We start from the raw sequence: 44,563 nt of genomic DNA, 5'->3' as shown, positions 1-44,563 counted from the left end.
CTTTCTTTTCCGCCAAGAGTCGCGCAACATCATTCGTTATTCATCTTAGAACTACTTACGTAAGTGTGTGAACACTTACGTTCATCAATAACTCATCCCTCAGGCGTCACTCAACTACGTTTCGTTATCTATCTTAGAACGCCTTACGCAAATGCACGCGCACTTGTGTTCAATATAAAAAACGCCAAGAGTCGCGCAACGTCACTCGTTGTTCATCTTTAGAATTTCTTACCTAAGTGCTTTGGCACTTAGGTTCAATATTGTTTTCATCATAATCTTTATAATTATGATCACTAATTACTTAATTTTAGATTTACTTAGATAAGAGTGTTGATATTCATTTTCCACAATGCTTTAAATTCTCTTAGGTGACACACTTTGTCATTATTATTATATTTTTGTATTAAGGTGAGGGGTTTTTGGGAATAAAATAATATCATCTTATACATAATACATGTTATAAATAAATCATATGATAATTAGTGGGAGGTTCTACAATGGAAACAATTGAGTTTTATAATGGACATCACATGCCGAAATTAGGGCTTGGTACGTTCAGAGTTGAAAATGATGAAACATGTAAAGAAGCAGTGAAGCATGCTATTGAATCTGGATATCGTAGTATTGATACAGCGAAAGTGTATGGTAATGAGGAACAAGTTGGTTTAGGTATTAAAGAAGGACTTGAAGCTACTGGTTTAAGTCGTGAAGATATCTTTGTCACATCTAAGTTGTATTTCGAAGACTTTGGTCGTGAAAATGTGGCTCAAGCGTATGAAACTAGTATTAAAAAACTAGGTCTTGATTATTTAGACTTGTACTTAGTTCATTGGCCAGGTACGAACGAAGCAGTGATGATTGATACGTGGAAAGGTATGGAAGATTTATATAAAGATAGCAAAGTTAAAAATATAGGTGTAAGTAACTTCCAACCGGAACATCTTGAAGCGCTATTAGCTCAAGTGTCTATTAAACCTGTAATTAATCAAGTTGAATTCCATCCTTATTTTACGCAAAATGAATTAAGAAAATATTTAGATGCACAAAAAATTTATATGGAATCATGGTCACCATTAATGAATGCTCAAATTTTAGATGATGAGACTTTAATAGAGATTGGGAAAGAAGTAGGCAAATCACCTGCACAGGTTATTATTCGCTGGAATATTCAACACGGGGTAGTCGTGATTCCTAAATCAATCACACCTAGTCGAATTGAAGAAAATATTGAGGTATTTGATTTCGAATTGTCTGAAGATCAAATGTCACGTATTGATAATTTAAATAAAGATAAAAGAGTAGGGCCAGATCCTAATACGTTTGAAGGACATTAATACAAAAAAGCTATTCGTTGACCGCTTCGTCATGGTCAATGAATAGCTTTTCATTTTTAAAAAGTTTAGGACTAAAGAATGTAACCTAGGTAGCAAGCTAAAAATCCTACAATAAATTGTAAAAGTGTATAACTAATAAAATGTAGTGGTTTAAACTTAGGAGTTATAAAATTGACTAATTCATATGACAATGTTGAGAAAGTCGTTAAACCACCTAAGAAACCAGTCGTAAAGAATAGGCTAAATGATGGATGATTAAGCGTAACGCCAAATGTTAATCCTATCAAAAAACTTCCAACAATATTTACTATTAGCGTTGCGAAGGGCAGTGGAGAAGGCCATTTGCTTTTCGTAAAGTCTGTTAACCAAGCTCTTACTACTGCGCCTAAACCGCCGCCTAACATAATTAATAAGCCGTTAATCATTTAGTACGACCTCCTAATTTGACCCCTAAACCGCATATTAAAATTCCTAATATGTAACTAGCTAATGCGTAACCGAATAATAATATAAAGGAATGGTGGTGGAACATTTTAACAAGTTCTAATTGAAATGTTGAAAAAGTCGTTAAGGCGCCTAGAAATCCAGTTGTAAGTCCTTTTTTAAACATAGGATGGTCTTTAAAATATTGAATAGTAATAGTTGAAAGGTATCCCATGAGAAAGGCCCCAACTAAATTAGCAATGAATGTACCTGTAGGAAAGGTAGTGTCATCATTTAAAAGAGATATAAAATATCTAAGCAATGCACCTACCATTCCACCTATAAAGACAAAAATATATTGCATGAACTTTCACCCGTAATTTAAAATATTTTATTTAATGAGTATTTGAAATTTCTGCTAAAAATTAAGAAAAAACACCAAATGTTGTAATTGATGCGAAAATATGGAACAGAATAACAACTAAAATAATAAAAGGTAAAAGTTTAGTAGCCGTTCTTAGCTTACTTTTTTTGGGACTAAGATGTTTAATTGCTTTATCAGAGAATATAATCGAAGCAATTAGAATAATCACATTGAGAACACTACAAGCAATTAATAAATATTTTATTGACGTAATTTGTTTACTAAGTAATGGATTAAATGTATTAAAATAAAAACTTATTATTAATAATACGACTGAAATAATAAAGTATTTTTTAGATTTCGACATATTGAACCTCCTGTGCGACATCATTACATTATATTACCACATTTATAGAATTGGATACTAGCACGTTATAGTAGGGGATTCATTTTCAAAAATAAGCAAAACATTCGCTAACAATCATTAAGAATGATATAAATAATCTATAATCATTTATCTATACGGAATAGAAAATAATATATAAAGTTCATAACAAAATATACATATTTGAAATTTAAGTTCATACTATTAATATATTTCTATATTCGTAAAACTTAATTTGGAGGAATAGTAAGATGACTAAACTTAATGTAGAAGTATTTGCGGATGGCGCAGATATCGAACAAATGAAAGCTGCATATAAAAATAAAGAAGTGGATGGTTTCACAACTAACCCTAGTTTAATGGCAAAAGCCGGCGTTACAGATTATAAAGCATTTGCTGAAGAAGCGGTTCGCGAAATTCCAGATGCCTCTATTTCATTTGAAGTGTTCTCAGATGATTTAGAAACAATGGAAAAAGAAGCTGAAATCTTAAAACAATATGGTGATAACGTATTTGTTAAGATTCCAATCGTAAACTCTAAAGGTGAATCAACAATTTCATTAATTAAAAAATTATCAGCAGATAACGTTCGTTTAAACGTAACTGCAGTTTATACAATTGAACAAGTTAAAGAAATTACTGAAGCGGTAACTGCTGGTGTACCTACTTACATTTCAGTATTTGCTGGACGTATTGCAGATACAGGTGTAGATCCACTTCCATTAGTAAAAGAATCTGTTGAAGTGGCACACAGTAAAGAAGGCGTTAAATTATTATGGGCTAGCTGCCGTGAAACATTTAATGTTATTCAAGCTGATCAACTTGGTGTTGATATTATTACATGTCCAGCTGACGTTGTGAAAAAAGTTAACACTAACTTAGGCCGTGACATTAATGAATTATCTGTAGACACTGTAAAAGGTTTCGCTAAAGATATTCAAAGTTCAGGTTTATCAATTTTATAATTCTTAAATTAATGAAAAAGAGCGGACCAGAAATCCTATTTAGTAAAAATGGATTTCTGATTCGCTTCTTTTTGTTTTTAGAGAATAACATCTTGCTACTCTTCATAAACTCCGCTAAGATTTATGAGTAAGAGAGGAAAAGGAGAGATACAACTAAGTATGAAACAAGCAGCCTTTGAACAAAAAGTAAAAAAACAATTATGGTTTTTGAATAAAAAAGAAAAAAACTTACTTGATGAGCAACTTGCAACGCATAGTGAACAAGCAGATGAATATAAATATAATAAACCTGTGACGTATGCTAATACATTTTTAAAACAACATATTTTTAAAGAAAAAAGTACTTCAAGCACAAGTTTATTTATCATGTTAATTGGTATGGTCATAGTGTATGCATTATTATTAGGCCTATTCTTAGCTGGATTTATCACGAGTTTAACGGCGGTGAATTATTTCGTTAATCCTCAAGTTTCTATGCCAGTTATTAATGTTATTTTAATTTTAATAGGTGCTATTTTATTAGCTTTAGTCAGTTTATTATTAATTAAATCAGTAACAGCGCTATTTACTAAGAAATTGTTAGAGTACAAATTTAATAAAACGTCGTAGATTTTTGCACTAAATGAAATAATAATAGGCTTTCTTGCCACTTTTTGTAAACCAACGTATAAGGTTCGTCAATTTTAAACTGAATAGAATTATCGAACGTTACGATAGTTCCAGTGCTTGTAGATGTCAATCCTATAATCGCTTGTGCATTCAAATAAACTTGTAAAGGCGCACGCTGTTGCTTCACTGGAAAGAGAATTACTTTATGAGAAATATATAATGGTACTAATTTATTAATTGCCAACAAACGTTTCGCTAATTTTACTTGCTGCGAATAAGAACGTTGATGTTGCTCTAAATAATAAATCAGTACCTTTTTTATTGGAAAAGGCAGTACCATGTCATAGGTCGTAAAGCAACACTTCGTCTTGAGCGAACTACCTGACATTGTTTGAATATATAATAAATGATAAGAATTATGGGGCAACATGTTATACACCTTCATGATAATAAGTTTGTAATTTATTAAAAGTTGAGGATTTATACTTTTTAATAGTAGTAGTAGAAACGCCCATTAACTTAGCAATTTCATATTGTTTATAACCTTGTATATAAAAGTTGAGCCAAGTGTATTCGTTGGGACAAAGAAGAGGTTGAATATCTTGTAGATAATTGAAAAGATAGGGATTATTAAAAGAATTTAAAGAAGAATTTATCTCAGAAGTTTCTAAGTCGATAGTTTCAAGTTTTAACTTTTCACGTCTGAAAAGGTCGATAAGATAGAATTTTAAACGAGTATATAAAAATGAGTTAAATGTTATAGAGGAAGTTGAATCATAGGTAAGAGATAATTGCCATAATTTAATTAGAAGTAATTGGTAAAATTCATCATAATTATACTTTATATGGTATTGTTTTAACAAATAATGAATAATTTTATAGTGGTTAGCGTAAATTTCTTCAAAATTCAATGTGTACGTTTTAAACTCCTTGATTATGTACATACATAAATTAATTTTCCGGATAAATAGAGATTAATACAGTCATAATGAATTATCATTTGCGTAATTTAAAAAATAGGTGTTAAATAGTAAACATAGAATGACAAAATATATCAAAATGTTGTATTAAACTGTTCATTACAATAAAATTCGACATTTAATCAGTGGGAGGTATGAAGTTGGATTACGCACATTTAAATCTTGAACATTTCTTTGCGAGAAATGACGATTTAGATATTATTAGAGATCGTTCTGAATTTGTGATGATTAATAATTTCACTAATGAAATGATGTACCGTGATGGTGAAGTTGAAGGCACAATCGATTTGAACCAATATTATTATAAGAATAGATCACAAGCTGCGAGTTTCATTATGATGGATTACCGCAATGAGAATAAATAACTTTTATATAGATTGATTTAGACAATTAAAAAATTATATATAGATGTTTGAAGTAATGAAATTTCGCTTGTTTCATTACTTTTTATTTTGTTAAGTTTCATTTTGATTACTGTTATTTTATGAATTTGTAACATTGCAATTATAAAATTGTTTAACGGTATTAATAATGTTAAACTTTTTATCATGAAATAGTTTCATTAAGACCAAAAGAATGACCTAAGAGGTGTGAATATGACGAAGCACAAGAAGGGCTCTATAATAGGACTTGTAGGGTTGCTTATTGTTTTAGTAGTAGCTGGTTTCGTCTTCTTTTCAATGATTTCTGATCAGATTTTTTTCAAAAATGTTGATGAAGAAGAAAGTGTCGAGCATTTAAATGTTACATTAAATAAAGCTGCTGAAAAGCAAATCGATAACTATACAAGCCAACAAGTATCTAATAAAAGCAATAATGCTTGGAGAGATGCTTCAGCGAGTGAAATAAAAGCTGCAATGGATAGTAGTAAATTCATTGATGACGACAAACAAAAATATCAATTTTTAGATTTATCAAAATATCAAGGTATTGATGAAAATCGTATCAAACGTATGTTATTTGATAGACCTACATTATTAGAACATACTGATGATTTCGTTAGTGCCGCTAAAGAAAAACATGTAAACGAAGTTTATTTAATATCACATGCGTTATTAGAAACAGGTTCAGTTAGAAGTGATTTAGCTAAAGGTGTCGAAATTGACGGTAAGAAGTATTATAACTTTTACGGCGTAGGAGCTTTAGATGAAGATCCTATCAAAACAGGCTCAGAATACGCTAAAAAACACGGTTGGGATACACCTGAGAAAGCTATTAAAGGTGGCGCAGATTTCATTCACCAACATTACTTATCACATAGCGATCAAAACACGCTTTATAGTATGAGATGGAATCCTAAAAATCCTGGTGAACACCAATACGCTACAGATATTAAATGGGCTGAAAATAACGCTGAAATTATTGCCGATTTCTATAAAGAAATGAAAACTGAAGGTAAATATTTCAAACTTTATGTATATAAAGATGACACTAAACATCAAAAATAATAAAAAATTAAACCAGCATACACAATTTGTTAAACTATTGTGTATGCTGGTTTTTTATAATATTGAAGATTATTCAGCCTTATTTTTTCGATTCAACCAAGAAAAAGCAATTACAAATACAAGGGCAACTTTAAGTAAAAATTTCATATCATTTCACCTCAAATTGATTCTACCATATCTTATAATGGTTAGAAGTAATTAGAATTGGCTATATTTGAATAAGACTATTAATTTAAGATATTGATATAATACAATTATGTTTTGAATGAGAGAGACAGATAGAAGGATGATGTTAAATGCGTGTAGCAATAATAGGAATGGGAACAGCTGGCGTCAGTGTATTACGACAGTTAGTTAAAAATGAAGATTTCAAGAAGTTAAAGGTAGATGTCTATGATAATGAAGTCAATATGGGTCAAGGGGTGCCTTTTCAAAACGATAGTAGTCAACTCTTGATTAATTTACCTACTAAAAATATGAGTTTAAATTTAGATGATGATGAAGAATTCTGGAAATGGTATCAAAATCAGAATGAATTTAAATTTGATAATCCTAAATATTTACCAAGATTTGTCTTCGGTCATTATATGAAATCGTATTTATCAGATTATGCAGCTATGTATGATAATTTAAATGTAATTAACAAACAAGTGCATGAAATATTTACTAACTCTGATGTTGATGAAACGGCGTTGAAATATTATGTTTGTACGTCTGAAGATATGACACAATGGAAAGAATATGATTATATTTTTCTAACGATTGGAACTTTCTCATACCATGACCCTTATGGTTTGAAGGGAAAAAAAGGATACATACAAACGCCATATCCAACATATCATACATTAGATGAAGTTAAAAAAACAGATAATATTGCGATAGTTGGTACTGGGTTGGCGAGTTTAGATGTAGTACGTTACGTCACTTCGCATCATCCTAAATTACCAATAACTATGACAAGTAGATCGGCCAAATTACCAAGTGTAAGAGGAAATATGGTAGAGATTGATTTTAAATATTTAACTAAGGAAAAGTTCAATGAAATTAAAACGGAACATTATGGGAATGTGCCATTAGAAAAAGCATTTGAATTATTTAAATTGGAATGTGATTTATATGATGTTAAGTTAGATGAAATGGTTTATCGTAGAACGGGCGATACTATTAAAGATTTACAATTCGACTTAGATCAACCTGATGAAATAGGCGTCTTTCAAAGTATCATTGAAAATGTTAAAGAAAATCTAAACTGGATTTGGAATAGTTTCAGTCGTAGTGATCAAAAAGAATTTGATAAACGTTTTACTAAAATTATTCAATTAAATTCTAATCCGATGCCTCCTCGTACAGCTCGTTTAATTATCGATTTAATTAATGATGGTTCTTTAATCATTAAAAAAGGGTTAGAGGATATTAAATATGAAGATGATTTATTTAATTTGAAGTTTAAAGATGAAGCGGAAGTACATCAATATAATGTAGTGATTAATTCTACTGGTTCTAAAACCCATTTATCAGATTTAGATGAAGATGATCAACTTGTATTAAATCTTGAGAACCGCCAAATTGTTCAGGCTCATCCTATGGGTGGTATTCAAATTATTCCAGAAACCAATCAAGTGATTAGTCCGCGATATGGCACATTGCATAATATGATTGCGATTGGTCAAGTCACAAATGGCGTTAATAAGTTGCGTAATGGCGTTAAAATGATTGTGACTCAAGCGGTAAGTGCTGTGAATTATCTATATGAAGTACAAAGTGAATTTGATCATGAATCATCATAGAGTTACAGTTGCACCTAATGTTGAAAAACGCTACATTTAGTGACTAAATCGTCTATGTTATTATATTTCTTTGTTTGTAATTTTCTAAAAATAAGCGTATGATGAAATGTGTAGTAATTAACTACATTAACTCTTAAGTTATCACAATTTCATAGTAATTCTTTCGGGGCAGGGTGTAATTCCCAACCGGCAGTAATTTAAGCCTGCGACCTGCTTATAACTGAGAAGTTATAGGTGGCTGATCTAGTGAGAATCTAGAGCCGACAGTAATAGTCTGGATGGGAGAAAGAATGAAGACGCGCTATTGATAGAATAGACGTTTATTTAAATATGGATAGTTTACTGTGAGTAGTAAGCTTATTTAACTATAGATGTATCTCCCTATGCCTGAATGAAGATTCTAGGCGTAGAGTTTTTTATTGAGGTGATAATTTGAGTAATTTCATGCAATATGCAATTCAACTTGCACAGATGGTGGACGGACAAACTGGTGTTAATCCTCCAGTAGGTTCAGTAGTTGTAAATGATGGCCGTATAGTAGGCATTGGTGCCCATCTAAAACAAGGCGATAAACATGCCGAAGTTCAAGCTTTAGATATGGCCCAAGAGAAGGCTAAAGGCGGCACGATTTATATTTCTTTAGAACCTTGTACGCATTATGGTTCAACGCCACCATGTGTGAATAAAATTATTGAATTTGGACTAAGTAAAGTTATTTATGCAGTGAAAGATACGACATTGCCTTCTGAAGGAGACAAGATTTTACAAGATGCTGGTATTGAAGTTGAGTACCAACCTTCAGATGAAGCTACTATGCTTTATAAAGACTTTTTCAAAGCGAAAGAAAGTAAAATTCCTGAAATCACTTTAAAAGTTTCAACGTCCTTGGATGGCAAACAAGCAACCGATAATGGTCAAAGCCAATGGATAACGAATAAATATGTGAAACAAGATGTTTATCAATTGAGACATTCACATGATGCCGTGTTAACAGGTAATGGAACGGTTGACGCAGATAACCCACAATATACAACGCGAATTCAAGATGGCAAACATCCAATTCGAATTGTATTGTCGAAAAGTGGCGATATCGATTTCTCAAAACAAATGTTTCAAGATAACTTTAGTGATATTTGGATTTATACTGAAAATCAATCGCTTAGTAGTCCATCTGAACATATTAATATTATAAATTTAACGGAATGCAAGTTAGCAAACATCTTAGCTGACATATATGATAGAGGTGTTGGAAAGCTACTTGTAGAGGCAGGTCCTCGTGTTACTTCAGAATTTCTCCAAACTAATTATGTTAATCAACTTATTATTTATTATGCCCCGATAATAATAGGTGGTTCCGGTCAATATCAATTCTTTCAAACAGATGAAGTGATTGATTTAAACGAAGCCACTCAATTTGAAATCATTTCTACAGAGTTAATTCACCAAAATATTAAAATGACATTGCGAAAGAAGTGAAATAAATATGTTTACAGGTATCGTTGAAGAGATAGGTACTATAAAAAACATTCGTACGCAACAGTCTGTTAAAACGTTAGATATCGCATGTCATTGCATTTTAGAGGATATGCACATCGGCGACTCAATTAGTGTCAATGGCGCATGTTTAACGGTTATTGATTTCCACAGTAATTATTTTTCTGTGCAAGTGATTAAAGGCACTGAAAATAAAACCTATTTATCGAATATAAAACTAAATGATGAAGTGAATTTAGAACGTGCTATGGCAGGGAATGGACGCTTTGGCGGACATTTCGTCTTAGGTCATGTGGATGAAGTAGGGACGATTTCACAAGTGAATGAAACACCTAACTCACGTATCGTGACGATTAAAGCGCCATCTCATACGATTAAACAAATGGTTAAACAAGGTTCTATCACGGTGGATGGCGTCAGTTTAACTGTCTTTGATTTACGTAGTAATAGTTTCGATATACATTTAATTCCTGAAACAAGACGTTCTACAATTCTTTCCTCTAAAAAGATAGGCGATAATGTGCATTTAGAAACAGACGTACTTTTTAAATATGTAGAGAATATCGTGAAATCCAAAGATTCAGATTTAACAATTGATAAACTGAAAGCATTTGGTTTTTAGGAGTTTAGGAGGGCATAATATGAAGTTTGATGACATCGATATAGCGCTTGAAGCTTTAAAAAAAGGCGAAAGTATTATCGTAGTGGATGATGAAGACCGTGAGAATGAAGGCGACTTAATTGCGATAACAGAATGGATGAAAGATGACACGATTAATTTTATGGCGCAATATGGCCGAGGATTAATTTGCGCACCTATAAGTAAAGAGATTGCGAATCGTTTAAATCTTGTTTCAATGGTTAGTAATAATACAGATGATTTTGGTACGAACTTTACTGTTAGTGTGGACCATGTATCAACGTCAACAGGTATTAGCGCGTTTGATCGTATGGCTACTGCCCGTGCTTTAATTAATCCAGAATCTACACCGGAAAGTTTCAATAGACCTGGTCACTTGTTCCCTTTAATTGCTAAAGATAAAGGTGTATTAGAGAGAGTGGGTCATACAGAAGCGGCTGTCGATTTAGCTGTTTTAACTGGTGCGCAACCAGCAGGTGTCATTTGTGAAATTATGAATGATGATGGCACAATGGCGAAAGGCCAAGATTTAGTAGCCTTTAAGGAAAAGCATCAGTTAAAAATGATTACAATTGAAAGTTTAGTTGAATACCGTAAAAAAAGAGCGAATGATGTTGAACTAAAAGCACGTGTTAATATGCCAACAGATAATGGCGACTTCGAGATGTATGGTTTTCAATCTTCATTATCAGATGAAGAAATTGTTGTTCTTGCTAAAGGAGAACCACGTAGTACTGAAAATGTAAGAATTCATTCTGCATGTTTAACTGGAGATATTTTCCATAGTCAACGTTGTGACTGTGGTGCCCAATTAGAAGCAGCTATGAATTACATTAATGAACATGGTGGTTTAATTATTTATCTTCCTCAAGAAGGAAGAGGGATTGGCTTAATCAATAAATTGCGTGCTTACGAATTGATTGAACGTGGTCATGATACAGTAACTGCCAATTTAGCATTAGGCTTCGATGAAGATTTACGTGATTATCACATTGCAGCTCGAATTCTTAATTATTTTAATGTACAACAAGTTAATTTATTAAGTAATAATCCTAAGAAATTTGAAGGACTAGAAGAGTATGGTATTAAAGTAGCTGATCGTACGGAAATTATAGTTCCGGAAACAGCACACAATCATGATTATATGACAACAAAAAAACTTAAAATGGGACATTTAATATAGGAGGAGATTTAACATGAACTTTGAAGGTAAATTAGTAGGTACGGATTTAAAAATTGCGGTAGTTGTAAGTAGATTTAATGATTTTATTACAGGTCGTCTTTTAGATGGCGCACAAGATACATTAATCAGACATGGCGTTGATGAAAATAATATCGATGTGGCTTATGTACCAGGTGCATTTGAAATTCCTTTAGTTGCGAAAAAACTAGCTCAAAAAGGGGAATATGATGCAGTTATAACACTAGGTTGTGTAATTAGAGGTGCTACGTCACATTATGATTATGTATGTAATGAAGTGGCGAAAGGAGTATCTAAAGCTAACGATGTCACTGATACACCAGTTATTTTTGGTGTTTTAACAACTGAGAGTATTGAGCAAGCGGTTGAACGTGCAGGTACTAAAGCAGGTAACAAAGGTGCTGAAGCGGCAGTTAGTGCGATTGAAATGGCTAACTTACTTAAACAATTTTAATTTATTGTGCGTTCTTGGGGATCCGTCTCTAAAGCAGTTCTAAAATGAATGTTACTCATTTTGTTGCGACGCTTTCTTGCGGGAAAGGCTTAAGCCTGTAGTGTTGTAAAGGCGTTCTAAAATGGATTGTCATTGCACTTAAGTTGAGATGCTTGCCTAGGGGGCTGGGTCGAGCCTTGGTCTTGTAAAGTAGTTCTTAGATAGTTATTTACTCGTTTAAGTTGTTGCGCTTTCCTGTGGGAAAGGCTCAAGCCTGTAGTCTTGAGGCTCTTTCTTTTCCACTAGGAGTCTCCACAACTACACTTCGTAATCTATCTTAGAACTACTTACGTAAGTGTGTGAACACTTACGTTCATTTATATTTTATAATTAAATACTTAAAAAAATAGGGCACTTCGTTAATTTAATGTAGATCATTAAATTAACGAGGTGCCTTATGTATAAGAATTAAAACATAGCTGACATTTCAATTCTTAATATTTATTTTCTTAGCAATTTTGTAACTCCTGATAAGATAGCTAAACTACCTATACCAATTGCACTAACAAGGCTTACTTTTTTCAATGTTTCTGTTGAAACAAATTCTTGATAAGCTAATGCTAAGTTTTGTGGGCGTTCTGCAAGTCGACGCATGAAATAACCGAACCAATCATTGCCGTATGGTACATATATAGTGAAGTGATAGCCTTCTCTAGCTATTTCTTCTGCTAATTCACTACGGAAACCATATAACATTTGGAATTCAAAACTGTCTTTATCAATGTGATGATCTTTTGCAAATTGTTTAACGTGATTGATGATTTTATCGTCATGTGTTGCGATAGATGTGAAGTTTTTAGCATTTAGCAAACGTTTTTCAATAAGTCTAATATAGTTCGCATCAATTTCTTCTTTAGTTTGATATGCAATATCTTCTTCTTCTTTATAAGCACCTTTAACTAGGCGTAGGCGTAAGTCAGGATATTTATCAAGTAAATCACTAGCATCATATAAGTATGCTTGAATTACTGTACCAACATTTTTAAATTCACCTTTTAATCTATCAAGAACTTCGATAATTTGTTGTAAGCTTTTATATTTTTCAGTATCAATATTAATATGCATTTTATCAAATTCGTCTGCTTTTAAAAGGATTTCTCTTAAATTTTCATAAGCTAAGTTTAAATCAAATTCTGCGCCTAAAGAACTTATTTTAACAGACATGTGAGCATCAACATCATAGTCTTTTACTGCTTGCATAACTTCAAGAATTTCATTTTTAGCTTGGTTAGCTTCAGCTTCTGTACCCACAAATTCTCCTAAGTTATCTACAGTAACTTCGATATTTTTGTCATTTAACCTTTGAATTGTATCTATAAGTTGTTCAATCGTATTACCTGCAACAACTTTATCTGCGCCCATGCGAGGTCCAAGTCTTTTAGCTGTTTCATTTAAATATGTATTATTAGATAAAGCAATAAAAAAATCTCTGAAAAGTGACATTTAAATTCCTCCATTACCCACAAATCGTTTATTTGTATTTAGTTTAGCATGAAAATCAAAGTTGAGAAAGCGTTTTCAATTATCAGAAAAGTATTTCTAATGTATATTTACACTTATGTTTATTTTATAACTAAAATATTTAAATTAAAGATACTTCGAAGATGGGTGACAAACACCAATCATATTGAATTATCTGATATAATATTGTTGTTGGAATTTAAGTATGAAGGGATTAATAGATATGTGGAAGTGGGAAACAGAACAAGACGCTAAAGGCGTAGTAGTCATAGTACATAATATTTTAGAACATACAGGGCGTTATGCGTATGTTATTACAATGTTAAGACGCAATGGCTATCATGTGATTATGGGAGATTTGCCAGGACAAGGACAAACCTCACGTATTAATAAAGGCCATTTAAAGAGTTTCAATGTTTATCATGAAAGTGTCTTAGAATGGATTAAAATTGCGAACGAATATAAATTACCTACTTTCGTCATGGGCGTAGGTTTAGGTGGACTTATCTTATTAAATCTTTTGGAAAAAAATGACGTACCAATTGAAGGGATGTTATTACTATCACCAATGCTCGAATTACAAAAGAATAATAAGACACGTAAAAATATGTTCATTTCTAATATTGGTAAAGGTTCTAAAGACGCTCGCTTTAAATTAGGTATTGATTATAGTGATTTAACACGTAATGATGAAGTTATTGAAGAAACTAAACAAGATGGTTTAATACTTAAAAAAGTAACGTACAAATGGTATAACATCATTATTGAGACAATGAAGGACACTTTGCAACATATTCAAGATATAAAACCACTTCCAACATTATTAATGTATGGTACAGAAGATAAATTATTAGATACACGTTCAATCATTGAAGTAAAACAACAACTTCCTACGACTGAATTTTACTATAAAGCTTGGGAAGGGCTTTATCATGAAATTCATAATGAGCCAGAACGTGATCAAGTAATGCGTTATGTCTTAACTTTTTTAAACAATAGCGTTAACACTATGGGATTTATTGTAAAAGAAGAAGAGATTGAAGACATTTAAATAGTAGGGAAGAATCAGGATTGCTAATCTTTGCGGAACAAAGAGGGGAGATCCTGATTTTTTTTATAAAAATTCCGTACTTAATAAGCTTAAAACTTAATAATGAATGTTGAATAAAGTTAAGAGAATTGGTATATTTTAATTGGATAAATTTATAAAATTTTATTGAAATTGCATGTTTAAAAGTTTGTAGTTTTATATAAAAAACAAACATTTTTACATATAGATTTAAGTGTATTATTAAGTATAAACAAAGAGTATTATGGCTATTTATCAGGGTTAGAAGTGTCAAAATCATATCATGAATTTAAAGAGATAGGGTTATTAACATGAAGGAGGGGGCTGCCTTGACTAATCAAGCTAATGAAAATGTAACGATGATATTGCAATTAGAGGATTTGTGTAAAGAAATTAATTCTGTATTCAAAACGATTTATGAAAATTATGACTTAACGAAAGAAGAAGTGTTAATTTTATTAACGTTATGGGACAAGGGACCTATGACATTAAAGGAAATGGATAGTTACGTTAGCATCAAAGCGTATAAAAGAACGCGTACTTACAATAATTTAGTTCATTCTGAATGGATTTACAAAGAACGTCCTTTAGATGATGAACGCACAGTAATCATTCATTTTAATGAGAATAAAAAAGCAGATAAAGATGAATTACTTGATTTTATTACTAATAATATTAAGAAAAGATATCAATTATTCGAAGAAAGTCTAAAATCATTAATGGAAGTTTAATTAAATAAACGAGCTTAACACGTGGGGATGATAATGTGTTAGGCTCGTTTTAAATTTCTCATTTTAATTAAGTTATCGTTTTTCAATTGCACAAATAAATGGTGCGTTATTAATTTGATTAATAAACTGATATTGTAAGACGTGCGCTTTAGTTTGATCCATCGTCTTCAAATATTCCATAACTGCATCACGTTCTACTTTACCTTCTTCGTGACCATGATAAATAACTAACACGATAATCCCTTCAACACTTAGCAATTCAAATATATCTTCAATCGCTTTAATAGTAGTTGTAGGTTGCGTGACAATCGCCTTATCACCTTTCGGAAGATACCCTAAATTAAAGATGGCTGCGTCAATCGGCTTTGTAATCTTATCTTGCAAATGTTTTAAGATGTTTTCATGACCATCTTGTATTAGCGTCACATTGTTATAGTCCTTAACTTTTTCAGCAGTATTTTGAATTGCTGTAGCTTGAATATCAAATCCATAGACATGACCGTCAGGCACTTGTTGAGCTAGGAATAAAGTATCGTTACCATTGCCACACGTTGCATCAATGACATTGCTTTCTTCTGTAACATGGCTTTGTATGAGTGTTTTTGAAAAGGGGAGAATACGTTCTAATTTCATGATTTGATTTTTGACTCAGCTTTATAATGTTTACCTTGATAAGAATCGCGACGTGCAAGTTCGTTATCAATTTCATTTAAAACTTCCCATTTATTAACACTCCACATAGGACCTACCATTAAGTCAATTGGTCCATCTCCAGTGATACGATGAATAATCATTTCTGGCGGTAAAATCTCAAGTTGGTCACATACTAGGTTGGTATAGTCTTCTTGTGACATGAATTCAAGCATACCTTTTTCATATTGTTTCACCATAGGCGTACCTTTTAAAAGATGAAGTAAGTGGATTTTAATACCTTGTACATCCATTTGAGCTACTTCACGTGCTGTTTCCATCATCATGTTGTAATCTTCGCCAGGTAAACCATTAATAATATGCGTACACACATTGATGTTATGTTTTCTTAATTTCGCGACACCTTCATAATAAGTTTGCATATCATGTGCACGGTTAATTAAATCAGACGTTTCTTGATGGACAGTTTGTAATCCTAATTCTACCCATAGATAAGTACGTTCATTTAACTCTGCTAAATACTCGACTACATCGTCTGGTAAACAATCTGGACGTGTAGCGATTGATAAACCAACCACGCCTTCTTCTTTTAAGACAGGTTCATATTTTTCCTTTAATACTTCAACAGGAGCATGTGTATTAGTGAAAGCTTGGAAGTAAGCAATATATTTACCTTCGCTCCATTTTTCATGCATTCTATCTTTTATTTGTTGGAATTGGACTTCAATAGGATCTGCTCTATTACCAGCAAAGTCGCCACTCCCTGCAGCAGAGCAGAATGTACATCCACCGTGTGCAACTGTGCCATCACGGTTAGGACAGTCAAAGCCACCATCTAACGCAACTTTAAAAATCTTTTGGCCAAATTTATTTTTTAAATGGTAATTCCATGTATGATATCGTTTATTTTCAAAGGCATACGGGAAATAGTTACCCATAATACATTATCCTTTCTATCTAACTTAGTTCTAAGTAAAGATTTTAACATATTTTAATGTTATAGTGTTTAATGTGGTTCTACAAATATATAAAGAGGGGACTAGAAATATGAATATACCTAAATCAGTATGGTGGCTAGTTATTGGCATGGCGCTAAATATAACTGGTGCCAGCTTTTTATGGCCTTTAAACACAATTTATATGAAAGAAGAACTTGGTAAGAGTTTAACAACAGCTACCCTCGTTCTAATGATAAACTCATTTGGCATGGTAGTTGGTAACTTACTAGGTGGTTCGTTATTTGATAAATTGGGTGGTTATCGCACAATTTTGATAGGTGCCTTTACATGCTTAGCTAGTACTACTCTATTAAACTTCTTCCATGGATGGCCATGGTATGCGGTTTGGTTAGTATTACTAGGATTTGGTGGCGGAATGATAGTTCCCACAATATTTGCGATGGCAGGTGCCGTTTGGCCTAACGGAGGCAGAACGACATTTAATGCCATTTATTTAGCACAAAATATGGGTGTTGCGCTTGGTGCTGCTTTAGGCGGTTTCGTAGCAGAATTGAGTTTTAATTATATCTTTATAGCAAACTTGATTATGTATGTTCTTTTTACAATAATTGCAGTGACTCAATTCAATCTTGAATATCATGCTAAGATGAAAGCCCCTGACAGTATCGATATTAAAAGTAAAGAAAATAAAAAACGTTTCATGGCTTTACTTGCTTTATGTGGAATGTTTGCTATTTGTTGGATTGCCTATATTCAATGGGAAACAACTATCGCATCATATACACAAGAACTAAACATTTCATTATCTCAATACAGTATTCTTTGGACTGTTAACGGTATCATGATTTTAGTTGCGCAACCATTAATTAGACCTGTGATTGTACTATTAAAAGGTAATTTAAAAGCACAAATGTTTGTTGGAATTTTAATCTTTATGCTTGCATTCTTTGTTACAAGCTTTGCGCAACAATTTACTGTGTTCTTAATCGGTATGATTATACTAACATTTGGTGAAATGTTTGTATGGCCAGCAGTTCCTACTATTGCTAACTACTTGGCGCCTGAAGGTAAACAAGGTCAATACCAAGGTGTTGTAAATTCAGCCTCTACAGTAGGTAAAGCGTTCGGCCCATTTATCGGTGGTGTGTTGGTAGATACCTTTAATATGAGTGCAATGTTCATAGGAATTATGCTTCTTTTAGTTGTTGCTATGATTTTCCTTGCTGTTTTTGATAAAGGATTACCAAAAGGCAAACATCCAAGAAATACTCGTCAATGATTTCGAGAGTAAATCACTTTTAATAAAATTAGTTTAACCACTTGCAAATACGTCGCGAATCTCATAATATTAAATTGTATTGGAGTAGTAGCTTAAAGACTTTTCAACAGAGAGCTAGTGGTGGTGTAAACTAGTGTTAAGAATTAAGTGAACTTACCGTTAAATAATTAAATTTAAAACATCTCTTACTATTATAAAGTGCACATAGTTATGTGAATTAGGGTGGTACCGCGGCTAATAGTCGTCCCTTTAAAATGTAATAGTTAGAGGTGTTTTTTATTTGTCTTAGGAGGAGAAACTTTGGGTTACAATCACAAAGAAATCGAAAAGAAATGGCAAAATTATTGGGCTGAGAACAAAACTTTCAAAGCGAGTGATAATTTAGGTCAGAAGAAATTTTATGCATTAGATATGTTCCCATATCCATCAGGCGCAGGACTTCACGTAGGTCACCCAGAAGGATATACAGCAACAGATATTATTTCACGTTATAAACGTATGCAAGGATACAATGTATTACACCCAATGGGTTGGGATGCGTTTGGTTTACCAGCTGAACAATATGCTTTAGATACAGGTAATGATCCAAGAGAATTTACTAAACAAAATGTTCAAACGTTTAAACGTCAAATTCAAGAATTAGGTTTCAGTTATGATTGGGACAGAGAAGTAAATACGACTGACCCTGAATATTATAAATGGACACAATGGATTTTCATCCAACTTTATAACAAAGGCCTTGCTTATGTAGATGAAGTAGCAGTTAACTGGTGCCCAGCTTTAGGTACAGTGTTATCAAATGAAGAGGTTGTAGATGGCGTATCTGAACGTGGTGGTCATCCAGTATACCGTCGTCCTATGAAACAATGGGTATTAAAAATCACTGAATATGCTGATCGTTTATTAGAAGATTTAGACGAATTAGACTGGCCTGAATCAATTAAAGATATGCAACGTAACTGGATTGGCCGTTCTGAAGGTGCTCGTGTTACGTTTGAAGTTGAAGATAAAGATGCCTCAATCGACGTCTTCACAACACGTCCAGATACAATTTACGGCACTACATTCTTAGTGTTAAGTCCTGAACACGCATTAGTAGATGACATTACTTCAGATGATAAAAAAGAAGAAGTTAAACGTTATCAAGAAGAAGCATCTAAAAAATCTGACTTAGAACGTACAGATTTAGCTAAAGACAAATCAGGTGTATTCACAGGCGCTTATGCAATTAATCCATTATCAGGTGAGAAATTACCAATTTGGATCGCTGATTACGTATTATCAAGTTACGGTACAGGTGCAGTAATGGCAGTACCAGCTCATGACGAACGTGACCATGAATTTGCTACTAAATTTGATTTACCAATTATCGAAGTCATTGAAGGTGGCGACGTTCAAAAAGAAGCTTACACAGGTGTAGGAGCTCACGTTAACTCTGGCGACTTAGATGGCTTAGACAATGAAGCGGCTATCACAAAAGTAATTGAATTACTTGAAGCTAAAGGCGCTGGAGAAAAGAAAGTTAATTACAAATTAAGAGACTGGTTATTCAGTAGACAACGTTATTGGGGTGAACCTATTCCAATTATTCATTGGGAAGATGGCACAATGACAACTGTTCCAGAAGATGAATTACCATTATTACTTCCAGAAACAGACGAAATTAAACCATCAGGTACTGGTGAATCTCCATTAGCAAATATCGATGAGTTTGTGAATGTTGTAGATGAAAAAACAGGCATGAAAGGTCGTCGTGAAACTAATACAATGCCACAATGGGCAGGTAGTTGTTGGTACTACTTACGTTATATCGACCCTCATAATGATAAAATGTTAGCTGATCCTGAAAAATTAAAACACTGGTTACCAGTTGACTTATATATTGGTGGGGTAGAACATGCAGTACTTCACTTATTATATGCTCGTTTCTGGCACAAAGTGTTATATGATTTAGGCGTTGTACCAACTAAAGAACCTTTCCAAAAATTATTTAACCAAGGAATGATTCTTGGTGAAGGTAATGAAAAAATGAGTAAATCTAAAGGTAATGTAGTTAACCCTGATGATATCGTAGCATCACACGGTGCTGATACATTACGTCTTTATGAAATGTTCATGGGACCTTTAGATGCTGCTATTGCATGGAGCGAAAATGGTTTAGATGGTTCTAGACGTTTCTTAGATAGAGTATGGCGTTTATTCATTAATGAAGATGGTTCACTTTCTGATAAAATTGTGGAAAATAACGACAATTCATTAGATAAAGTGTATAACCAAACTGTTAAAAAAGTGACAGAAGACTTTAATACACTTAACTTCAATACAGCTATTAGTCAATTAATGGTATTTATTAACGATTGCTATAAAGTTAACGAAATTTATAAACCTTACGCAGAAGGTTTTGTTAAAATGTTAGCTCCAATTGCGCCACACATTGGTGAAGAATTATGGAACCGTTTAGGTAATGAGGATACAATTACGTACCAACCATGGCCTACTTACGATGAATCATTACTTGTGGATTCAGAAGTAGAAATCGTTGTACAAGTTAACGGAAAAGTTAGAGCTAAGTTAAATATTCCAAAAGATTTATCTAAAGAAGAAATGCAAGATTTAGCATTACAAGATGAAAATGTTAAACTATCTATTGAAGGTAAAGATATTAAGAAAATTATTGCTGTACCTCAAAAACTAGTTAACATCGTTGCTAAATAAAATTAAAGGAGTTTTACAAATGGAATCTATTAGTGTAGATCAATTAAAAGAGAAAGTATTAGATGCTAATCCAGTGAATATTGTGGATGTAAGAACTGACGAAGAAACTGCATTAGGAATTATTCCTGGAGCTAAAACAATTCCAATGGATCAAATTCCTGATAACTTAAATCAATTTAATAAAGATGAAACATACTACATTATTTGTGCTGCTGGAATGCGTAGTGCAAAAGTAGTGAAATATTTAGAAGACCAAGGTATCCATGCTGTAAACGTTGAAGGCGGCATGAATGAATGGGGTACTGAAGGAACAGATATCGAAAGTATCTAAATAAAAGTGGAATCTTATTACTAAATATAAAACTAGCTCGAAAGAAGATATTCAAATCTTTCGAGCTAGTTTTTTTATATGAAGATAAATGAATTTTTGTAATTTAACATGAAAATCAAATGTATGAAATCTGATTTATTCCTCTGTTTCTGATTCTGGTTCAAATCGTCCTGCTTCTTGTCCAGCAACATGACCCGTTACCAAGGCGCTCGTAATATTATAACCACCTGTATAACCATGAATATCTAATACTTCGCCACATAAAAATAAGCCAGGTTGTATTTTAGACATCATTGTTTTCGGCCAAATTTCTTTCAGACTCACGCCACCACCTGTGACAAATGCTTTATCAATAGGCAATGTACCATTAACTGTAAAAGTAAAACCTTTTAAACATTCAACAAAACGAGTGAGTTGTTGATTAGATAAATGATGATACGTAGTTTCCTCATCAATGCCCGCTTGTTCTAGCATGAAGAGTAGATAACGTTCTTCAATTAAACCTCTTAGACTATTTTTTACATATTTGTCAGGCACTTCATTAAGCATTTTTTTAATTTTTTGTTCTAATTCGTTTTGTTTAATATCTGGAAAGACATCAAGTTGCATCATAATATCTTTTTTCTTTTGATTCTTTTGTTCTTTATAAACAAATTGGCTACAACGTAGGGCAGCTGGACCACTTATACCGAAATGTGTGAATATCATATCCATTTGATGACTTATACGTTTCTTGCCATTCTTTTTCAAAACAGATAATTCTACATCTTTAAGACTTAAACCTTTTAATTGTTTAGACTTAATAAATGGTTCGGCAGAAGTAATGGGCACTTCAGTAAGGAAGAGCTCAGTAATCGTGTGACCTAAATGTTCGGCAAATTTATAACCGTCTCCAGTTGAACCAGTTTGAGGAACGCTTGTACCACCAGTTGCAATGATTACAGTTTTAGAAATGAATTCACCACTTTGCGTCGTCACTTTAAAATGATTATCCTCAGTCAATGTAATACTATTAACGATTGTTTCTTCTTTAATTTCAACATGATTATCTTTAATCGTATTAACTAAAGTATCTACCACATCTTGTGATTTATTTGATACCGGAAACATACGACCATGATCTTCTTCTTTAAGTTTTACGCCACGACTTTCAAAAAATTCGATAATAGATTCATTGTCGAAAATTGAAAAAGGACTATAGAGAAATTTACCATTTCCGGGTATGTTTTTTATAATTTCTGCGTAAGGAAGACGATTAGTAACATTACAACGTCCACCTCCAGAAATTTTTAACTTACGTCCTAAACCTTTCTTTTTCTCTAATAAAAGAATTCGGTTATTAGACTCACTAGCAGCGACTGCCGCCATTAATCCACTTGGACCGCCACCAATAATAATAGTTTGGTACATGTTTTAACCTCCAATATGACTCGTTAATATTTTATCTAGAATCATCATTTTTTACTATGATTATCGTAAGAATTTACAAAAGATAGATGACAAGTTACGCTAAACAAAGTATTTGTGCTTCTGAATTTTTGAAATATGCTTTATTAATAAATTTATTATTATAAGAATAATTCTTGAAAACTTAAAAAGATACAGGAAACAATAAGTATTTTGTGATATATTTTATAGTAATGCAAGTCTAGAAAACATGCAGAAGTAAAAAGTAAATCAATCAAATCAATGATTAATTTTAAAGGTAGGAAGATTAAATATGAGTGAAAATAAGGAAATGGTACGAGGCACCTTCCTAATAACCTTAAGTATTTTAATTACTAAAATATTAGGTGTGCTTTTTGTAATTCCATTTTACGCAATCATGGGTGCGAATGCTGAAGAAAAATTAGCACCTTTCAACTATGCTTATGTTCCTTATAACATCGCTATTGCTGTTGCAACAGCTGGTGTACCTTTAGCTGCCTCTAAATTTGTAGCAAAATATAATGCATTAGGCGCCTATAGGGTAGGACAAAAGCTTTACAAATCTAGCTTTATTGTAATGACTATTTCGGGGATTATAGGATTTTTAATTTTATTCTTCTTAGCTCCTGAAATTGCGAGTATCACCCTTGGCCAAAAAGAAGGAAAAATTGGTTGGACAGTAGCCGATATTACTTGGATTATACGAATTATCAGTATGGTAGTTGTATTTATTCCATTACTTGCTACATGGCGTGGGGTCTTCCAAGGTTATGAATCAATGGGGCCTACTGCTGTGTCAGAGGTTACTGAACAAATCGCTAGAATTATCTTTATCTTAATTGGTAGTTATTTAGTTCTAAATGTATTCCATGGTACATATTTACAAGCGAATGGTATTGCGACTTTTGCTGCCGCTATTGGAGCGATAGGTGGTCTCTTTACACTATGGTACTACTGGCGAAAACGTAAACCATTTATCGAAGAAATGGTGGCTTCTGATCGCAGTGGACTAGATGTTTCTTATACTAAAATGTACAAAGAAATTATTTCTTATAGTATTCCGTTTGTTATTGTAAGTCTTAACTTCCCATTATTTAACTTAGTAGACCAATTTACACATAATAATGCATTAGATGCTGCTGGAATGCATGCAAATAAAGACTATTTCTTTACAATTTTAAACTTTACGACGAATAAAATTGTAATGATACCAACATCATTAGCAGCAGGTTTCGCAGTAAGTTTAATACCGTATATCACTAAGACATTTGCTGAAGGACGTTTAACAGAAATGCACCGTCAGATTAAAACATCAATTGGTGTATTAATGTATATCACAGTTCCAGCAAGTTTAGGTATTATGGCATTATCATCACCATTATATACAGTATTCTATCAATATAATCCTGATGGTAATAAAATCTTATTCTGCTATGCACCAGTTGCAATATTAATTTCTTTATTAAGTGTAACTGCTTCAATGTTGCAAGGTATTAATAAGCAGAAATTAACAGTCTTTGTTATTTTAGGTTCAGTACTTTTAAAATTAATTTTAAACTTCCCACTCATCATGATGTTCCATACTGCCGGGGCAGTGTTAAGTACAGCCATCGCATTATTAGCTGCGAATATAGCAAATTTAATGATTTTAAAAGTTTATGCGAAATATCAATTTACAGATACATTTGTCCAAGTTGCAAAAATCTTTATCTATAGCTTGATTATGATGATAGGGGTAGAGGTTGTGTACTTTATTTTAAGTCTCTTTATTCCTGTAGATCGTAAAATCGGCGCATTAATTATCTTAATCGTAGGTGTTATTGTGGGTGCATTAATTTACGGCACAATTACTATTAAAAATCGCTTAGCTGATGAGTTCTTAGGAGATTTACCTGGTAAAATTCGTCGCAAAGTTGGTTTCTTAAGATGAGATTAGATAAATTTTTAGCTAATATGGGCGTGGGCACTCGCACTGAAGTTAAACAGTTATTGAAAAAAGGAAATATAGAAGTTAATCAAAAGGTTGAAAAATCTCCTAAAACTCAAATTAATCCTGAACAAGATGAAATTTCGGTTAATGGAGAACAAATTGAATATATTGATCATATTTATATTATGCTCAATAAGCCTAAAGGTTATATCTCAGCGACTCATGATGATTCAGCTCAGACAGTGATAGATTTGATTCCAGAGTATCAACACCTCGATATTTTTCCTGTAGGTAGACTTGATAAAGATACAGAAGGATTGCTCCTCATTACTAATGACGGCCAATTCAATCATAATCTTATGAGTCCTACTAAACACGTTTCTAAGACATATGAAGTTGTCTCGAAATTCCCTATTAAAGAAAGCGATATTTTAGCTTTTGAAAAAGGAATCGAACTATCCGACGGGCCAGTTAAACCAGCCCAATTAGTTAAAGTTAATGAGACTATTTCACATGTGACAATTTACGAAGGAAAGTATCATCAAGTAAAAAGGATGTTTCATGCCATCGAAAATGAGGTATTAGAATTAAAACGTCTTAAAATCGCTAATTTAGCGATAGATGGTAATCTTCAATCAGGAGAGTATCGATTACTTACTGATGAAGAAATACAACTTTTACAACAATAACAAAAGGAGAAGGTGTTAACTATGGCTAAAAGAGCAGGTTTATTCAGAATTCTAGCTGGAATTGGTGCTGCAAGTGCTGCAGTTGTATTATCTCGTAAAGAAAGCAGAGATAAATTAAAAGAACAATATAATAAATATAAACAAGACCCAGAAGGTTATAAAGAAAATGCGAAAGATTTAGCTAACCAAATTGGTGCTAAAGCTAACGAAAAAATTCAAGACGTAAGAAATAATCCTCAAGATTATGCAAATCGTTTAAAAAATGATCCTAAAGGATTCCTTGAAGAAGAAAAATCTAAATTCACAGCTCAAAACTCAAATAAAGAAGATTCTTTACAAGAAGGAAAATTTGATGATGAAGGTGGCGCAACAGTAAATAATAATTTACGTGTTGTAAGTGAAGAAGATTTAAAAGATAATAAAAATGCTTTAGAAGATAAAGACTAATATTATTTTTATAAGATGTTTTTAGGAGTGGAACAAAGAAATCAAGTTCATTTGATTTCGGAGTTTCACTCCTTTTTTTATAGAATTTATAAATTTTCTGACATCTTACTGTAATTTGAAGACATAATTATGTAAAATAATAGGTATATCTATTGAAAAGGAAGTTGATCTCGAATGTGGAAAGAAAAAGTTCAAGAATATGAAAGTCAGATTATTGATGACTTAAAAGGTCTGCTTTCAATTGAGAGTGTTAGAGATGATGCTCAAGCTTCAACAGATGCGCCAGTTGGACCTGGCCCTAGAAAAGCGCTTGATTACATGTATGAAATTGCTAAAAGAGACGGTTTTTCTACGCACGATGTAGATCACATTGCAGGACGCATTGAAGCGGGTAATGGAGACGACGTACTAGGTATATTATGCCATGTCGATGTTGTACCTGCTGGCGATGGTTGGGATTCTGATCCTTTCAATCCTGTAGTAACTGACGATGCCATTATTGCTCGTGGTACTTTAGATGATAAAGGACCGACAATCGCGGCATATTACGCAGTTAAAATTTTAAATGAAATGAATGTGGACTGGAAAAAACGTATTCATATTATCATTGGTACAGATGAAGAATCAGATTGGAAATGTACAGAAAGATACTTCCAAACTGAAGAAATGCCAACATTAGGTTTTGCACCTGATGCAGAATTCCCTGCTATTCATGGTGAAAAAGGGATTACAACATTTGATTTAGTACAAACAAATACAGCTGACGATTCAGATGAACCAGATTATGAGTTATTATCTTTCGAATCAGGTCAACGTTATAACATGGTACCTGATTTTGCTAAAGCACGCGTCTTTGTTAAAGAGAACATGACAGACGTAGTCCAACACTTTGAACATTATTTAGACCAACATAGCTTACAAGGTGAAAGTGTTGTAGATAGTGGCGAATTAGTATTAACAGTGGAAGGTAAAGCTGTACACGGCATGGATCCTTCATTAGGTGTTAATGCAGGTTTATATCTTTTAGACTTTTTATCAACACTTAACCTTAATCAAACTGCGAAAGAGTTTGTAGAATTTAGTAACCGTTATTTACATGAATCTCATTTTGGCGAAAAAATGGGTATGAAATTCCATACTGATATTATGGGCGATGTTACTACAAATGTAGGTATCATCTCTTATGACAAAGAAAAAGCGGGAAGATTCGGTGTGAATTTACGTTACCCACAAGGTTTTGAATTTGAAGAAGCAATTGAACGTTTCACTAATGAAATTAAAGCTCAAGGCTTTGAAGTCGAACTAGGTAAAGTTCAACAACCACATTATGTAGATAAAAATGATCCATTTGTACAAAAACTTGTCACTGCATATAGAAACCAAACAGGCGATATGACAGAACCTTATACTATTGGTGGAGGCACATATGCTAGAAACCTTGATAAAGGTGTGGCATTTGGCGCTATGTTCGAAGATTCAGAAGATTTAATGCATCAAAAGAATGAATATATTACTAAGAAACAATTATTCAACGCAACAAGTATCTATTTAGAAGCAATTTATTCACTATGTGTGGAGGGATAAACTATGACAAAAGTATTTATTAACGGTGAGTTTGTAAACCAAGAAGACGCTAAAGTATCATATGAAGATCGAGGATATGTATTTGGTGATGGTATCTATGAATATATCAGAGCCTACGATGGTAAATTATTTACAGTCGATGAACACTTTGAACGCTTTGTGAGAAGTGCTGGTGAAATTCAAATCGATTTAGGATATTCAGTTGAAGAGCTAATCGATATTGTAAGAGAATTATTAAAGGTTAATGATATTAAAAATGGTGGTATCTACATTCAAGCAACTAGAGGTGTAGCGCCACGTAATCATTCATTCCCAACGCCAGAAGTAAAACCTGTATTAATGGCTTTTGCTAAAAGTTATGACCGTCCATATGACGACTTAGAAAATGGTATTAACGCCACTACAGTTGAAGATATTAGATGGTTACGCTGTGATATTAAAAGCTTAAATTTATTAGGTAACGTTCTTGCAAAAGAATATGCCGTTAAATATAATGCCAGCGAAGCAATTCAACATAGAGGTGACACTGTCACTGAAGGTGCTTCAAGTAACGTCTATGCGATTAAAGATGGTGCGATTTATACTCATCCCGTTAATAATTATATTTTGAATGGTATTACCCGCAGAGTAATTAAATGGATTGCTGAAGATTACGACATTCCATTTAAAGAGGAAACATTTACAGTTGATTTCTTGAAAAATGCTGACGAAGTCATTGTATCAAGTACATCAGCTGAAGTTACACCAGTCGTTAAAATTGATGGTGAAACTGTGGGAGACGGTAAAGTAGGACCTGTTACTCGTAAATTACAAGAAGGATTTAATAAATATATTGAATCTAAAAGCAAATAAAAGATAGCTTAAGTTGAACCATAATTTTATAAAATGATTTAATAAACGCTCTCTAACTTGCGTAGTGCTAGTTGAGAGCGTTTTATATTTTTTAACTAAAAATTATTCAACTATTAGCCCTAAAATTATGTTATAATATGACTTAAAGATTAATCGTAAATGAGCTTTATTTTAACTAGTAAAATGTATCTTTTTGTTTCTCATTTTCAGTTGAAAAAGCTAGCTAAAAATTATAAAATCATCAGTGAGTGATTAAAGCAGTAGAAAGTTTATTAAACCTATTTTTTACATAATAAACTAAATGAACAGTTAAAATAATAAAGTTCAAAATATAAATAAATAATCGTGAAAGTCCAGTTTACGATTATAATAAATTAGAATATATGGCTCTTGAAAACTATATTTCTCGAGCCATTTTCTAATTGGAAGTGAGGTGAACGAGTTGGAGCAATTTTATCAGTTAGGATGGACACTTGATTCAGCAGGTGGTGCATCGGGCGAAGCGTATATGGCCGAACAAGATGGTCAAAAATTATTCTTAAAGCGTAATTCAAATCCATTTATCGCAGCCTTATCAGCAGAAGGCATTGTACCGAAATTAGTTTGGACGAAGCGTATTGAAACGGGCGAAGTCGTTACTGCACAACATTGGAAGAATGGTCGTGAATTAGAACCTTCTGAAATGTATCAAACGCGAGTAGCGGAACTATTGAAAAAAATTCATGGTTCAAAACCATTATTGAATATGCTAAAACGTATGGAAATGGAACCTATTACGCCAACAATTATGCTAAATAAAATTAATGCTTCATTATCAAGAGAAGTGTTAACACATCATGTTGTACGTAAAGCCCTCACTTATTTAGAAGAGCACATTCCTAACTTAGATTCTCGTTTCTTCACGGTAGTTCATGGCGATGTTAATCATAATAATTGGTTATTATCTGATCGTGATGAATTATTCTTAGTAGACTGGGAAGGCGCTATGATAGCGGATCCTGCTATTGATATTGGTATGTTGCTTTACAACTACGTTCCTGAACATAAATGGTCTCAATGGTTTAAAACCTATGGGGTAGAGGAAAGCATTGATTTAAATAAACGTATGAAATGGTACACTGTGATTCAATCTATTGGTATGGTGCAATGGTATGAAGAACAAAAGAGATTCAAGGATATGAATACTTGGTTAAAATTTTTAAATGAAGTTATGAATAGTAACTTATTTATATAAGGAGATTTCTTGTATGAGAGTTCGTTATAAACCATGGGCGGAAGATTATTTAAAAGATCATCCAGATTTAGTAGATATGGATGGTACGCACGCAGGTAAAATGACTGAATGGTTTGATAAAACACAACCTATTTACATTGAAATTGGTTCAGGTATGGGTCAATTTATTACTACATTGGCAGCAAAACACCCTGAGATTAATTTTGTGTCAATGGAACGTGAAAAAAGTGTAATGTATAAAGTTTTAGATAAAGTTAAAGAGCTTGAACTCACTAATTTAAAAATGATTTGTAATGATGCAATCGAATTGAATGAATATTTTAAAGACGGTGAAGTATCTCGTATATATCTAAACTTTTCAGATCCATGGCCTAAGAAACGTCATGCGAAACGAAGACTCACTTATCATACTTTCCTAGCATTGTATGAACAAATTCTTAAAGATGATGGTGAAATTCATTTCAAAACGGACAATCGTGGATTGTTTGCGTTTAGTTTAGAAAGTATGTCTCAGTACGGTATGTATTTCACTAAATTGAACTTAAATCTTCATGAAGAAGATGATGAAGATAATATTCTTACTGAATATGAAAAGAAATTCTCTGAAAAAGGTTCACGTATTTATCGTATGGAAGCTAAGTTTCATAAAAATAAATAATTAAATTAAGGTATCGCACAGTTATTACAATTGTGCGATATTTTTTTGTTTTAAATGATTGAATTTAGGTCGAAATGGCTATACAAATAAGTAAATATTGATGTTTAATAATTCTTTGTTTAGAAGGTATAAATATTTTATTTTCAAAAAAGAGAAGGGGAAATGAAATATGAAATTAGGAAAATTTAATGTTAATTATTTAAATGGTGGTACGACTAAAATGGATGGAGGCGCGATATTTGGCGTAGTGCCTAAGCCATTATGGTCCAAAAAGTATGACGTGAATGATAAAAACCAAGTACCGAATTTAACTTATCCGATATTAATTGAAACTGGAGATAAAAATATTCTAGTGGATGCTGGAATAGGTAATGGTAAATTAAGTGAAAAGCAACTGAGAAATTATGCCGTTGATTATGAAAGTAAGATAGATGAGGAACTTAAGGATCATGGATTAAGTGTGGATGATATCGATATCGTATTAATGACGCACATGCATTTTGATCATGCGACTGGTCTAACTGACGTTGAAGGTAACGCCGTCTTCAAAAATGCGCTACATTATATCCAACAGGACGAATGGCATGAATTTATTAGTCCGAATATTCGTAGTCAAGCCACATATTGGAAGAAAAATCGTGGCACATATGAAGAGAATATGTTGTTATTTGATAAAGAAATCGAGGTCTATCCTGGTGTTAAAATGATGCATACTGGTGGTCATAGTTATGGACAATCTATTGTGATAATTGAGAGTAATGAGGAAAAAGCCGTGCATATGTCAGATATCTTCCCAACACACGCGCATAACAATCCTTTATGGGTGTGTGCTTACGATGATTATCCAATGCAATCTATTCGCGAAAAAGAGAGATTAATTCCTTATTTTATAAGAAATGATTATTGGTTTTTATACTATCATGATAATAAATATTTCGCTGTTAAATATGAAAATGATGGAAAAACAATAAAAGAGAAAATTGAAAGATAAAATGATGGAAAAGATGGAATTATGTAAGGTTAAATTAAAAGAGTATTAAAGCGTCCGCTAGTTTAAATTATAGTAGCATAGAAATCTCTATATTAAGAGGTTCTATGCTACTCATTTTATATATTGTATTTTACAATTCTTCAATAGTTAATATTTCGCCAGTGTAAGCATCAGCATAGAAGATATATTCTATAATTTTATTATGCTTATCTTGCGTGATGCCACCTTGATAAATTAAACGATTAGGATATTTATCATTATCAACATACGCTTCATGTAGAATGTATGAGCCTCTTATGTTCATGAAATAAGATTTTGCTTCGTCTAAAACTTTACTTGGCTGTTTGACTTTTTTATTTTCAAAAAGATAATAAAACAAAATTGCTGTAGACACTCCAACTGTTAGTACTACAGGAATTGTGATGAATTTAATAGTTTGACGTGTCATAATTTCTTACCTCTCTTAATTAGTTCGTATCATTAGTTTACCATATTCAAAATGATATAATACATTTAAGGAGCGTGTTATGGTAATGCAAAACGACAAAACATTGAAAAGAATTCAAACATTAACGGAACTGCATGGCGCGCCTGGCTTTGAAGACGACGTGCGTGCATATATGAAACAAGAAATGGAACCTTATGTAGATGAATTTATAACTAATCACATGGGTGGTTTCTATGGAGTAAAGAAATCTAAAAAAGAGAATGCAAAACGCGTGATGATTGCTGCGCATATGGATGAAATTGGATTTATGATTACGCATATTACTTCTAATGGCATGATTCAATTTACAAATCTTGGTGGCGTGGCTAACGATATATGGCAAGGTCAACGCTTGCAAGTTAAAAATAGAAATGGCGAACACATTATTGGGGTAGTTTCAAATATCCCAAAACATTTTAGAACAGGTAATGAAGCGGTGCCTGAGATTAAAGATTTAATGTTAGATATTGGTGCAGAAAGCGCAGAGGAAGTACGCGAGCGCGGAATTGAAATAGGGGATACAATCGTACCTTATACTCCTTTCACTCAATTATCAGAGCATCGATTTAGCGCGAAAGCATGGGATAATCGATATGGTTGTGTCATTGCAATAGAGATATTAGAATTGTTAAAAGATGTCGAGTTGGATGTCGATTTATATGTTGGTGCCAATGTCCAAGAAGAAGTAGGTTTAAGAGGGGCAAAAGCAGCGACAGAAATGATTCAACCTGATGTTGCATTTGTAGTGGATTGCTCTCCAGCGAATGATATTAAAGGAGTGCAACAGCTTTCTGGCGAATTAGGTGGAGGTACGCTCATCCGTATTAAAGATGGTACGATGATTCTTCAACCTAACTTCAAGAATTATTTATTAGATTTAACTAAAGAACATAACATTAATCATCAATATTATATTTCACCAGGTGGCACTGATGGGGGAGAAATCCATAAAGCAAACCAAGGTGTACCAACTGCTGTGATAGGCGTCTGTGCAAGATATATTCATAGTACAGATGCAGTATTCGATATTAGAGATTATTATTCAGCACGTGAATTACTGCAACAAGCTATTTTAAATTTAGATGTTCAAACAATAAAACAATTACAATATCAAGATTAATATAAGGAGAGATATAATGATTAAATTAGAATCTGAACAACAATTTGAAGAATTGAAAAAAGAAAATACTGTCTTTGAATTTACTGCAGGATGGTGTCCGGACTGTCGAGTAATTGAACCAGATTTACCAAAACTTGAAGAAAAATATACAGATTTTAAATTTGTATCAGTAGATAGAGATGAATTCATCGATTTAGCTATTGAAAATGATATTATGGGTATTCCAAGCTTTTTAGTCTTTAAACAAGGCGAATTAGTAGGAAGCTATATTGGAAAAGAACGTAAATCTATTGAACAAATTGATGAATTTTTAAGCCAGTACAAGTAATATTTCATAATAGAGAATTTGTGCCTCATTTTAAGTGAAAAAATAGAATTCTATTTAAGTAATACTTTGATTTCTCTGTAATTAGGTACTTATTTATTGTAAAATATTATAAGGTGCGAAATAGGAGTGTTAATAATGAATGTCTTTCAAATGAGAGATAAAATTAAACAACGTTTGAGTAGCTTAGATGTCGACTTTAAGTTCGACCGCGAAGAAGAAACGTTACGTATTTATAGACAAGACAATCATAAAGGCGTCACAATCAAATTAAATGCGATTGTTGCCAAGTATGAAGAACAAAAAGAAAAAATAGTGGATGAAATTGTTTATTATGTCGAAGAAGCAATTGCTCAAATGGATGATGATAGTCTTGATAAAATGCAAGATATCCAAATTATGCCAGTCATTCGTTCAGCAAGTTTCGATAAAAAAACTAAAGAAGGTCATCCGTTTATTATTGAAAAGCATACTGCAGAAACTAACATTTACTACGCACTGGATTTAGGTAAATCTTATCGTTTGATTGACGAAAGTATGCTAGAACAGTTAGGTTTAACAGAACAGCAAGTTAAAGAAATGTCTTTATTTAATATTCGTAAATTACAAAATAAATATAAAACAGACGAAGTTAAAGGAAATATCTTTTATTTCGTGAATTCTAATGATGGATATGATGCAAGTCGTATTTTAAATACTAAATTTTTAGACGATATTTATAGTCAATGTGAAGGTGAAATGTTAGTAGCTGTTCCACACCAAGATGTTTTAATTATTGCAGATATTCGCAATAAAACAGGATATGACGTGATGGCACATTTAACTATGGAATTTTTCACTAAAGGATTAGTTCCTATCACATCATTATCTTTTGGTTATGAAAAAGGACATTTTGAACCTATATTTATTTTAGGTAAAAATAATAAACAAAAACGCGATCCAAATGTTATTCAACGTTTGGAAGCAAATCGTAAAAAGTTTAATAATAAAGATAAATAGAGGAGAGTTACAATGAATTTATTTTATAATAAAGAAGGGGTAGGGGACGTAGCATTCCTACAAATTGAACCTACTAATGGTCCATTTGAATATGACAAACAAGATGACATCGTTGTTATCAAAGACGGAGATAAAGTAGTCGGTTTCAATATTTTTGGATTCTCTAACTACTTTAATATTCAAGAAAATGGTCATATCAAATTAACGCCAGAATTAGTTGATGCATTGCAACAAGCAATCGATAAATCAAATGTAGATTATAAATTAGATGCAGATTTATCACCTAAATTTGTCGTAGGATATGTTGAAACTAAAGATAAACATCCTAATGCAGATAAATTAAGTATTTTAAAAGTTAACGTAGGAAACGAAAACTTACAAATTGTATGTGGTGCACCGAATGTAGAAGCAGGACAAAAAGTAGTTGTAGCTAAAGTAGGCGCTGTTATGCCAAGTGGTATGGTTATTAAAGACGCTGAATTACGTGGTGTTGCTTCAAGTGGCATGGTATGTTCTATGAAAGAATTAAACTTGCCAAATGCGCCTCAAGAAAAAGGTATCATGGTATTATCAGACGATTATGAAGTCGGTCAAGCATTTTTTGATTAAAATAGGAAGGATGTGAGTGTATGAGTTGGTTTGATGAATTATTTGGCAATGATAATAATTCGAATGAAGAATTATTAAGACGTAAAAACAAACGTCGTCAGGACTCAAAAACACAAATGAATGATGATAATGCATTACTTCCTGAAAATGATGATATTTATGACCGACCAAAAGGTAAATTTCGTTTCCCAATAGATGTTGGTAGAGATACTGATGAGGCTGAAGATGCTATTTATCAAGAAAATAGCAATGAAAATGAAGAAGCCTATCATAACGATGTTTCATATAATAACGAAGATTTATACGATTATGGTTCATATCATTATGATGACTTTAATCAAGCTTCTGAACAAACTCAAGCTTATGATAGCGCTCAAGATACGAGAAGACGTCGTAGAAGAAATCATACCAATCATGATGATACTGGTATACCTTCAATTAAAGAAAGACCTTCGCATAGACGCGAAAATGCTTCCACTCAATCAAGTTCTAATCAAGTGAATTCACAAAGAAGTAAATACTCTACGTCTCATCGAAATTCAAATGATCATGAGCGTGTTAAATTGCAATCAGAGCGTTTTAAATCAAGTTATAATACGCGTCCTCAATCTACATATCATAAGTCGAGCTTTAAAACTTCTGAAGTACCTTCTGCTATTTTTGGTACTAAAAAACGTCGTCCTATAAGAAATGGCGTGATACCGCCTGCGGAAGATTCAGAGGATAATAAAGCTGATTCAACTAAAGATTATGCTAAAACTGCAGAACGTGTTTCTCATAATGAAGAAAAATCTGAAGAAACATTTTCAAAAAATAATAATATGAGTGCTTCAAAAGTAGAAGAAAAACATACTTCAGTGAATGAAGCTTCTGATAATGAAATGAGTAATGCTGAAAGTAAACAGGCTAGTTCTTCGTATGAAAAAACACCTAATTATTCTCAAAAAGATAATACTATTAATATCGAAAATATTTATGCATCACAAATTGTTGAAGAAATTAGAAAAGAAAGAGAACGTAAAGCGCAACAAAAACGTAAGTTTAAAGAAGCTTTACAAAATAAGCGTCAACAAACGAATAATGAAGATGATGATATTCAAAAAGCAATTGACGAAATGTATGCGCAACAAGCTAAGCAATATACAGGAGAAAGTTCTCTGGACGATTCATCATTCGGCGAAGCTACAGATCATTCATCTTTAGCAAATGAAAATGATAAAGATTCTGCTAGTGAAGCGGCGTCTCATGAAATTTCTCGCGAATCACAATCTTCAAAAGAAGATCCTGAAGATAATGAGCAACAACAAGTTGAGGAGCTAACAGAATCATCACCGTATAATTATGAGGAAATAGATTTAAATCAAGTTCCAAGCGTTCAACAAGTGAAAGATGAAGATGTGAAAGTCGAAAATGCTCAAGAAGATAAAAAACAACTTGAACCAGAAGAGGCTTCAGTACAACAGGTGGATGACTCTACTCAACTAATTTCTGACAAAGAGCCAACATTTGTTGATAATGAGAGTGACGAGCATATTGATAGTGCTTCAAATGAAGACGATAACGGTCATGATAACATTGAAGATTATGAAGAGAATAATACAGATGAAAGTGATGGAACAACTGTAGATGAGGCGAATTATCGTGAACTTGATAATGCGCATGATGATTCTCATGAAGCGCAAGAGGAAGATAATTTAGCTGAAAAATCGACAGATACTTCTATATCTCAAGATGGTTCAAGCATAAGTGAAAATCACTCACCTTCAACTCAAACGCAAAATGAAACGAATGATTTCGTTCAACATGCGGTTGAATCAGAAACGGAATATGCAACGAAACCTCATCAACATACAGATATAAAAGAAAATGAAGTGAATGATTTATCTGGTGAAGATAATAACTCAGATGACAATTCTCAAGTAACAGCACAAGATTTAGAAGATAATAACACTTCTGATGTTGATGACACTAAAGCTAATGAAACAACAATAAATGAGCATCAAAATAGTGATAAAAATCAGGTTGAGCAACCTAAAAAATCGCTTAAAGACTCAATTAAGCCTGGTAGCAAACCGTTTAACGTAGTCATGACGCCGTCTGACAAAAAACGCATGATGGATGCTTTTAAAAAGAAATCACATAAAGTATCTGTACCTGAATTAAAACCAGAGACGAAAGCTAATAAAGAAGAAAACAATGCTTCTTCTACAGCGACAAACAATGAAGGTAAAGTAGAAAAGTCAGTCTCTAATAATAATCAAATTGCTGACCAACAAGCAGATAATCAGTTGAATAGTGAAAATCATGTTGAATCAGACCATTCTGAGACATCATCTAGCAGCCATCAAGAAGTAGCTAGTAATCATAGTGTGGATAACACTACTGAAGAGGTATTTTCAACGGAAAGTCCTGCAAACCAAGAATCTACAGTTCAAAAAGAAAGCAATGCAGTGACTTCAAACAAAACGACTTCAAATGAAGTGAGTGGAACTACTGAAGAGGGTAATCAAGCGAATTCTACTGAAACTGAAGCTTCCAAACCTGCGATTCGAAACGGCCCAAACATTAAATTGCCAAGCTTAGATTTATTAGAGAACCCTGAAACTCATGAAATTGATGAAGCTTGGATTGAAGAGAAAAAACAAGAATTAAATGATGCATTCTATTATTTCAATGTGCCTGCTGAAGTTCAAAATGTTACAGAAGGGCCAAGTGTTACTCGATTTGAATTAGCGGTTGAAAAAGGTGTTAAGGTTTCTAGAATTACCGCATTACAAGATGACATTAAAATGGCGTTAGCAGCAAAAGATATTAGAATTGAAGCGCCTATTCCTGGTACAAGTTTAGTCGGTATTGAGGTACCTAACCAAAATCCAACTAAAGTTAATTTGAAATCCATTTTAGAAACAGAAGAATTTAAAAATGCTGAATCTAAATTGACTGTAGCAATGGGTAATCGCATTAATAATGATCCATTGCTTATGGACATTGCTAAGACACCTCACGCGCTTATTGCGGGGGCTACAGGTTCAGGTAAATCTGTTTGCATTAATAGTATCTTAATGTCACTACTGTATAAGAACCATCCTGAAGAATTAAGATTATTATTAATTGATCCGAAAATGGTTGAATTGGCACCATATAATGATTTACCACACTTAGTGTCACCAGTTATCACGGATGTCAAAGCAGCCACTCAAAGCTTAAAATGGGCTGTAGAAGAAATGGAACGTCGTTATAAACTATTTGCGCAATACCATGTTAGAAATATTACAGCTTTCAATAAAAAAGCGTCATATGAGCAAAGAATGCCAAAAATTGTTATTGTTATTGATGAGTTAGCTGATTTAATGATGATGGCACCCCAAGAAGTTGAACAATCTATCGCAAGAATTGCTCAAAAAGCACGTGCATGTGGTATTCATATGCTTGTCGCAACTCAAAGACCGTCTGTGAATGTCATTACAGGATTAATTAAAGCTAACATTCCTACACGTATCGCGTTTATGGTGTCATCAAGCGTAGATTCACGTACTATTTTAGATAGTGGTGGCGCAGAACGATTGCTAGGTTATGGCGACATGCTTTACTTAGGCAGTGGTATGAATAAACCTATACGTGTTCAAGGTACATTTGTGTCTGATGATGAAATCGATGAAGTAGTTGATTTCATTAAAGCGCAAAGAGAGCCGAATTATTTATTTGAAGAAAAAGAATTACTGAAAAAGAATCAAACACAAGCTCAAGATGAACTATTTGATGATGTATGTGAATTCATGGTTAAAGAAGGACATATTTCTACTTCCTTAATTCAAAGACATTTTCAAATTGGATACAATCGTGCAGCTAGAATCGTAGACCAGTTAGAACAATTGAATTATATTTCTGGCGCTAATGGTTCTAAACCAAGAGATGTATATATTACAGAAGAAGATTTAAAGAAAGATTAATTTAAAAGGAGTTTTATGGTTATGACGCATTATCATTTTGTTGGTATTAAAGGCTCAGGAATGAGTTCTTTAGCACAAATCATGCATGATTTAGGTCATGAAGTGCAAGGGTCAGATATTGAAAATTATGTATTTACAGAAGTAGCATTAAAAAATAAAGGAATTAAAATTCTTCCATTTAGTGCTGATAACATTAAAGAAGGCATGGTAGTAATACAAGGTAATGCGTTTCCAGATACACATGAAGAAATCGTTAAAGCCCATGATTTAAAATTAGATGTTATTAAATATCATGACTTTTTAGGTCAAGTGATTAGTCAATACACATCTGTAGCTGTAACAGGTGCTCATGGTAAAACATCTACTACAGGTTTATTATCTCATGTAATGAACGGTGATAAAAAAACATCATTCTTAATTGGTGATGGTACTGGTATGGGATTACCTGCAAGTGATTACTTTGCATTTGAAGCATGTGAATACCGTCGTCACTTCTTAAGTTACCACCCAGATTATGCCATTATGACTAATATTGATTTCGATCATCCAGATTATTTCAAAGATATTGATGATGTAGCTGATGCTTTCCAAAACATGGCACGTAATGTAAAAAAAGCCATTATTGCTTGGGGAGACGATGAGCACTTAAGAAAATTAGAAGCGGATGTTCCAATTTATTACTACGGTTTAAGTAAAAACGATGATGTATACGCAAACAATATTCAAATTACTGATAAAGGTACGCAATTTGACGTATATATCAATGGCGAATATTACGACCAATTCTTAACGCCTCAATATGGAGACCATAACATTCAAAATGCGCTTGCAGTTATCACTATTAGTTATTTAGAAAAAATGAACGTGAATAACATTAAAGAGGCATTAGAAACTTTTGGCGGTGTAAAACGTCGCTTTAATGAAACAAATGTTGCTAAACAAGTATTAGTAGACGATTATGCTCACCATCCTAGAGAAATTAGTGCTACAATTGAAACAGCACGAAAAAAATATCCTAACAAAGAAATCGTTGCAGTATTTCAGCCACACACATTTTCAAGAACACAAGCTTTCTTAAATGAATTCGCTGAATCATTAAGCAAAGCTGACCATGTATTTTTATGTGAAATATTTGGTTCTATTCGAGAAAATACTGGAGAATTAACTATCCAAGATTTAATAAACCGTATTGACGGATCTGCATTAATCGATGAAAATAATATTGACGTATTAGAAGAATTTAAAGATGCTGTAATTTTATTTATGGGCGCAGGGGACATTCAAAAGCTTCAACGCGCTTATGAAGAAAAAATTGGCATCACAAATGAATTTTAATATGTTTATATATAATTATGTTGGGTATTAATAATTAATGACTTTTATTTTAAAAGTAATTAGGAGGCGTTTTAAATGGATTGGATTTTACCAATTGCTGGAATTATCGCTGCAATTGCATTCTTAATTTTATGTATTGGAATTGTTGTAGTTTTAATTTCAGTTAAAAAGAATTTAGATCATGTGGCTAAAACACTAGATGGTGTTGAAGGTCAAGTTCAAGGTATCACTCGTGAATCAACTGATTTACTTCACAAAGCAAATCGCTTAACTGAAGATATTCAAGGCAAAGTTGAACGTTTAAACTCTGTTGTTGATGGCGTAAAAGGCATTGGCGACTCAGTTCAAACTTTAAATAGTTCAGTTGACCGTGTAACTAACTCAATTACACATAACATTTCTCAAAATGAAGATAAAATTTCTCAAGTAGTTCAATGGTCAAATGTTGCAATGGAAATTGCTGACAAATGGCAAAATAGACACTACCGTAGAGGAAGTGCAAACTACAGAGCAAACTCTGTAGCTAATGATGCAAACCATGCAAATCATTCAAATGAAAATTACACTACAAACGTTGAGAAAAACTTTTAATTAATATGATTCAATCAAATGCACTTAAATGAGGTTTGTACTTGTTTAAGTGCATTTCTTATAGGAGGAATTAGCATGAGTAAGAAATATAATCGCGATGCGTTTGAAAAACATAACTCAGGTAATGACTTACATGGCCAAGGTGCCAATCAACAAGATGATGTAGCGCAAACAAACGCGACGAAACATTACGACAGAGATGCATTTGAAACAAATAATTCAGGCAACGACTTACATGGTCAAGGTGCTAACCAGCAAGATGATGCAGCGCAATCAAATGCGACTAAACATTATGATAGAGACGCATTTGAAACAAATAACACAGGCAACGACTTACATGGTCAAGGTGCTAACCAACAAAGTGATGCAGCACAATCAAATGCAACGAAACATTACGATAGAGATGCGTTTGAAACAAACAACACAGGTAACGACTTACATGGCCGAGGCGCTAACCAACAAGATGATGTAGCACACACAAATGCAACAAAACATTATGATAGAGATGCATTTGAAACAAATAATTCAGGCAATGACTTACATGGTCGTGGTGCAAATCAACAAGATGATGTAGCACAAACAAATGCAACAAAACATTACGATAGAGATGCGTTTGAAACAAATAACACAGGTAACGACTTACATGGTCGTGGCGCTAATCAACAAGACGATGTAGCACAAACAAATGCAACAAAACATTACGATAGAGATGCGTTTGAAACAAACAACACAGGTAATGATTTACATGGCCGTGGTGCAAATCAACAAGATGATGTAGCACAAACAAACGCAACAAGACACTATAATCGTGATGCATTTGAATCATACAATACAGGCAATGATTTACGTAACCAAGGTGCTAACCAACAAGAAAACGCACAATATACAAATGCGACAAAACACTATGATAGAGATGCATTTGAAACTAATAATACTGGTAAAGACTTGCATAATAGAGGAAGAAATCAAAATAGTCAGGTTACTTCAAATTCTCGTCATCAGTATACTTACAATACTAAAAATTCAAGAAAAGACTTTGTTGTAAGCTTTATTACAGGTGCTTTAATCGGTTCTGCTATTGGCTTATTAACTAAATCAAAAGCTCAAGATAAAATTGATCAAGCTAAAGCTAAAGAGCAAGAGTTTAAAGATAATTATCATCAAATCAGACGTCAAGCTGAAGAAAATATTGATAATGTAAAACAAAAAATTGATGACTTCAAAAATAGAAAAAATTCTAATATCACTTCAGATGAGTTGAGAGCACAACAAAATGCGATTAAAGCAGAGACATCAAATGATTTAGCAGACCAATCACCACAAGCGCAAGAAATCCAAGATGCTAAAGTTGATGCTATGAATGAAGAATCTCATCAAAGAAATAATGAAAGTAATAGTGCAGAAGAAATTGTTGCACAACAAAACGCGATTAAAGCAGAGACATCAAATGATTTAGCAGATCAGTCACCACAAGCACAAGAAATTCAAGAAGCGAAAGCAGAAGCTAAATCAGACAAAACAGAAGAAAACGCAACTGCAACAGAATTAGCAGCACAACAAAACGCAATTAAAGCAGAGACATCAAATGATTTAGCAGACCAATCACCACAAGCACAAGAAATTCAAGAAGCGAAAGCAGAAGCTAAATCAGATAAAACACAAGAAAATGTAAGTGCAACAGAATTAACTGCACAACAAAATGCAATAAAAGCAGAGACATCAAATGATTTAGCAGATCAATCACCACAAGCGCAAGAAATCCAAGAAGCGAAAGCAGAAGCTAAGTCAGACAAAGCACAAGAAAACGCAAGTGCAACAGAATTAACTGCACAACAAAATGCGATTAAAGCAGAGACATCAAATGATTTAGCAGACCAATCACCACAAGCGCAAGAAATTCAAGAAGCAAAAGCAGAAACTGAATCTAATGATAAAGTAACTGCTGAAGAACTTGCTGCACAACAAAGTGCTGTTAAAGAAGAGGCTGCTGAAAATAATTTATCTAGCCCTTCAGTTACAAATACACAAGCTACAAACAATTTATCATCAGCTGAAAAATTAGCTAAAGCGGCTAACTCTAAAAAAGAAAAATTAGCTAACGATAAAAATGTAGCGAAAAAGACAAAAGAATTATTAGCTGAAGCACCCGTTGCTAAATCAAAAAATAATAAGATTCCTATGTTAGTAACTAAAAAATTCAATAGAGATGAAGCACATTTAAAAAATAACCAAAGCCATGCTTCAGCTAAATTCGACAAAGGTGTTATTACGCACGATACAGATAAAAAATCTAACGGTGCAAAAAAACAAAATAACAAAAAACAGAACAATAAAAAACAGAACAATAAAAAACAAAATAACAAGGCACAAAATAATAAAACACCTAAACAACAACAAAGAAGCGAAAAAGCTAAAAGTAAAATAGATAAACGTACTTTTAATGACTAATCATTAAAGTATGGTGCAAAAGAGCAATGCAAATTCAATTTGCATTGCTCTTTTTGTTCTTCATAGGTATGATAGGTAATATAAATGTTTGGCAATTCACAAATTTTAGACAATTTATTTATCAATACGGTTGAACAACTGACATCTAATTGTTAGAATTCTAATTAAATACTATTATTTTATCGCTTTAAAGTAATATATAAGTAAGGAATTTTATTGAGGTGAGTAAGAATGTCAACTAAGTTAGAACAATACAGAGAAGAGATCGTTTCGATTAACTATCAAATTTTAGAGTTATTATCTAAAAGGGGAGAACTAGCGAAAAAAATCGGTGAGGAAAAAATTAAACAAGGTACAAAAGTATATGACCCTCAACGTGAAAAAGAAATGATTAATCAATTGATGGACCGTAACCAAGGACCTTTCGATGATAATGTTATTAAACAATTATTTAAAGAAATCTTTAAAGCATCTACAGATTTACAAAAATCTGAAAATGAAAAACATTTATATGTTTCACGTAAATTAAAACCTGAGGATACTATAGTTAAATTTGATAATGGCGGTATTATTGGTGATGGTAATAAATCATTCGTTTTTGGTCCATGTTCAGTAGAATCTCAAGAACAAGTAGATGCAGTCGCTAAAGACTTACAAGCTAAAGGCGAAAAATTTATTAGAGGTGGCGCATTTAAACCTCGTACTTCTCCATATGACTTCCAAGGATTAGGTGTAGAAGGTCTTAAAATATTAAAAAATGTTAAAGATAAATTTGGCCTTAATGTAGTTAGTGAAATTGTTAATCCTGCTGATTTTGAAATTGCAGATCAATATTTAGATGTTTTCCAAATTGGTGCACGTAATATGCAAAATTTCGAACTATTAAAAGAAGCTGGACGAACTAATAAACCAATTTTATTAAAACGTGGATTATCAGCTACAATTGAAGAATTTACATTTGCTGCAGAATATATTGCTTCACAAGGTAACAAGAATATTATCTTATGTGAACGTGGTATCCGCACATATGAGAAAGCGACACGTAACACACTTGATATCTCTGCAGTACCTATCTTAAAACAAGGCACTCATTTACCAGTTATGGTTGACGTTACACATAGTACTGGACGTAAAGATATCATGTTACCTACAGCAAAAGCTGCTTTAGCAGTAGGGGCAGATGGTGTTATGGCAGAAGTTCATCCTGATCCATCAGTAGCGCTTAGTGACAGTGGCCAACAAATGGATTTAAATGAATTTGATAAATTCTATAATGAATTAAAACCACTTGCTGAAATGTATAATTCTAAACAACTTAAATAAAATTAAGTTATTAAAATAAAATATTTTAAATAGTTTAAGCTATTCATTTTACTATGAAAAGTAAGTATTTTATAATATTACTTTCGAGTTAAAAATGGATAGCTTTATTTATTTTAAATTTCGACTAAAAGGAATTAAGTCGAAAAAATATTAAATATTTTATGAAAAAAAGACTTTTATGAATGTATTAATATAGCGTATTAACTATTTTAATATTAAATTATGACATAAATGTGAATAAATA

General features: G+C 32.7%; 42 protein-coding genes, 1 riboswitch and 1 other annotated feature. Of the genes, 32 read left to right on the top strand and 10 right to left on the bottom strand.

The window, feature by feature from the left end:
- The first annotated feature begins 497 nt into the window (after positions 1–497).
- On the top strand, positions 498–1,334 hold the full coding sequence (locus CD127_RS09120) for an aldo/keto reductase (protein ID WP_103366479.1): 837 nt from the start codon (positions 498–500) through the stop codon (positions 1,332–1,334).
- A gap of 71 nt (positions 1,335–1,405) precedes the next feature.
- Here CD127_RS09120 and crcB (CD127_RS09115) read toward each other — a convergent pair whose 3' ends face one another.
- The 3 genes from crcB (CD127_RS09115) to CD127_RS09105 form a co-directional block, all read right to left on the bottom strand.
- Positions 1,406–1,759, bottom strand: a complete 354-nt coding sequence (crcB, locus tag CD127_RS09115; RefSeq protein ID WP_103366478.1) for a fluoride efflux transporter CrcB — start codon at positions 1,757–1,759, stop codon at positions 1,406–1,408.
- On the bottom strand, positions 1,756–2,121 hold the full coding sequence (crcB, locus tag CD127_RS09110; RefSeq protein WP_103366477.1) for a fluoride efflux transporter CrcB: 366 nt from the start codon (positions 2,119–2,121) through the stop codon (positions 1,756–1,758). The genes crcB (CD127_RS09115) and crcB (CD127_RS09110) overlap by 4 nt, the downstream gene beginning before the upstream one ends.
- A 61-nt stretch (positions 2,122–2,182) precedes the next feature.
- The gene (locus CD127_RS09105; protein WP_103366476.1) at positions 2,183–2,488 is read right to left on the bottom strand and encodes a hypothetical protein; all 306 of its coding nucleotides are present in this window, start codon (positions 2,486–2,488) and stop codon (positions 2,183–2,185) included.
- A 269-nt stretch (positions 2,489–2,757) separates the two neighbouring features.
- Between CD127_RS09105 and CD127_RS09100 the strand changes: the two genes are divergently transcribed.
- Together CD127_RS09100 and CD127_RS09095 are read left to right on the top strand one after the other, a co-directional pair.
- Entirely contained in the window at positions 2,758–3,471 is a 714-nt protein-coding gene (locus CD127_RS09100) for a transaldolase (RefSeq protein ID WP_103298655.1), read from the top strand.
- Between the two features lie 159 nt (positions 3,472–3,630).
- Positions 3,631–4,080 carry a hypothetical protein gene (locus CD127_RS09095; protein ID WP_103366475.1) on the top strand — a complete coding sequence of 150 codons (450 nt, stop codon included), beginning with the start codon at positions 3,631–3,633 and terminating at the stop codon, positions 4,078–4,080.
- Here the strand turns inward: CD127_RS09095 and CD127_RS09090 are convergent.
- Together CD127_RS09090 and CD127_RS09085 are read right to left on the bottom strand one after the other, a co-directional pair.
- On the bottom strand, positions 4,064–4,510 hold the full coding sequence (locus CD127_RS09090) for a competence protein ComK (RefSeq protein ID WP_103366474.1): 447 nt from the start codon (positions 4,508–4,510) through the stop codon (positions 4,064–4,066). The two genes, CD127_RS09095 and CD127_RS09090, sit on opposite strands and share 17 nt — an antisense overlap.
- Before the next feature lies 1 nt (position 4,511).
- Positions 4,512–4,991 carry a sigma-70 family RNA polymerase sigma factor gene (locus CD127_RS09085; RefSeq protein ID WP_103366473.1) on the bottom strand — a complete coding sequence of 160 codons (480 nt, stop codon included), beginning with the start codon at positions 4,989–4,991 and terminating at the stop codon, positions 4,512–4,514.
- A gap of 209 nt (positions 4,992–5,200) precedes the next feature.
- On the opposite strand from CD127_RS09085, the gene CD127_RS09080 reads away from it, so the two are divergent.
- From CD127_RS09080 to ribH, 7 genes are all read left to right on the top strand, one after another.
- Positions 5,201–5,425, top strand: coding sequence for a hypothetical protein (locus CD127_RS09080; RefSeq protein WP_103298659.1), 225 nt, complete (start codon positions 5,201–5,203; stop codon positions 5,423–5,425).
- A 231-nt stretch (positions 5,426–5,656) separates the two neighbouring features.
- Positions 5,657–6,508 (top strand): peptidoglycan release complex glucosaminidase SagB, encoded by an 852-nt coding sequence (gene sagB / locus CD127_RS09075; protein WP_103366472.1) that lies wholly within the window; start codon positions 5,657–5,659, stop codon positions 6,506–6,508.
- Between the two features lie 296 nt (positions 6,509–6,804).
- Positions 6,805–8,295, top strand: coding sequence for an FAD/NAD(P)-binding protein (locus CD127_RS09070; protein WP_103366471.1), 1,491 nt, complete (start codon positions 6,805–6,807; stop codon positions 8,293–8,295).
- A gap of 155 nt (positions 8,296–8,450) precedes the next feature.
- A riboswitch (FMN riboswitch) is annotated at positions 8,451–8,589 on the top strand.
- A gap of 138 nt (positions 8,590–8,727) precedes the next feature.
- Positions 8,728–9,771 (top strand): bifunctional diaminohydroxyphosphoribosylaminopyrimidine deaminase/5-amino-6-(5-phosphoribosylamino)uracil reductase RibD, encoded by a 1,044-nt coding sequence (gene ribD, locus CD127_RS09065; RefSeq protein WP_103366470.1) that lies wholly within the window; start codon positions 8,728–8,730, stop codon positions 9,769–9,771.
- Positions 9,772–9,778: 7 nt separating this feature from the next.
- Positions 9,779–10,411, top strand: a complete 633-nt coding sequence (locus tag CD127_RS09060; protein WP_103298286.1) for a riboflavin synthase — start codon at positions 9,779–9,781, stop codon at positions 10,409–10,411.
- Between the two features lie 19 nt (positions 10,412–10,430).
- Positions 10,431–11,612: a 3,4-dihydroxy-2-butanone-4-phosphate synthase gene (gene ribB, locus CD127_RS09055; RefSeq protein WP_103366469.1), complete on the top strand. Its 1,182-nt coding sequence runs from the start codon at positions 10,431–10,433 to the stop codon at positions 11,610–11,612.
- Positions 11,613–11,625: 13 nt separating this feature from the next.
- Positions 11,626–12,084 carry a 6,7-dimethyl-8-ribityllumazine synthase gene (ribH, locus tag CD127_RS09050; RefSeq protein ID WP_103366468.1) on the top strand — a complete coding sequence of 153 codons (459 nt, stop codon included), beginning with the start codon at positions 11,626–11,628 and terminating at the stop codon, positions 12,082–12,084.
- Between the two features lie 480 nt (positions 12,085–12,564).
- Here the strand turns inward: ribH and CD127_RS09045 are convergent, their stop codons facing one another.
- On the bottom strand, positions 12,565–13,566 hold the full coding sequence (locus CD127_RS09045; protein WP_103366467.1) for a proline dehydrogenase family protein: 1,002 nt from the start codon (positions 13,564–13,566) through the stop codon (positions 12,565–12,567).
- A gap of 241 nt (positions 13,567–13,807) precedes the next feature.
- On the opposite strand from CD127_RS09045, the gene CD127_RS09040 reads away from it, so the two are divergent.
- Both CD127_RS09040 and CD127_RS09035 read left to right on the top strand, forming a co-directional pair.
- On the top strand, positions 13,808–14,635 hold the full coding sequence (locus CD127_RS09040) for an alpha/beta fold hydrolase (RefSeq protein ID WP_103366466.1): 828 nt from the start codon (positions 13,808–13,810) through the stop codon (positions 14,633–14,635).
- 347 nt (positions 14,636–14,982) lie between these two features.
- Positions 14,983–15,384 carry a transcriptional regulator, SarA/Rot family gene (locus tag CD127_RS09035; protein ID WP_380493157.1) on the top strand — a complete coding sequence of 134 codons (402 nt, stop codon included), beginning with the start codon at positions 14,983–14,985 and terminating at the stop codon, positions 15,382–15,384.
- 72 nt (positions 15,385–15,456) lie between these two features.
- On the opposite strand, the gene mnmM is transcribed toward CD127_RS09035, so the two are convergent.
- Positions 15,457–16,017 carry a tRNA 5-(aminomethyl)-2-thiouridylate-methyltransferase MnmM gene (gene mnmM / locus CD127_RS09030; protein WP_103366464.1) on the bottom strand — a complete coding sequence of 187 codons (561 nt, stop codon included), beginning with the start codon at positions 16,015–16,017 and terminating at the stop codon, positions 15,457–15,459.
- Positions 16,014–16,973, bottom strand: coding sequence for a tRNA modification radical SAM protein MnmL/YtqA (gene mnmL, locus CD127_RS09025; RefSeq protein ID WP_103366463.1), 960 nt, complete (start codon positions 16,971–16,973; stop codon positions 16,014–16,016). Before mnmL ends, mnmM begins: the two co-directional genes overlap by 4 nt.
- A 109-nt stretch (positions 16,974–17,082) precedes the next feature.
- Here mnmL and CD127_RS09020 point away from each other — a divergent pair, with 109 nt between their 5' ends.
- From CD127_RS09020 to CD127_RS09010, 3 genes are all read left to right on the top strand, one after another.
- Positions 17,083–18,273 carry an MDR family MFS transporter gene (locus CD127_RS09020; protein WP_103298294.1) on the top strand — a complete coding sequence of 397 codons (1,191 nt, stop codon included), beginning with the start codon at positions 17,083–17,085 and terminating at the stop codon, positions 18,271–18,273.
- Between the two features lie 65 nt (positions 18,274–18,338).
- Positions 18,339–18,525 (top strand) — a binding site (T-box leader).
- A gap of 48 nt (positions 18,526–18,573) precedes the next feature.
- The gene (leuS, locus tag CD127_RS09015; RefSeq protein WP_103366462.1) at positions 18,574–20,988 is read left to right on the top strand and encodes a leucine--tRNA ligase; all 2,415 of its coding nucleotides are present in this window, start codon (positions 18,574–18,576) and stop codon (positions 20,986–20,988) included.
- Positions 20,989–21,007: 19 nt separating this feature from the next.
- Positions 21,008–21,319: a rhodanese-like domain-containing protein gene (locus tag CD127_RS09010; RefSeq protein ID WP_103298296.1), complete on the top strand. Its 312-nt coding sequence runs from the start codon at positions 21,008–21,010 to the stop codon at positions 21,317–21,319.
- A 135-nt stretch (positions 21,320–21,454) separates the two neighbouring features.
- Here the strand turns inward: CD127_RS09010 and CD127_RS09005 are convergent, their stop codons facing one another.
- Positions 21,455–22,729, bottom strand: a complete 1,275-nt coding sequence (locus CD127_RS09005; RefSeq protein WP_103366461.1) for a BaiN/RdsA family NAD(P)/FAD-dependent oxidoreductase — start codon at positions 22,727–22,729, stop codon at positions 21,455–21,457.
- Between the two features lie 310 nt (positions 22,730–23,039).
- Here CD127_RS09005 and CD127_RS09000 point away from each other — a divergent pair, with 310 nt between their 5' ends.
- The 8 genes from CD127_RS09000 (at position 23,040) to CD127_RS08965 (ending at position 31,132) form a co-directional block, all read left to right on the top strand.
- Positions 23,040–24,677, top strand: coding sequence for a putative polysaccharide biosynthesis protein (locus CD127_RS09000; RefSeq protein WP_103366460.1), 1,638 nt, complete (start codon positions 23,040–23,042; stop codon positions 24,675–24,677).
- Entirely contained in the window at positions 24,674–25,366 is a 693-nt protein-coding gene (locus CD127_RS08995) for a pseudouridine synthase (RefSeq protein ID WP_103298298.1), read from the top strand. Before CD127_RS09000 ends, CD127_RS08995 begins: the two co-directional genes overlap by 4 nt.
- Positions 25,367–25,387: 21 nt before the next feature.
- Positions 25,388–25,813: a YtxH domain-containing protein gene (locus CD127_RS08990; protein ID WP_103366459.1), complete on the top strand. Its 426-nt coding sequence runs from the start codon at positions 25,388–25,390 to the stop codon at positions 25,811–25,813.
- A gap of 174 nt (positions 25,814–25,987) precedes the next feature.
- Complete coding sequence (locus CD127_RS08985; protein WP_103366458.1) at positions 25,988–27,397, top strand: Cys-Gly-3M3SH dipeptidase; 1,410 nt, start codon at positions 25,988–25,990, stop codon at positions 27,395–27,397.
- Between the two features lie 3 nt (positions 27,398–27,400).
- Complete coding sequence (gene dat, locus CD127_RS08980; RefSeq protein ID WP_103366457.1) at positions 27,401–28,249, top strand: D-amino-acid transaminase; 849 nt, start codon at positions 27,401–27,403, stop codon at positions 28,247–28,249.
- 442 nt (positions 28,250–28,691) lie between these two features.
- Entirely contained in the window at positions 28,692–29,483 is a 792-nt protein-coding gene (locus CD127_RS08975) for a phosphotransferase family protein (RefSeq protein ID WP_103298302.1), read from the top strand.
- A gap of 13 nt (positions 29,484–29,496) precedes the next feature.
- Positions 29,497–30,141, top strand: a complete 645-nt coding sequence (gene trmB / locus CD127_RS08970; RefSeq protein WP_103298303.1) for a tRNA (guanosine(46)-N7)-methyltransferase TrmB — start codon at positions 29,497–29,499, stop codon at positions 30,139–30,141.
- 169 nt (positions 30,142–30,310) lie between these two features.
- The gene (locus tag CD127_RS08965; RefSeq protein WP_103366456.1) at positions 30,311–31,132 is read left to right on the top strand and encodes a YtnP family quorum-quenching lactonase; all 822 of its coding nucleotides are present in this window, start codon (positions 30,311–30,313) and stop codon (positions 31,130–31,132) included.
- 130 nt (positions 31,133–31,262) lie between these two features.
- Here CD127_RS08965 and CD127_RS08960 read toward each other — a convergent pair whose 3' ends face one another.
- A complete protein-coding gene (locus CD127_RS08960; RefSeq protein ID WP_380493182.1) occupies positions 31,263–31,583 on the bottom strand; it encodes a PepSY domain-containing protein in 321 nt (106 codons plus the stop codon).
- A gap of 76 nt (positions 31,584–31,659) precedes the next feature.
- Here CD127_RS08960 and CD127_RS08955 point away from each other — a divergent pair, with 76 nt between their 5' ends.
- From CD127_RS08955 to CD127_RS08915, 9 genes are all read left to right on the top strand, one after another.
- Complete coding sequence (locus tag CD127_RS08955) at positions 31,660–32,739, top strand: M42 family metallopeptidase (RefSeq protein WP_169926756.1); 1,080 nt, start codon at positions 31,660–31,662, stop codon at positions 32,737–32,739.
- A 13-nt stretch (positions 32,740–32,752) separates the two neighbouring features.
- Positions 32,753–33,067 carry a thioredoxin family protein gene (locus tag CD127_RS08950; RefSeq protein WP_334311118.1) on the top strand — a complete coding sequence of 105 codons (315 nt, stop codon included), beginning with the start codon at positions 32,753–32,755 and terminating at the stop codon, positions 33,065–33,067.
- Between the two features lie 135 nt (positions 33,068–33,202).
- Positions 33,203–34,063, top strand: coding sequence for a DUF1444 domain-containing protein (locus CD127_RS08945; protein ID WP_103366454.1), 861 nt, complete (start codon positions 33,203–33,205; stop codon positions 34,061–34,063).
- A 12-nt stretch (positions 34,064–34,075) separates the two neighbouring features.
- Positions 34,076–34,672, top strand: a complete 597-nt coding sequence (gene ytpR, locus CD127_RS08940; protein WP_103366453.1) for a YtpR family tRNA-binding protein — start codon at positions 34,076–34,078, stop codon at positions 34,670–34,672.
- Between the two features lie 20 nt (positions 34,673–34,692).
- Positions 34,693–38,622, top strand: a complete 3,930-nt coding sequence (locus tag CD127_RS08935; protein WP_103366452.1) for a DNA translocase FtsK — start codon at positions 34,693–34,695, stop codon at positions 38,620–38,622.
- Between the two features lie 21 nt (positions 38,623–38,643).
- Positions 38,644–39,957, top strand: coding sequence for a UDP-N-acetylmuramate--L-alanine ligase (murC, locus tag CD127_RS08930; protein ID WP_103366451.1), 1,314 nt, complete (start codon positions 38,644–38,646; stop codon positions 39,955–39,957).
- A gap of 75 nt (positions 39,958–40,032) precedes the next feature.
- Positions 40,033–40,548 carry a DUF948 domain-containing protein gene (locus CD127_RS08925; protein ID WP_103298311.1) on the top strand — a complete coding sequence of 172 codons (516 nt, stop codon included), beginning with the start codon at positions 40,033–40,035 and terminating at the stop codon, positions 40,546–40,548.
- A 75-nt stretch (positions 40,549–40,623) separates the two neighbouring features.
- On the top strand, positions 40,624–42,996 hold the full coding sequence (locus CD127_RS12850; RefSeq protein ID WP_160148973.1) for an RHS repeat domain-containing protein: 2,373 nt from the start codon (positions 40,624–40,626) through the stop codon (positions 42,994–42,996).
- 231 nt (positions 42,997–43,227) lie between these two features.
- Entirely contained in the window at positions 43,228–44,319 is a 1,092-nt protein-coding gene (locus tag CD127_RS08915) for a bifunctional 3-deoxy-7-phosphoheptulonate synthase/chorismate mutase (protein WP_103298312.1), read from the top strand.
- Positions 44,320–44,563 lie beyond the last annotated feature (244 nt).

The organism is Staphylococcus petrasii, from assembly GCF_002902565.1.
Lineage (GTDB): Bacteria > Bacillota > Bacilli > Staphylococcales > Staphylococcaceae > Staphylococcus > Staphylococcus petrasii.
Note: the sequence above shows the minus strand (reverse complement) of the source record. Positions and strands in the feature narration are given on the sequence as shown.

Bases quoted from the DNA above. Each gene is read 5' to 3' on its own strand.
- CD127_RS09045 (WP_103366467.1), bottom strand. From the start codon at position 13,566: ATGTCACTTTTCAGAGATTTTTTTATTGCTTTATCTAATAATACATAT.
- CD127_RS08945 (WP_103366454.1), top strand. From the start codon at position 33,203: ATGAATGTCTTTCAAATGAGAGATAAAATTAAACAACGTTTGAGTAGC.
- CD127_RS09090 (WP_103366474.1), bottom strand. From the start codon at position 4,510: ATGTTGCCCCATAATTCTTATCATTTATTATATATTCAAACAATGTCA.
- CD127_RS08955 (WP_169926756.1), top strand. From the start codon at position 31,660: ATGGTAATGCAAAACGACAAAACATTGAAAAGAATTCAAACATTAACG.
- CD127_RS08965 (WP_103366456.1), top strand. From the start codon at position 30,311: ATGAAATTAGGAAAATTTAATGTTAATTATTTAAATGGTGGTACGACT.
- ytpR (WP_103366453.1), top strand. From the start codon at position 34,076: ATGAATTTATTTTATAATAAAGAAGGGGTAGGGGACGTAGCATTCCTA.
- CD127_RS09095 (WP_103366475.1), top strand. From the start codon at position 3,631: ATGAAACAAGCAGCCTTTGAACAAAAAGTAAAAAAACAATTATGGTTT.
- CD127_RS09105 (WP_103366476.1), bottom strand. From the start codon at position 2,488: ATGTCGAAATCTAAAAAATACTTTATTATTTCAGTCGTATTATTAATA.
- CD127_RS09070 (WP_103366471.1), top strand. From the start codon at position 6,805: ATGCGTGTAGCAATAATAGGAATGGGAACAGCTGGCGTCAGTGTATTA.
- CD127_RS12850 (WP_160148973.1), top strand. From the start codon at position 40,624: ATGAGTAAGAAATATAATCGCGATGCGTTTGAAAAACATAACTCAGGT.
- ribH (WP_103366468.1), top strand. From the start codon at position 11,626: ATGAACTTTGAAGGTAAATTAGTAGGTACGGATTTAAAAATTGCGGTA.
- sagB (WP_103366472.1), top strand. From the start codon at position 5,657: ATGACGAAGCACAAGAAGGGCTCTATAATAGGACTTGTAGGGTTGCTT.
- crcB (WP_103366477.1), bottom strand. From the start codon at position 2,121: ATGCAATATATTTTTGTCTTTATAGGTGGAATGGTAGGTGCATTGCTT.
- CD127_RS08925 (WP_103298311.1), top strand. From the start codon at position 40,033: ATGGATTGGATTTTACCAATTGCTGGAATTATCGCTGCAATTGCATTC.
- ribB (WP_103366469.1), top strand. From the start codon at position 10,431: ATGAAGTTTGATGACATCGATATAGCGCTTGAAGCTTTAAAAAAAGGC.
- CD127_RS08990 (WP_103366459.1), top strand. From the start codon at position 25,388: ATGGCTAAAAGAGCAGGTTTATTCAGAATTCTAGCTGGAATTGGTGCT.
- CD127_RS08935 (WP_103366452.1), top strand. From the start codon at position 34,693: ATGAGTTGGTTTGATGAATTATTTGGCAATGATAATAATTCGAATGAA.
- CD127_RS09060 (WP_103298286.1), top strand. From the start codon at position 9,779: ATGTTTACAGGTATCGTTGAAGAGATAGGTACTATAAAAAACATTCGT.
- crcB (WP_103366478.1), bottom strand. From the start codon at position 1,759: ATGATTAACGGCTTATTAATTATGTTAGGCGGCGGTTTAGGCGCAGTA.
- CD127_RS08985 (WP_103366458.1), top strand. From the start codon at position 25,988: ATGTGGAAAGAAAAAGTTCAAGAATATGAAAGTCAGATTATTGATGAC.
- trmB (WP_103298303.1), top strand. From the start codon at position 29,497: ATGAGAGTTCGTTATAAACCATGGGCGGAAGATTATTTAAAAGATCAT.
- CD127_RS09120 (WP_103366479.1), top strand. From the start codon at position 498: ATGGAAACAATTGAGTTTTATAATGGACATCACATGCCGAAATTAGGG.
- CD127_RS08915 (WP_103298312.1), top strand. From the start codon at position 43,228: ATGTCAACTAAGTTAGAACAATACAGAGAAGAGATCGTTTCGATTAAC.
- dat (WP_103366457.1), top strand. From the start codon at position 27,401: ATGACAAAAGTATTTATTAACGGTGAGTTTGTAAACCAAGAAGACGCT.
- CD127_RS09100 (WP_103298655.1), top strand. From the start codon at position 2,758: ATGACTAAACTTAATGTAGAAGTATTTGCGGATGGCGCAGATATCGAA.
- mnmM (WP_103366464.1), bottom strand. From the start codon at position 16,017: ATGAAATTAGAACGTATTCTCCCCTTTTCAAAAACACTCATACAAAGC.
- CD127_RS08995 (WP_103298298.1), top strand. From the start codon at position 24,674: ATGAGATTAGATAAATTTTTAGCTAATATGGGCGTGGGCACTCGCACT.
- murC (WP_103366451.1), top strand. From the start codon at position 38,644: ATGACGCATTATCATTTTGTTGGTATTAAAGGCTCAGGAATGAGTTCT.
- CD127_RS09000 (WP_103366460.1), top strand. From the start codon at position 23,040: ATGAGTGAAAATAAGGAAATGGTACGAGGCACCTTCCTAATAACCTTA.
- CD127_RS09020 (WP_103298294.1), top strand. From the start codon at position 17,083: ATGAATATACCTAAATCAGTATGGTGGCTAGTTATTGGCATGGCGCTA.
- CD127_RS09005 (WP_103366461.1), bottom strand. From the start codon at position 22,729: ATGTACCAAACTATTATTATTGGTGGCGGTCCAAGTGGATTAATGGCG.
- mnmL (WP_103366463.1), bottom strand. From the start codon at position 16,973: ATGGGTAACTATTTCCCGTATGCCTTTGAAAATAAACGATATCATACA.
- CD127_RS09040 (WP_103366466.1), top strand. From the start codon at position 13,808: ATGTGGAAGTGGGAAACAGAACAAGACGCTAAAGGCGTAGTAGTCATA.
- CD127_RS09010 (WP_103298296.1), top strand. From the start codon at position 21,008: ATGGAATCTATTAGTGTAGATCAATTAAAAGAGAAAGTATTAGATGCT.